This window comes from uncultured Pseudokineococcus sp., from assembly GCF_947499845.1.
Lineage (GTDB): Bacteria > Actinomycetota > Actinomycetes > Actinomycetales > Quadrisphaeraceae > Pseudokineococcus.
Genome location: NZ_CANMPM010000017.1, coordinates 1 through 57,278 on the forward strand (window position 1 = coordinate 1; position 57,278 = coordinate 57,278).

Genomic DNA, 57,278 nt, shown 5'->3' on the forward strand with positions numbered 1-57,278 from the left:
CGACAGGGGCGATCAGTCATACCGGACCTGGCGACCAGGAACCCCCTCGACGAGGGAGCGCGAGGAAGGTAACGGGGGGCGACGTGTGGCCATGTCGCCCCGGTGGGCCCCCTGCGGGGGGCGACGTGTGGCCATGTCGCCCCGGTGGGCCCCCTGCGGGGGCGACGTGTGGCCATGTCGCCCCGGTGGGCCCCCTGCGGGGGCGATGTGTGGCCATGTCGTCCTCGGCGGCCCTCGTGAGGGCGACATGGCCACACGTCGTCCCGGGGAGCGGTGGCGTGGGGGCGACATGGCCACACGTCGCCCCGGGGAGGGCGCGGGTCAGGCGAAGGGGTCGAGGACGCGGCCCTCGGCGTCCACCTGCGCCTCGACGTCGACGACGAGCTCGCCGGTGGCCAGGCGCACGCGCAGCTGGTCGCCCGGGTCGGCCTCCAGGGAGCTGCGCAGGACGCGGCCGTCGGCGTCCTGCACGACGGCGTAGCCCCGCTCCAGGGTGGAGGCGGGCGAGAGCGTGCGGACGGCGCGGCGCAGGCCGGCCATCTCGGCGGCGTCGCGCTCGAGGACGGCGGCCACGGCCCGTCGGGCCCGGGCCCGGGCCGCCCCGACGGCCTCGCGCCGCTCGGCCAGGCCGCGGCCCGGGTCGGCGAGCACCGGGCGCGCCCGCAGCGACCGCACCTGGGCCGCCTCCGCGGTGAGCCGGGCGTCGAGGGCGCGGCGCAGCCGGTCGCGGGCGCCGGCCACGCCCGCCAGCTCCTCGGCGACCGCGGGCACGACGCGGCGGCCGGCGTCGGTGGGGGTGGACGCGCGGACGTCGGCGACGAGGTCGAGCAGCGGGGAGTCGACCTCGTGGCCGATGGCGCTGACGACGGGCGTGCGGCAGGCCGCCACCGCGCGCACCAGCGCCTCGTTGCTGAAGGGCAGGAGGTCCTCGAGCGAGCCGCCGCCGCGGGCCACGACGACGACGTCGACCTCGTCCGTCGCGTCGAGCTCGGCGATCGCGCGCGAGACCTGGGCGACGGCGTCGACGCCCTGGACGACCACCTCGCGGACCTCGAAGCGGACGCCGGGCCAGCGCCCGCGGGCCGTGACGAGGACGTCGTGCTCGGCGGCGCTCGCGCGCCCGCAGACGAGCCCCACGACGCGCGGCAGGAACGGCAGCGGCTTCTTGCGCTCGGCGGCGAAGAGGCCCTCGGCCGCCAGCACGCGCTTGAGCTCCTCGACGCGGGCGAGCAGCTCGCCGGCTCCCACGGGGCGGATCGCGTCGGCGCGCATCTGCAGGCTGCCCCGGCGCGCCCAGAACTCGGGCGTCGCGCGGACGACGACGCGGGCGCCCTCGACGAGCGCGGGGCCGAGGGCGTCGAGGACGCGCACGGACGTGGTGACCGACAGGGACATGTCGACGTCGGCGTCCCGCAGCACGCAGAAGGCGGTGGCCTGCCCCGGGCGGCGGGTGACCTGCACGAGCTGGCCCTCGACCCAGACGGTGGACATGCGGGCGACGTAGTCGCCGATCTTGGCCGACAGCAGGCGCACGGGCCACGGCTGCTCCGCGGTGGTCGCCGCGGCCGTCGCCGGCAGGCTGCGACGGCCCCCGTCGCCGGCTCCGTCCGGGTCCACCTGCGCGCCTGGGCCGGCGGCGCGGTCCCGGCTCGGCTGCTGGCTCACGCCGTCGACCCTACGCACGGCGCGCCGGTGCTCCGGGGACCCGCGCCTCCCGCGGCCGGGGGCGCGCGGGGAGCGCTGCGTACCCTGGAGGCGTGACCCCCGACCAGCGCCCCGAGCCCCCCGCCGCGCGTCCCGACGCCGCGGGGAGGACCCCCGTGGACGGCGGAGACGCGCCGACCGGCGACGAGCACGAGGGCGCCGTGGCGTCCGGCGACGCCCGCGCCGAGCAGCAGGTCGCCGAGCACGGTGCGTCGTCGTCCGCGGCCGACGCGGCCGCCGCCGGTGACGGGTCGGGCCGCCGGGTGCTGCTCGCCGCGCCCCGGGGCTACTGCGCCGGCGTGGACCGCGCGGTCATCGCCGTGGAGAAGGCCCTGGAGCTGCACGGCAGCCCCGTCTACGTGCGCAAGGAGATCGTCCACAACAAGCACGTCGTCGCGACCCTCTCCGAGCGCGGCGCCGTCTTCGTCGACGAGACCGACGAGGTGCCCGAGGGCGCCACCGTCGTGTTCTCCGCGCACGGCGTGTCCCCGGCCGTGCACGCCTCGGCGGCGGAGCGGCAGCTGAAGACGATCGACGCGACGTGCCCGCTGGTGACGAAGGTGCACAAGGAGGCCGTGCGGTTCGCCAAGGACGACTACGACATCCTCCTCGTCGGCCACGACGGGCACGAGGAGGTCGAGGGCACGGCGGGCGAGGCGCCCGAGCATGTCCAGCTCGTCGACGGGCCCGAGTCCGTCGACGCCGTCACGGTCCGCGACCCCGAGAAGGTCGTGTGGCTGAGCCAGACGACGCTGTCGGTCGACGAGACGATGCAGACGGTCGAGCGGCTGCGCGAGCGCTTCCCCACGCTGCAGGACCCGCCGAGCGACGACATCTGCTACGCCACCCAGAACCGCCAGGTGGCCGTCAAGAAGATCGCTCCGAGCTGCGACCTGCTCATCGTGGTGGGGTCGGCCAACTCCTCCAATTCCGTCCGCCTCGTGGAGGTCGGGCTGCAGCACGGGGCGAGGGCCGCCCACCGGGTGGACCACCGGGGCGAGGTCGACGAGGCGTGGCTCGAGGGCGTCACCACGGTGGGCGTCACCTCGGGCGCGTCGGTGCCCGAGATCCTCGTCACGGACCTCCTGGCCTGGCTCGCCGAGCGCGGCTTCGGCGACGTCGAGGAGGTCCGGACGGCGTCGGAGGACCTGCTCTTCTCCCTGCCCCGCGAGCTGCGCGCGGACCTCAAGGCCGCCGCCGCGATGAAGGCCTGACGCCCCGACCCCGCCCCTCGGCCTCGAAAGGCGACGCACTCCCCCTCGAGTAGCCCTCAGGACGTCGAAAGGCTACGAATCCCGTCCTGGAGGGCTCTCGGGACGTCGGAAGGCTACGAAGTACGCCCAGCGGTGCCGTCCCTCAGCCGGCGCGGCGGGTCGCTTCCGTGCCGCCCGGGCGCTCCCGCCGGTCGGTGGCGTCGGACGTGCCGCGGTCGTCGAGGTCGGCCACGAGCTCCGGGGCCGTGAGCGGCCGCGGCGCGTCGACGAGGGGCTCGGGCGCCGGCAGGTCGTCCTCGACGAGACCCATGTCGGCGAGGCGCCGCGCCGAGACGAGGACGCGCCGCTCGAGGGTGCCGACCAGGCCGTTGTAGTCCTCCACGGCCCGGTGCAGAGAGCGTCCGAGGGCTGACGTGCCGCGGCCCAGGGTCCCGAGGCGGCGGTGGAGCTCGCGGCCCGTGTCGAGCAGGGCGCCGGCGCTGCCCGCGAGGGCGTCCTGCTGCCAGGTCGCCGCGACCGTGCGCAGGAGCGCGAGCAGCGTGGTGGGCGTCGCGAGGACGACGCCGCGGCCCATGGCGTGCTCGAGCAGCGCGGGGTCGGCCTCGCACGCCGCCGCGAGGAAGGACTCGCCGGGCACGAAGCACACGACGAGCTCGGGCGCCGGGGCGAAGGCCTCCCAGTAGCGCTTGCCGGCGAGGTCGTCGACGTGGCCCCGCAGCGCCCGGGCGTGGGCGGCGGCCGCGGCCTGCTGACGGCGCACCGCCGCGCCCGGGTCCTCGCCCGGCCGGGCGGCCTGGGCGGCCTCGAGGAAGGCGGCGAGCGGCGCCTTGGCGTCGACGACGACGCTCTTGCCCCCGGGCAGCCGGACGACGGCGTCCGGCCGGACGCGCCCGCCGTCCGCCCCGGGCGCCGTGGCCTGGTGCTCGACGTCGACGCGGTCGAGCATCCCGGCGTGCTCGACGACGCGGCGCAGCTGGACCTCGCCCCAGGCACCGCGGGCGCTCGGGCTGCGCAGCGCGCCGGCCAGGGCCGTCGTCTCGGTGCGCAGCGCCTCGCCGGAGCGGCGGACGGCCTCGAGCTGGGCCTCCAGGCGGCCCACCTGGGAGGCGCGCTCGGCCTCCAGTGAGCCGACGGTGCGCTCCACGCGCGCCAGGCTGCTCGTGAGCGGCGCCAGACCCAGGGCCAGCTCGTGCTCGTCCTCGCGGGCCGCCTCGGACGTCCGCGCCCGCTCGAGGGCCGCGTCGCGCTCGGCGACCGCCCTCGCCAGGGCGAGCTCGCCGTCGCGGCGCCCCTCGGCGGCGCCCCGCCGCACCCCCGCCCGGTGCGCCGCGAGCGCGGAGCCGCCGACGAGGGCGGCGAGCACGAGGGCGGCGACGAGGGCGACCGCGAGCGTGGACGACGTCATGGCGCGCAGCGTGGCAGCGACCCCCGACAGCCCGACCCCCCGACAGCCCCGGGAGGTCGAACGGCTACGAAGTCCGCGTGAGGGAATTCCGAGGACGTCGAAAGGCTACGAACTCCGTCTCTCGGACCCCGGGGGGCGTCGAGAGGCCACGAACTCCGCCTCTCGGACCTCGTGGGGCGTCGAGAGGCCACGAACTCCGCCCGAAGGCGTCGAGGCCGGCCGGGCGGGGGTGACCGGGTGCGCTGGCAGGGTGGGCCGGTGACCGCGCCGGACCCCGCACCCGCCAACCGCTGGCTCGCCGAGACGGGCGGCACGAGCGGGGCCGAGTACGCCGCCCGCTTCGCCGAGCTCGAGGCCGCGGGGGAGGACGTCCACGGGGAGGCCGCCGCCGTCGACGCGCTGCTGCCCCGCGGGGCGCGGGTCCTCGACGCCGGCTGCGGCACCGGGCGCGTGGCGCTCGAGCTGGCCCGCCGGGGCCACCGAGTCACCGGCGTCGACGTCGACGCCTCCATGCTCGCCGAGGCCCGCCGGGCGGACCCCTCGGCGCGGTGGGTGCTGGGCGACCTCCTCGAGGTCGGGAGCGAGGACGTCGGCGCCCCGCTGGACGCCGCCGTCCTCGCCGGCAACGTGCTCGTCTACCTGGCCCCCGGCACCGAGGCCGGTGCCGTCGCCCGCCTCGCCGGCTGGCTGCGCCCGGGCGGGCTCCTCGTCGCGGGCTTCGCCGCGGACCGCCACGTCGCCCCCGCCGACCTCGAGCGCTGGGCCGCCGCCGCCGGGCTCGAGCCGGTGGCGTCCTGGGGCGGGTGGGCCGGGGAGCCCCCGGGCGGTGGGTGGAGCGTGCAGGTGCACCGCCGCTCCTCGTGACGCCCCGCCCCCCGCGACGACCCGTCCCGCGCGGTGGGCGGGCCACGGCCGTCCGCCCCCGGCGGCTCCGCGGCGCCGGCCCGCCCCGGCGGCTGGGGCCGGCCCGCCGCGCCCCGTAGGCTCCCGTTCCCGTGGCTCTCACCCTCGGCATCGTCGGACTGCCCAACGTCGGCAAGTCGACCCTCTTCAACGCCCTGACGCGCAACGACGCCCTGGCGGCGAACTACCCGTTCGCGACGATCGAGCCGAACGTCGGCGTCGTCCCCCTTCCGGACCCGCGGCTCAAGGTCCTGGCCCGGATCTCGGGCAGCGAGAAGGTGCTGCCCGCCACGGTGTCCTTCGTCGACATCGCGGGCATCGTCAAGGGCGCCTCGGAGGGGGAGGGGCTTGGCAACAAGTTCCTCGCGAACATCCGCGAGGCGGACGCGATCTGCCAGGTCGTCCGCGTCTTCGCCGACCCCGACGTCGTCCACGTCGACGGCCGCGTGGACCCGGCGTCCGACATCGAGACCATCGCCACCGAGCTCGTCCTCGCCGACCTGCAGACCCTCGAGCGCGCGGTCCCGCGCCTCGAGAAGGAGGTCAAGGGCAAGAAGGCCGACCCGGCCGTCCTCGCGGCCGCGCAGGCCGCCGTCGCCGTCCTCGAGCGCGGCACGGCGCTGAGCCACGCCGGCCCGGGCGACGACGTCGACCTCGACCTGCTGCGCGACCTCACGCTGCTGACGACCAAGCCCTTCGTCTACGTCTTCAACACCGACGAGGCGGGCCTGGCCGACACGGCCCGCCGCGCCGAGCTGGAGGCCCTCGTGGCGCCGGCCGGGTGCGTGTTCCTCGACGCGGCCGTCGAGTCCGAGCTGGTCGAGCTCGACCCGGACGACGCCGCCGAGCTCCTCGCCTCCACCGGGCAGGAGGAGTCCGGTCTCGACCAGCTGGCGCGCGTCGGCTTCGAGGTCCTCGGCCTGCAGACCTACCTGACGACCGGCCCCAAGGAGTCGCGCGCCTGGACCATCCGGCGCGGCTGGACGGCGCCGCAGGCGGCGGGCGTCATCCACACCGACTTCCAGCGCGGCTTCATCAAGGCCGAGGTCGTCTCCTACGACGACCTCATTGACGCCGGCTCCCACGCCGAGGCCAAGGCGCGGGGCAGGGTGCGCATCGAGGGCAAGGACTACGTCATGGCCGACGGCGACGTCGTGGAGTTCCGCTTCAACGTCTGACCCGCACCGCCCGCCCCGTCGCCCCCGACCGTGACGCGGGTCGCCGCGGCGACCACCGGGCGGCGCCCAGGCGTCGCGCAGCCGACGCCCAGGCGGCCGGGAGGAGGCGCCCGTGCGGTCACGGACAGGTCTCTTTCTGGTCACAGCACCCACGAGACGCCGGTGGCTGCCGCTCGCGGGCCCGGCGGGTGCTTATCGTCTGCGCCAGCCGGGGTGCTGAGCGCGCCCCTGCCACCACACCCCACGAGGAGGAACCACATGCGCGTCCCCACGCGGACCACGCGCGCCATGGCCATCGCGATGGCCGGCGTCTTCGCCCTCAGCGCCTGCGGCGGCTCGGACGACGGCGGCGGCTCGGGCGACGGCGCCACCGGCGGCGGCGCCGGTGACCCGGACGCCACCTGGAGCATGTACATCGGCCAGCCGGAGAACCCGCTCGTCCCGGGCAACACGTCCGAGACCGAGGGCGGCCAGGTCGTCGACTCGCTCTGGACCGGCCTCGTCCAGTACTCCCGCGAGGACACCTCGGTCGAGTACACCGGCGTCGCCGAGTCGATCGAGTCCGACGACCAGCAGACCTGGACGATCACCCTCAAGGACGGGTGGACGTTCCACGACGGCACCGACGTCACGGCCAGCAGCTTCGTGGACGCGTGGAACTACACCGCGCTGAGCGACAACGCGCAGCAGAACTCGTACTTCTTCGGCAACATCGAGGGCTACGACGACCTGCAGGCGGAGACGGACGACGAGGGCAACGTCGTGGCCCCGCCGGCGGCCACGGAGATGAGCGGGCTCGAGGTCGTCGACGACCAGACCTTCACGGTCACCCTCACCAGCCCCTTCGCGCAGTTCCCGCTGACGCTCGGGTACACGGCCTTCTACCCGATGTCGCAGGCCTTCCTCGACGACCCCGAGGGCATGGCGACCGAGACGCCCATCGGCAACGGCCCGTTCATGGCCGAGGCACCCCTGTCCGACGGCCAGGGCATCGACCTCGTGCGCTACGACGACTACGCCGGTGAGGACGCCGCGCAGTCCGGCGGCGTGAGCTACCGCATCTACACGGACGTCAACACGGCCTACAACGACGTCCAGGGCGGCAACCTCGACCTCGTCGACTCCATCCCGCCGGACGCCATCGCGTCGGCGCAGGACGTCTTCGGCGACCGGTACCTCGAGTCCCCCTCCTCGAGCTTCCAGTACCTCGGCTACCCGCTGTACGACCCCCGCTTCGAGGACGTGCGCGTCCGCCAGGCGATGTCCATGGCCATCGACCGGGACGCCATTAGCCAGGCCATCTTCCAGGGCAGCCGCACGGCCGCCGACGACTTCGTGTCGCCGGTCGTCAACGGCTACCGCGAGGGCGCCTGCGAGTACTGCCAGTACGACCCGGAGGCGGCCGCGGCCCTGCTCGCGGAGACCGACTTCGACACCTCGCAGCCCATCGAGCTGTGGTTCAACTCGGGCGCCGGCCACGACGCGTGGGTGCAGGCGGTGGGCAACCAGCTCCGCGACAACCTGGGCGTCGACTACACCCTGCGGGGCGACCTCGACTTCGCCCAGTACCTGCCGCGCGGCGACGACAAGGGCTTCACCGGCCCGTTCCGCTCCGGCTGGGTGATGGACTACCCCTCCATGCAGAACTACCTCGAGCCGCTCTTCTCCACCGGGGCCCAGCCGCCGGCGGGCTCGAACAACACCTTCTACAGCAGCGAGGAGTTCGACTCGCTGCTGCAGCAGGGCAACTCGGCCGCGACGGACGACGAGGCCGTCGAGCTGTACCAGCAGGCGGACGACGTCCTCCTCGAGGACATGCCGGCCATCCCGATGTTCTTCTCCGTCGTCCAGAGCGTCTGGTCGGAGAACATCAGCAACGTCTACGTCGACCCCTTCACCCGGGTCGACGCGGCGGCCGTCACGGTCAACAGCTGACCCGGGGTAACCTCGACCGCTCCTCACGCCAGGGGTGCGGGTCCCGCGGGACCCGCACCCCTGGTGCGTGAGGGCACCGGCGAGGGCGCCCCTCGGGCCCCTCGTCGGCCAGCTCCAGCGCCGACCCTCCGCCGGCGCCCGACCCGAGGAGGGACCTGTGGGCCGCTACGTCGCGCGCCGACTGCTCCTGACGATCCCCGTGCTCATCGGGGCCTCGTTCCTGATCTTCGCGATGGTGTACGCCCTGCCGGGCGACCCGATCCGCGCCCTCGCCGGCGACCGGCCCCTGCCCGCCTCCGTCCAGGCCGCGCTCCGCGCCGAGTACAACCTCGACGACCCCCTGCTCGTGCAGTACGGCAAGTACGTCCTCGGCCTCGTCCAGGGCGACTTCGGCACCGACTTCAGCGGGCGCCCCGTCCTCCAGACGATCAGCGAGCGGCTCCCCGTGACCGCGACCCTCACGGGGGTGGCCATCGTCTTCGAGATCATCATCGGCATCGCCGCCGGCGTCCTGGCGGGCCTGCGCCGCGGGTCCTTCTTCGACAACCTCGTCCTCGTGACGACGACGCTGCTCGTCTCCATCCCCGTCCTCGTGCTGGGCTTCGTCAGCCAGTACGTGCTCGGGGTCCGGCTCGGCGTCGTCCCCGTCGCGGGCATCAACGAGGGCCTCTACAGCTACCTGCTGCCGGGCCTCATCCTCGCGGCCATCTCGCTGGCCTACGTGGCGCGCCTCACGCGCACGAGCCTGGCCGACAGCCTGCGCGCCGACTACGTCCGGACGGCGCGCGCCAAGGGCCTCGACCGGCGCACGGTCGTCGTCCGGCACACGCTGCGCAACAGCCTCATCCCGGTCGTGACCTTCATCGGCGCCGACATCGGCAGCCTCCTCGGCGGCGCCATCATCACGGAGTCGGTCTTCAACATCCCCGGCCTCGGCCGCGCCGTCTTCGAGTCGATCCAGCGCCAGGAGGGGTCCGTCGTCGTCGGGGTCATCACCCTGCTCGTCTTCTTCTTCATCTTCTTCAACCTGGTCGTCGACGTCCTCTACGCCGTCCTCGACCCGAGGATCCGCTATGAGTGAGCCGAGCACGAGCCAGCGGCGCCGCCCCGACGAGGGCGGCGAGCCCCACGACCGCGAGGAGGACCGGGAGGTCGGCACGACCGCCCTGGCCTCGCCCGACGTCGACGGCGTCGACGAGAAGCAGGCGTCCCTCTGGGGGGACGCCTGGGCCGAGCTGCGCCGCAAGCCCTTCTTCTGGATCGGCGGCGTCCTCGCCGTCTTCTTCCTCCTCATGGCGCTCTTCCCCGCGCTCTTCGCCCGCGGCGCCGACCCGCGCGCGTGCAGCTTGTCGAACTCGGCGCAGCCGCCGTCGGGCGCGCACTGGTTCGGCTTCGACCAGCTGGGGTGCGACTACCAGGCGCAGGTCGTGTACGGGGCCCGCAACAGCCTCCAGATCGGCTTCACCGGGGTCATCGGCCTGCTCGTGGTCGGCGTCGTCGTCGGCGCCCTCGCCGGCTACTTCGGCGGCTGGGTCGACTCCCTGCTCGCGCGCATCACGGACGTCTTCTACGCGCTCCCGCTCATCCTCGGCGCCCTCATCCTGCTGCGGGTCGGGCCGGAGGCGCGGATCTTCGGCCAGCCGGTCCCCATCATCTCCGAGCGCGGCCCGGGCGCCATCGCCCTCGCGCTCGTCTTCTTCGGGTGGATGACGGCGATGCGGCTCGTGCGCTCGCAGGTCATCGCCATCAAGAGCTCGGACTACGTGGCGGCCGCCCGCGCCCTCGGCGCCGGTCCGATGCGGATCCTCGTCCGGCACATCCTCCCGAACGCCGTCGCACCGGTCATCGTCTACGCGACCATCACCGTCGGCGCCCTCATCGCCGCCGAGGCCGCCCTCACCTACCTGGGGGTCGGGCTGCAGCGGCCGAACTACTCGTGGGGCCTGCAGATCAGCGACGGCCAGAACCTGCTGCGCACGGCTCCGCACCTCGTCCTGATCCCGAGCGCCGTGCTGTCCCTCACGGTCATGGCGTTCGTCATGATGGGCGACGCCCTGCGCGACGCCCTCGACCCGAGGCAGCGCTCATGACCAGCCCCGTCCACGGCAGCGGCGGCTCGCACGCCGCCGGCACCCGCATCGACGACGCGCAGGCGACGGCGTCCCCCCGCACGGGCGCGCCCGTGCTCGAGGTCGACGACCTGCACGTGGAGTTCCGCTCCCGCGGGCCCGTGGTCAACGCCGTCAACGGGGTGAGCTACTCGATCGCCCCGGGCGAGACCATGGCCATCCTGGGCGAGTCCGGCTGCGGCAAGTCCGTGTCCGCGCAGGCGATCATGGGCATCCTCGACGTCCCGCCGGCGCACATCACCGGGGCGATCCGCTTCGAGGGGCGCGACATGCTCCAGATGGGCGCCGAGGAGCAGCGCAAGATCCGCGGCCCGGGCGTCTCGATGATCTTCCAGGACGCGCTCTCGGCCCTGAACCCCGTCTACAGCGTCGGGGACCAGATCGGCGAGATGTTCCGCGCCCACCAGGGCGCCTCCAAGAAGGAGGCGAGGGACAGGGCCGTCGAGCTCATGGACCGGGTGCGCATCCCCGCGGCCCGCCAGCGCGTCGACGACTACCCGCACCAGTTCTCCGGCGGCATGCGCCAGCGCGTGATGATCGCCATGGCGCTGGCCCTCGACCCCAAGGTCCTCATCGCCGACGAGCCGACGACGGCGCTCGACGTCACGGTGCAGGCCCAGGTCATGGACCTGCTCAAGGACCTGCAGCGCGACACCGGGATGGGGCTCATCCTCATCACGCACGACCTCGGCGTCGTCAACGAGGTCGCCGACCGGGTCGCCGTCATGTACGCGGGCAAGGTCGTGGAGACGGGCAGCATCGACGACGTCTTCACGCGCCCGGCGCACCCCTACACGCGGGGGCTCATGTCCTCGATCCCCGTGCTCGACGGCAAGGGGCAGCGCCTCAACCCCATCGTGGGCGCCCCGCCGAGCCTGGCCCGCATCCCCGCGGGCTGCTCCTTCCACCCGCGGTGCCCCATGGCGCGTCGCGGCGACGGCGGCCGTCCCGACTGCGCGGGCGACGTCCCGCCGCTGCGCGAGGTCGCCGCGGGCCGCCGCGCGGCGTGCCACTACAGCGAGGAGCTCCTCCATGGCTGACACCCAGACGCGTCCCGAGCGCCGGACGAGCGAGGCGCGCCGGCGCTGGGAGGGGAGCGGCGAGCCGCTCCTGCAGATCCGCGGCCTGGCGAAGCACTTCCCGCTGCAGCAGGGCATCGTCTTCAAGAAGACGGTCGGCCACGTGCGGGCGGTCGACGGGGTCGACCTCACCGTCGACCGCGCCGAGACCGTCGGGCTCGTGGGGGAGTCCGGCTGCGGCAAGAGCACCGTCTCGAAGCTCCTCGTGGCGCTCGAGCGGCCGACGGCCGGTGAGATCGTCTACAAGGGCGAGGACGTGTCCCAGATGCGCGGGAGCGCGCTGAAGGACTACCGCCGCGAGGTCCAGATGATCTTCCAGGACCCGTACTCGTCGCTGAACCCGCGCATGACGGCGGGCGACATCGTCGCCGAGGGCTGGGCCGTGCACCCCGACGTCGCGCCCCGCAAGGGCCGCGACAAGCGCATCCGCGACCTGCTCGACCGGGTCGGCCTCAACGCGGACTACGCCAACCGCTACCCGCACCAGTTCTCGGGCGGGCAGCGCCAGCGCATCGGGATCGCCCGCGCGCTCGCCATGAGCCCCGAGCTCATCGTCTGCGACGAGCCGGTCTCGGCCCTCGACGTGTCGGTGCAGGCGCAGGTGATGAACCTGCTCGAGGACCTGCAGAAGGACCTGGGGCTGTCCTACCTCTTCATCGCCCACGACCTGTCGGTGGTCCGCCACATCTCGCACCGGGTGAGCGTCATGTACCTCGGGCGGATCGTGGAGACGGGCACGGACGCGGACGTCTACGGCCACCCGTCGCACCCCTACACCCAGGCGCTGCTGTCGTCGGTCCCCGTCCACGAGCCGGCGCTGCGCGGCAAGGGCGACCGGATCCTCCTCAGCGGCGACGTCCCCAGCCCGGCGAACCCGCCGTCGGGGTGCCGCTTCCGCACCCGGTGCTGGAAGGCGCAGGACGTCTGCGCGGAGGAGGACCCGCAGCTGCGCGACCGCGGCCAGGGCCACCCGTCGGCCTGCCACTTCGCCGAGGACCACCAGGTCGTGCCGACGACGGACGACCTGCCGGGCTGAGCCCCGGCGCGAACGCGACGACGGCCGGTCCCGGCGACGGGGCCGGCCGTCGTCGCGTCCAGGCGCGGCGCACGCAGGTGGCCGGCGGGCGGCGTGGTCACGGTCCGGCGTCGTTCTGCCCGGGACGCCTCTCCTGGTTGGCCAGACCGTCACGTGCGGTGTTATCCAGTACGACGAACATGCGCCGTGCACCGCCGCCCGGCGCTCGCAGACCGAGCGGCGGAGCACCAGCCGCGGAGGAGGAGCACGCGCATGAGCAGCACGACCACGAGACCGCCCGCGGGCGGCCGGCCCGAGCAGGGCCCGACCCCGGAGGACGCCGGGGCCAACAGGTTCGGCATCGCCCCCTGGGTCTTCTTCCCGGCGCTCGCGATCGTCCTCGCCTTCGTGGTGCTGACGCTCGCCTTCACCGACACGGCGACGCAGGTCTTCTCGACGATCCAGAGCACCATCGTCGGCGACGTGGGCTGGTACTACACCCTCCTCATCGCCTCCTTCGTCATCTTCTCCCTGTGGGTCGGCATCGGCCGCTACGGCTCGATCAAGCTGGGCAAGGACGACGACGAGCCGGAGTTCCGCCTCCCCGTCTGGTTCGCGATGCTCTTCGCGACGGGGATGGGCATCGGGCTCGTCTTCTGGGGCGTGGCCGAGCCGCTCAACCACTTCGCGAGCCCCCGCCCGAGCGTGACGGGGAACGAGCAGCAGCTCGCCGAGCAGGCCATCACCCAGTCGTACATCCACTGGGGCGTCCACGCCTGGGCCATCTACGTCGTCGCCGGCCTCGGCATCGGCTACGCGGTGCACCGCAAGGGCCGTCCGATCTCCATCCGCTGGGCGCTCGAGCCCATCCTCGGCGACCGCGTCAAGGGCGGGCTCGGCCACGCCATCGACGTCATCGCCGTCGTCGGGACGCTCTTCGGCGTCGCGACGTCGCTCGGGTTCGGCGTGTCGCAGATCGCCGCGGGCTTCGACTTCCTCGGCTGGTTCGAGGCGAACAACACGCTGCTCGTCGTGCTCGTCGTCGTCATCACCGGCATCGCGACCGTCTCGGTGGTCAGCGGCCTGGGCAAGGGGATCAAGATCCTCTCGAACGGCAACATGGTCCTCGCCGCGGTGATCCTCGTCGCCGTCCTGCTCGCCGGGCCGACGCTCTTCCTCCTGCGCGACTTCGTGCAGTCCATCGGCAACTACCTGACGAACGTCCTGCAGCTGACCTTCAGCACGTCGGCCTACCAGGGCCAGGCCGGCGAGGCCTGGCAGGCGGCGTGGACGACGTACTACTGGGGCTGGTGGGTCTCCTGGGCGCCCTTCGTCGGCGTCTTCATCGCCCGCATCTCCAAGGGGCGCACCGTCCGCGAGTTCGTCGCCGGCGTCCTGCTCGTCCCCACCATCGTCACGTTCCTGTGGTTCTCCGTCCTCGGCGGCACCGCGCTGTACCAGGAGGTCTTCGGCGACGGCGGCTACGTCGGGGCGGACGGCTCGGTCGACACGAACACGACCCTCTTCACGCTGCTGTCCGGCATCCCCGGCGGCGTCATCTGGGTCGTCGCGGGCATCATCCTCATCACGCTCTTCTTCGTGACCTCGTCGGACTCGGGCTCGCTCGTCGTCGACATGCTGACGAGCGGCGGCGACCCCAACCCGCCGACGTGGAGCCGCGTCCTGTGGGCGGTGCTCGAGGGGGCGGTGGCCATCGCCCTGCTCCTCGCCGGTGCGGGGACGCTGAGCGCCCTGCAGACGGCGTCGATCATCACGGCGCTTCCCTTCAGCCTCGTGATGATCGGGATCATGCTGTCGCTGGCGCGTGCCTTCAAGGGCGAGCTCGAGGTGCGCCAGCGCGTGCAGCGGCAGATGGAGCGCCGCGAGATGGCGCAGGAGGCCTCGGAGCACGTCTTCGGGCAGCTCGAGGAGTACTCCCTCGACCAGCACGCCGCGAACGGCAACGGCAGCAGCAACGGCAACGGGAACGGCGCCGCCAACGGGCGCCGGGACGGCGGCGTGAAGGTCCTGCGTCGTCGCCGCCGCGAGGCGTCGAAGTAGGCGCCAGCACCGACGCACCGGACCCCCGGCTGTGAGGAGGGCCCGGTCGTGAGGAGGGCCCGGTCGTGGTGAGGGGCCGTCTCGTGACGAGGGTCCGGTCGTGAGCGGCAGCCGGCTCGTGGTCGCCGCGGCGCTCGTCGACGACGTCGCCCGCCCCGGCAGCGTCCTGGCCGCCCGCCGCAGCGCCCCGGCGTCGCTCGCCGGGGGGTGGGAGCTCCCCGGGGGCAAGGTCGAGCCGGGGGAGGACCCGGCCGCGGCGCTGCACCGCGAGCTGGCGGAGGAGCTCGGCGTCCGCGTCGCGCTGGGGCCGCGCCTCGCCTCCGGCGAGCCCGACGGCGACTGGCCCCTGTCCTCCGCGCTGCGGATGCGCGTGTGGCTCGCGCGCGTGGTGGAGGGGCAGCCCGCGCCGCTCGAGGACCACGACGAGCTGCGGGTGCTGCCCGGGGACCGGTGGGGCGACGTCGCCTGGCTGCCCGGCGACGTCGCCCCGCTGGAGGCGCTCGCCCGGTCCTCGGGGTGGGCGGGCGGGTGAGCCCTGGGTGGGCGGGCGGTGAGCCCTGGGTGGGCGGGCGGGTGAGCCGCCCGCGGCTCAGCCGGTCTGGCCGGAGGCGTCCGGCACGTCACCGTCCGGGCGGGGCGGCTCGCCGTCGCGCTGGGGGAGCTGCGCCATGCCGGCCTGCTGGATCGGCGAGGGGCCGAGCTCGTCGAGGAGCTGCTGCATGCGGTGGTAGGCGCGGTCGCGGTAGGCGATGAGCTCGTCGAGCTGCTCGGGGCCGAGGTCGTAGAAGCCGCCGCCGTTCTTCGTGCCGTGCCGCCCGGCGTCGACGACGTCGGTGAGCAGCTTCGGCGCGGACAGGCGGTCCCCGAAGCCCTCCTGCAGCGTCCCGAAGCCGCGCACGTAGGTGTCGAGACCGGCCATGTCGGCGATGGCGAAGGGGCCGAAGAAGGGCAGCCGGAAGCCGAAGGTCGTGCTGACGACCGTGTCGACGTCCTGCGGGGTCGCGACGCCCTCCTCCACGACGGCCATGGCCTCCTTGAGCAGGACGAACTGGAGGCGGTTGAGGACGAAGCCGGGGACGTCGGCGACCTGGGCGCTGCGGCGGCCCATGCGGGCGAGCAGCTCCTCGACGGCCTCGACGACGGCCGGGTCCGTGTGCTCGCCGCTGACGAGCTCGACGCCGGGGATGAAGGGCGCCGGGTTGGAGAAGTGCACGGTGAGGAAGCGGCTCTTGTCGCCGATCGCCGCCGAGAGCACCTCCACCGGGATGGTCGAGGTGTTGGTGCCGATGATCGCGTCGGCGCGGGCGGCCGCGTCCACCTGCCGCAGGACGTCGAGCTTGAGGTCGGGGATCTCCGGAACGGCCTCCTCGACCCAGTCGACGTCGGCGACGGCGTCCTCGAGGGACTCGCGCGGGTGGAGGTTCGCCTCGACGGCGTCGGCCGCGCCGGCGGGGTAGAGCCCGTTCTGCTCGAAGACGCGCGCCTCGCGCAGCAGTCGCTCGTGGTTGGTGCGGGTCGTCTCGGCGTCGGCGTCCGCGAGCTGCACGGGCACGCCGGCGATCGCGAGCGACTGCGCGATGCCGCCGCCCATGTACCCGGTGCCCACGACGGCGGCGCTCTCGATGCGGCGGACTGCCACGGTGCTTCTCCTCGCGTCGGCGGCCCGGCGACGTCGCCGCGCCTCGTCGCCCCAGTCTGTCGCCCACCGGTCCCCGGCGGGCGCGGGCGTCGCGCTCGACCGGCCGGCCGGCGCCGGGGCCGGGCCGGTCAGCGGGGGCGCGGCTCGTAGCGCTCGAGCCGGTGCGTGCGGCGCACGAGCGCGCGCAGGTCCTCGAGCGCTCCCGCGACGGCGCCGGTCGCCCGCGCCTGCACGAGGACGTTGCCGAGCGCGGTCGCCTCGACGGGCCCGGCGAGGACGGGGCGGCCGCACGCGTCCGCGGTGAGGCGGCACAGCAGCGCGTTGCGGGCCCCGCCGCCGACGACGTGGACGACGTCGACGTCGCGGCCGGAGAGGCGGACGGCGTCCTCGACCGCTCGGGCGAAGGCCTGCGCCAGGCTGTCGAGGACGCACCGGACGACGGCGGCCCGCTCGACGGGCACGGGCTGCCCGGCGGCCTCGCACGCCCGCCACACCCGCCCGACCATCGGGCCGGGCGGCAGGAACGCCGCGTCGTCGACGTCGACCACGGGGCCCCCGGCCGGCAGCTCCCCGGCGGCGGCGAGGAGGCCGCCCAGGTCGACCTCCCCGCCGGTGCTCCCCTCGAGGCGCCACTCCTCGAGGCAGCCCTGCAGGACCCACAGGCCCATGACGTTGTGGAGGTAGCGGACCCGCCCGTCGACGCCGCGCTCGTTGGTGAAGCCCGCGGCCAGGCTGTCGGGCGAGAGCACCGGCTCCTCGAGCTCGACGCCGACGAGCGCCCAGGTGCCGCAGGCGACGTAGGCGAAGCGCTCGTGCTCGGCCGGCACGGCCACGACGGCGGAGGCCGTGTCGTGGCTGCCGACCGCGACGAGATCGGTGGCGCCGAGCCGCGCGGGCTCCGCGACGGCGGGGAGCAGCGGGCCGAGCGCCGTCCCCGCGTCCACCACGTCGGGCAGCAGGGCGGGGGGGACGCCCGCCAGACGCACGAGGTCGGGCGCCCAGCGCCCGGTGCGCACGTCCGCGAGGCCCGTCGTCGACGCGTTGGTCGACTCCGCGACGCGCCGCCCGGACAGCCAGAAGCCGAGCAGGTCGGGCAGGAGGAGGAGCTGGTCGGCGCGCTCGAGCAGGGGCCCCGCGGCCTCGACGACGAGCTGGTAGATCGTCGTGAAGGGCAGGTGCTGGAGCCCGTTGCGCGCGTACAGCTCCTCGGCCGGCAGCCGCCGGTGCACCTGCTCGGCGACGCCGTCGGTGCGGGCGTCGCGGTAGGAGCGGGGGTTGGCGAGCAGGCCGCCGCCCGCGTCGAGCAGCGCGTAGTCGACGGCCCACGTGTCGACGCCGACGCTGCGCACGCCGTCGGTGCCGGCGGCCCGGCCGGCTCGCGCGAGGCCCGCCAGCGCGTCCTGCCACAGGCCGAGGACGTCCCAGTGCAGGCGCGGCTCCCGGCCGTCCGCGCCGGCGGCGACCTCGACGGCCCCGTTGCGGAAGCGCGCGACCTCCTCGAGGTCCAGGAGGTCGGGGCCGACGCTCCCGAGCATGACGCGCCCGCTGGAGGCCCCGAGGTCGACGGCGGCGTGCCGGCTCACCGGGCGCCCCCCGGGGCGGCCCCGGCGCGTCGCGGGGGCCGTCATCGCAGGAAGGCCGCGGCGACGCCCGAGTCGACGGGCACGTGCAGGCCGGTGGTCCGCGACAGCTCGCCGCCGGTGAGGACGAAGACGGCGTCCGCCACGTGCTCGGGCAGCACCTCGCGCTTGAGGAGCGTGCGCTGCGCGTAGAAGGCGCCGAGGTCCTCCTCGGGGATGCCGTAGGTCTTCGCGCGCTGCGCGCCCCAGCCGCCGGCGAAGATGCCCGAGCCGCGCACGACGCCGTCGGGGTTCACGCCGTTGACCTTGACCCCGTGCTCGCCGAGCTCGGCGGCGAGCAGGCGCACCTGGTGGGCCTGGTCGGCCTTCACGGCGGAGTAGGCGATGTTGTTGGGCCCGGCGAAGACGCTGTTCTTGCTGGAGATGTAGACGACGTCGCCGCCCATGCCCTGGGGGACGAGCACCCGCGCCGCCGCCTGCGACACGAGGAAGCTGCCCTTGGCCATGACGTCGTGCTGGAGGTCCCAGTCCCTCTCGGTCGTCTCCAGCAGGGGCTTGGAGATCGACAGGCCGGCGTTGTTGACGACGAGGTCGAGCCCGCCGAAGGCGAGCACGGCGTCGCGCACGGCGGCGGCCACGGCCTCCGGGTCGGACACGTCGACGGCGACGCCGACGGCGACGTCGGCGCCCTTCGCCCCGGCGATGCCCGCGGCGGCCTCCTGCGCCTTCGCGAGGTCGAGGTCGGCGACGACGACGCAGGCGCCCTCGGCCGCGAGGCGCGTGGCGACGGCCTTGCCGATGCCGGAGGCGGCGCCGGTGACGAGCGCGACGCGGGTCGCGAGCGGCTTCGGCCGGGGGCGACGGGCGAGCTTCGCCTCCTCCAGCGCCCAGTACTCGATGCGGAACTTCTCCGCCTCGTCGATGGGCGCGTAGGTGCTCACGGCCTCGGCGCCGCGCATGACGCCGATGGCGTTGCGGTAGAACTCGCCGGCCACCCGCGCGGTCTGCGCGTCCGCGCCGTAGGTGAACATCCCGACGCCGGGGACGAGGACGACGGCGGGGTCGGCGCCGCGCATCGCCGGGCTGGCCGCGTCGGCGTGGCGCTCGTAGTAGGCCGTGTAGTCGGCGCGGTAGGCCTCGTGCAGCGCGGGCAGGCGCTCGAGGACCTCCGCGAGCGGCGCGGTGGCCGGCAGGTCGACGACCAGGGGGCGGACCTTCGTCCGCAGGAAGTGGTCCGGGCAGGAGGTGCCGAGCGCGGCGAGCCGCGGGTGCTCCGAGCGGGCGAGGAAGTCGAGGACGGCGGGGGAGTCGTCGTAGTGGCCGACCTGCGGGGCGTCGGTGGACGCGAGCCCGCGCAGCACCGGCGCCAGGGCCGCGGCGCGCTCGCGGCGCTCGGCCTCGGGGAGGGCGCCGTGGCCGTCGAGCTCGTCGCCGAAGGGGTGGACGCCCGATGCCGCCTCGCGCTCGGCGAGGAAGCGCTCGGCCGTGCGGACGATCTCGAGCGACCGCTCCTGGCACCCCTCGCTCGTCCGGCCCCAGGCCGTGATGCCGTGCCCGCCCAGCACGCAGCCGATCGCGCGGGGGTTCGCCCGCGCCACCTCGGCGATGTCGAGCCCGAGCTGGAAGCCGGGGCGGCGCCACGGCACCCACGCCACGCGGTCGCCGAAGACCTCGCGGACGAGCGCCTCCCCGTCGGCGGCGGTGGCCAGGGCGATGCCGGAGTCGGGGTGCAGGTGGTCGACGTGGGCGGCCTCGACGAGGCCGTGCATGGCCGTGTCGATGGAGGGCGCCGCACCGCCGCGCCCGTGCAGGCAGTAGTCGAGGGCGGCGACCATCTCGTCCTCGCGGTCGACGCCCGGGTAGACGTCGACCAGGGCCCGGAGCCGGTCCAGGCGCAGGACGGCGAGGCCCTCGGGCCTCAGGGTGCCGAGGTCGCCGCCGGAGCCCTTGACCCACAGGAGCTCGACCTCGCCGCCGGTGGCGGGGTCGACGTCGACGCCCTTCGCGGAGGTGTTGCCGCCGGCGTAGTTGGTGGTGGTCGGGTCGGCCCCGAGGGCGTTGGAGCGGGCGACGAGGTCGTCGACGGGGGTGCTCACGCGGGTCTCCTGGTCGGCGTCGGGGGAGGGGGTGGTCGGACCGTCGCTGCTGCCGCCGGGCACGCCGGGCATCAGGCGCCCCACCCGGCCTGCGTGCCGCCGACGCGCTCGGAACGGACCCGGTCGAGGTAGCCCGACGCCATGAACGCGCGGTAGGGGTCGGCCGGCAGGCCGCGGCTCTCGCGGACCTCGGCGAGCAGGGGGCGCACGTCGGTGCTGTAGGCGTCCATGAGCAGGCCGTTGGCCGCGAGCACGTCACCGGACCGCTGCGCCTCCCCGAGCGCGTCGCGGTCGACGAGCAGCGCCTTCGCCGTCGCCTCCTGGACGTTCATCACCGAGCGGATCTGGCCCGGGACCTTCTCCTCGATGTTGTGGCACTGGTCGAGCATGAAGTTGACGCCCGAGTCCGGTCGCAGGGCGTCGCCCCGCACGATCTCGTTCATGATCCGGAACAGCTGGAAGGGGTCGGCCGCGCCGGCCATGAGGTCGTCGTCGCCGTAGAAGCGCGAGTTGAAGTCGAAGGCGCCGAGCCGGCCCGCGCGCAGCAGCTGCGCCACGATGAACTCGATGTTGGTGCCGGGCGCGTGGTGGCCGGTGTCGAGCACGACCATCGCCTGCTCGCCCAGCGCCAGGCAGTGGAGGAGCGACGTGCCCCAGTCCGGGATGTCCATCGTGTAGAAGTACGGCTCGAAGAACTTGTACTCGAGGACGATCCGCATGTCCGCGTCGAGCCCGGCGTAGATCTCGGCCAGTGACTCGGCGAGGCGGTCCTGCCGGTCGCGGATGTCGTCCTGACCCGGGTAGTTCGTGCCGTCGGGCAGCCAGATCTTGAGGTCCTTCGAGCCCGTCGCACGCATGACGTCGAGGCACTGCAGGTGGTGCTCCACCGCCTTGCGCCGGACGGCCGGGTCGGCGTGGGTCAGCGACCCGAGCTTGTAGTCGTCGTCCTGGAAGACGTTGGAGTTGATCGTCCCCAGCGTCACGCCCTCGTCGGCGGCGTGCGCGGAGAGCTTGCCGAAGTCGTCGACGAGGTCCCACGGGATGTGCAGGGAGACGCGCGGGGCCGCGCCGGTGTGCCGGTGCACCTGGGCGGCGTCGCTGATCTTCTCGAAGGGGTCGCGGGGGACGCCGGCGGTCGGGAAGACCTTGAAGCGGGTGCCCGCGTTGCCGAAGGCCCAGCTCGGCAGCTCGATCGTCTGCTGCGCCAGCGCGTCCACGGCGACCTGCCGCCGCGTCTCGGGGGTGGTCATCGGGGGCCTCCGGTCGGGGCGGTGTCGGTGGTCGGGCGGGAGCCGGGCGCGGGTCCCGGAGGGTGGCCCGCGGTGCGCTGGGCGTCGAGGTCGAAGACGAGCGCCAGGCGGGCCGCGCCGGTGTCGGGGCGGCCCCCCGGCAGGTCGGCGAAGAAGGGCGCCATGTCGGCCTGCCAGCGGGCGTTGACCTCGGTGGCGTCCATGGCCGCCTGGGCGGCGTCGAGGTCGTCGGCCTCGACGGTGCCGACCAGGAGCCCGTCCTCGCGCAGGAAGAGCCGGTAGTCGCGCCACCCCGACGCCGCGAGGGCCTCGAGCATCTCCGGCCAGACCGCGGAGTGCCGGCGGGTGTACTCCTCGAGGCGGTCGGGGCGCACCTGGAGGGTGAAGCAGTAGTGGGGCACCGTCGCTCCTCGGCTCGTGAAACGTTCCATACCCTAGGGGCCGGTGGGCGCGGCGGTCAACGCCCGCGACCACCGCTCGCGGCCGAGCGGCCCGGCCCCGCGAGGGACCGGGCCGCTCGACGCGAGCCGCGGTCAGCCGCCGGGGACGACGGCCGTCGCCGTGGCGGTGAGCCCCCGAGACCCGGCCGGTGGCCACGGCCTCCTGCTCACCCGCACCGGTCCGGGGGCGGCCGCCCGGGCGCTCGACCGCTTCGCGGCGGTGCTGCAGCGACCCGGGGCCGGGGGCGGGTGCGAGCGAGGACGCCGCCAGCGTCCTCGGCTGCCGGGCCCGCGTCGCGGCCGGGCTCCTCGACGGTGCGCCGCGCGGCTGAGGTCCCCGCCGCGGCGCCCGGCGCCGCACCCCCGCGCCCGGCCGCCGGTAGCGTCGGCGGCCGGGCCCGCGGCCCGGGGCGGGCCGGCGCGCCCCCGAAGGGGTGCGGGCCGGCGGAGCGGGGGCCGGGAGGGGCGGATGGCGAGCGTCAAGGACGTCGCGCGGGCGGCGGGGGTGTCCGTCGGGACGGTGAGCAACGTGCTCAACCGGCCGGACGGCGTCAGCCCGCTCCTGCGCGAGCGCGTCGAGAAGGCCATCGCCGAGCTCGGCTTCGTGCGCAACGAGTCCGCGCGCCAGCTGCGCGCGGGCTCGAGCCGCACCATCGCCGTCGTCGTGCTCGACGTGGCCAACCCCTTCTTCGCGGACGTCGTCGCGGGGGCGGACGCCGCGGCCGAGGAGCACGACGACCTCGTCATCGTCTGCAGCAGCGCCGGGTCCGCCGAGCGCGAGGCTCGGCACCTGCGCCGGCTCGAGCAGCAGCGCGTCCTCGGCGTCCTGCTCAGCCCGGTGCTCGACGGGACGAGCGCGGCGCAGGCCGAGGTCCGCCGCCGGGGAACCCCGGTCGTCCTGCTCGACCGCGGGACGCCGGACCCGGACCAGTCCTCCGTGGCGGTCGACGACGTCCGCGGGGGCGCGCTCGCCGGCGAGCACCTGCTGGACCTCGGCCACCGCCGGCTCGGCTTCGTCGGGGGGCCGCTCGGGCTGCGGCAGGTGGGGGAGCGGCTGCAGGGCCTGCGCTCGGTCTCCGGCGGCGCCGAGGTGCTCGTCGTCGAGAGCGCCGGGATGTCCGTCCGCGCCGGGTCGCAGGCAGCCGCCCAGGTGCTCGGCCTGCCGCCCGGCGAGCGCCCCACGGCCCTCTTCTGCGCCAACGACCTCCTGGCCATCGGGGTCCTCAACGAGTGCTTGCGCCGAGGCGTCCGGGTGCCCGACGACGTCGCGCTCGTCGGGTACGACGACATCAGCTTCGCGGCGACGACGACCGTCCCCCTCACCTCCGTGCGGCAGCCGCGCGAGCTCCTCGGCCGCACGGCCGTGCGGCTCCTGCTGGAGCAGGTGGCGGCGGGACGCCCGGGCGGGCGCCCGGCGGGCCCCGGCGAGGGGGTCCTCTACAGCCCCGAGCTCGTCGTCCGGTCCTCGACCACGTCCCGACGGTCCTCCGGGGTGGTGGGCTGACGCACGGGCCCCCGGCCGGCGCTCCTGCTGCGCCGCTGTGACGGTGCGGTCACGGAAGGTCCGGCCCCTTGACCCGCGCGTCCAGGGGCGTCTAGCGTCCGGACACCCGATGAAACGATCCATCTCGATCGTCGACCGCTCGGGTCCCCGCCGACGAAGGAGTGGCGCAGCCATGAAGCGACACGTCAGCACCGCCGCGGTCCTCGCGGCCCTCGCCCTGGGCGTCTCCGCCTGCGGCACCGGTTCCGGCGGCTCGGCCCCGGCCGGCGACGGCGGGGCCTCGGGGAGCAGCGGCGGCGGGGGCGGCGACGTCCCCTCGGTCGCCTTCGTGCCCAAGCTGCAGGGCGTGCCCTACTTCGAGGCGATGAACACGGGTGGCCAGGCCGCCTGCGAGGAGATCGGCTGCGAGTGGCTCTACCAGGGCCCCGTGGAGGCCGACGCGGCGGCGCAGTCCGACGTCGTGCGCTCCTTCGTGCAGCAGGGCGTCGACGCGCTCGTCGTGGCGCCGAACGACCCCGACTCGATCTCGCCGCTGCTCCAGCAGGCCGCCGACGCGGGCATCGCCGTCGCGACGTCGGACACCGACGCCCCGGACAGCGTCCGGCAGGTCTTCGTCGAGCAGGCCTCGACCCAGGGCATCGGCGAGGGCCTCACCGACGCCCTCATGGAGGCCATGGGCGGCTCCGGCAAGTACGCGATCGTCTCCTGCGGCGAGACCGCGCAGAACCTCAACTCCTGGATCGAGGTCCAGCGCAGCTACACCGCGGAGGCCTACCCCGACGCGGAGATCGTCGACGTCGTCTACGCCGGCGAGGACCAGGCCCGGGCCACCCAGCTCGCCACCGACCTCATGAACGCCAACCCCGACCTCACGGGGCTCGTCGGGGAGTGCACGTCCTCCGCCCCGGGCGTGGCGCAGGCCGTGCGCGACGCCGGCCGCACGGGCGAGGTCTTCACGGTCGGCCTCGGCACGCCCCAGGCGATGCTGCCCTACCTCGAGGACGGGTCCTCCTCGGCGGCGATCCTCTGGGACGTCGAGGCGCTCGGGTACCTCACCGCCTACGCCGGCACGCAGCTGGCCGCGGGCGAGGGCTTCGACGACCTCTCGGCCGTGACGGACACCTACCCCGACGTGACCTACGACGACGCCACGAAGACGCTGCTCCTCGGCCCGCCGCTGCGCATCACGGCCGACAACGCCGGCGACTACGACTACTGACGCCGGCGTCCGCACCACCGACAGCACCACCGACGGCCCCGGGGCGACCGGGGCGACGACGCGCGAGGGAGCGACGTGGCGGACGCGCACGTCCCGCAGGGGCAGGAGCCGTACCGGCTCGAGATGACCGGCATCTCCAAGAGCTTCGGGGCCGTGCGCGCCGTCCGCTCCGGGGAGCTGCGGGTGCGGGCGGGCACCGTCCACGCCCTCGTGGGCGAGAACGGCGCCGGCAAGTCGACGATGATCAAGATCCTCGCCGGCGCGGAGCAGCCCGACACCGGGGAGGTCCGCGTGGACGGCCGGCGCGCGGCCGTCGGCAGCACGGCCGGCGCCATCGACCTCGGCGTCGCCACGGTGTACCAGGAGCCGCAGCTCTTCCCGGACCTCACGGTGGCGGAGAACGTCTTCCTCGGCCGTGAGGTCCGGCGGCGCGGGCGGGTCGACTGGGCCGCGCAGAACGCCCGCGTCGTCGAGCTGCTCGAGCTCATCGGCCTGCCGACGTCGTACGCCACCTCGCCGGTCCGCGAGCTGTCCATCGCGGAGCGGCAGCAGGTCTCGATCGCCAAGGCGCTCGGCGGGGAGGCGCGCATCCTCGTCCTCGACGAGCCGTCGGCCATCCTCACCGACGCCGAGATCGAGGTGCTCTTCACCGTGGTGCGCCGGCTCGTCGCGACCGGCGTCTCCGTCGTCTACATCAGCCACCGGCTCGACGAGCTCTTCACCATCGCCTCCGAGGTGACGGTGATGCGCGACGGCGAGACCGTGGGCAGCTACGCCATCGAGGACCTCACCGTCCGGCGGCTCGTCGAGCTCATGGTCGGTGGCGTCCCCGTCGAGGCGACGGGGCGCTCGGACGTGCCGGACGCCCCGCCGCTGCTGCGGCTCGAGGGGCTGTCGGCGGGCGAGCGGCTGACCGACCTCGACCTGGCCGTGCGCCCGGGGGAGGTCCTCACCCTCTACGGCCTCGTGGGGTGCGGTGCGGCGGAGGTGGCGGAGGTCGTCTACGGCGTCCGCCGCCCCACCGCCGGTCGCGTCCTCGTCGACGGCGAGCCGGTGCAGCCGCGCTCGCCCCGCCACGCGCGCGCCCTCGGCATCGGCCTCGTGCCGCCCGACCGCAAGCTCCAGGGCTCGTTCTCCTTCCAGTCCATCGCCTTCAACATCGCCGCGGGCAACCTGCCGCTGCTGTCCCGCGCGGGGGTCTGGGTGGACCGGGCGCGCGAGCGCCGGGTCGCCCGGGAGGCCATCGACCGGCTCTCCGTCAAGACGCCGGACGAGCGGACGGCCATCTCGGCGATGTCGGGCGGCAACGCCCAGAAGGTCGTCCTCGCCCGTCAGCTCGTCGAGCGGCCCCGCGTCCTCGTGCTCGCCGAGCCGACGCAGGGCGTCGACGTGGGGGCCAAGGAGGAGATCCACCGCATCGTCCGCGGCATCGCCGAGGAGGGATCCGCCGTGCTCGTCGTCACGACCGACCTCGGCGAGGCGATCCGCCTGTCGGACCGCCTCGTCGTCCTGCGGGCCGGACGCGCCGTGGCCGACTTCGGCCCCGGGGCGTCGCAGGCCGACGTCCTCGCCGCCGCGGCCGGCGAGACCGCGGGGGCGGCGGCGTGAGCGCCGCCGCGCCCGCGCCGCCCCGCGGGTCCGCGCCCCGCCGCGCCGCCGGCGGGGGGCGGGTGCTGCCCTTCCCCGTGACCGGGCAGGAGCTCGTGCTCGTCGGCGTCGTCGCCGTCCTCTGGGTGGTGCTCGGCCTCGCGACGCCGGCCTTCCTGTCGAGCGGCTCGATCGTGCCGCTGCTCGTGGCCACGGCGCCCATCGCCCTCATCGGGATCGGCGTCACCGTCGTCATCATCTCGGGCGGCATCGACGTGTCCGTGGGCTCGATCGTCCTCGTCTGCGCGGCGGTCGCCGCCACGGCCATGACGGCGTCCGGCCTGCCCCTCGTGCCGGTGCTCCTGCTGTCCGTCGCCGTCGGCGGCCTCCTCGGGCTCGTCAACGGCGTGCTCGTGGCCTACGGCCGCGTCCACGCGATCATCATCACGTTCGGGACGCTCAACATCTTCCGCTTCGTGGGCCTGCAGGTCTTCGGCGGCAGCACCATCGACGGCATCCCGCCCGTGCTGGCCGTCTTCGGCCGCGGCGAGGCCGGGCGGACCCTCGGGGTGCCGCACAGCTTCCTCCTCGTCGCCGTGGTGGCCGCGCTCGCGTGGGTCGCGCTGCGGCACACCGCCGGTGGCCGGCACTACTACGCCATCGGGGGCGACGCGCAGGCCGCGAGGCTCGCGGGCATCGCGGTGCGCCCGCGGGTGCTCCTCGCCTACGTGCTCACCGGGCTGCTCACCGGACTGGCGGCCTGCTTCGTCATCGCCCAGGGCACCTCGACCCTCGCCCCCAACGTCGGCCTCGGGCTCGAGCTGTCCGCCATCGCGGCCGTCGTCATCGGCGGCACGTCGATCACGGGCGGTCGCGGCTCCGTCCTCGGCACGGTCCTCGGCGCCCTGCTCGTCCAGACCGTCGCCTCGGGCATCATCCAGCTCGGCTGGCCCTCGCAGCTGTCGAGCCTGTTCATCGGCGTCTTCATCATCGTGGCGGTCGGGGTCGACCTGCTGCGCCAGCGCCGCAGGAGGTCCGCGTGAGCACGTCCACCCAGCACGGGGAGAGCGGGGCGCGGGCGCCCGGGCGGCCCGAGGGGCGCGGCCCCTCGCGCGGCGGCGGCCTCGCGCGCGTCGGGTCGACCGTCCTGCGCGCCGTGCTCACCCAGCGCGTGCTCCTCCTCGTCGTGCTCCTGGTCCTGGTCCTGGGGTTCTTCCTCAACCTGAGCGCCCGCAACTACCTGGCGGCGCCCTTCGACGGCCGCTACCTCGGCCTGGCGCTCATCAACCTGCCGCCGCTGGTGATGCTGGCGCTCGCGGAGCTGCTCGTCATCACCTCCGGCCGCGGCGGCATCGACCTGTCGGTCGGCGCGATCGTGTCGCTGACCGGCATGGTGTTCGGCCTCGCCCACGGCCAGTGGGGCTGGCCGCTCGTGCCCGCCGTGCTGCTCGCCGCGGCCTTCGGCGCCCTGTGCGGCGCGGTCAACGGCGGGCTCGTGGCCTACCTCGGCTTCCCGCCGCTCATCACGACGCTCGCGACGTACTACGCCTTCTCGTCGCTCGCCATCGTCATCACCAGCCAGCAGCCCATCAGCACCGCCCCGATCCAGGACCTCTACGTCCTCGCGCGCGCCGTGCCGGTGGTCGGCGACGTCGCCCTGCCGCTGAGCCTCCTCGTGTTCCTCCTGCCCACGGTCGTCGTCGTCTGGCTCCTGCTGGCGCGGACGGCCTGGGGGCGGCGGGTGTACGCCATCGGCACGAACGACGTCGCGGCCGAGTGGTCCGGCATCGACGTCCGGCGCACGCGCTTCCTGGCCTTCACGGCGGCCGGCCTCATCTCGGGCCTCGTCGCGGTCGTGACCACCGCGCAGTTCGCCTCGGCGCGCCCCGACGCCGGCACCGCGGGCAACGGCCTGGCGCTGCCCGCCATCACCATCGCCGTGCTCGGCGGCGTCGCCATCACGGGCGGCATCGGGCGCGTCTCGGGCGTCGTCCTGGCCGCCCTGCTCGTGGTCTGGCTCAACGCGGGCATCCTGCTCGCGGTGGCGGGCAACACCGGCACCCAGCTGCAGCTCCTGGCCCTCGGCGCCGTGCTCGTGGCGGCGGCCCTCCTCAACGGCCTCGCCGTGCGACGGTACGGAGCGGTGACCTAGCGGTGCGCCCTCCGACGACGGACGCCGGCGCGGCGACGACCCTGACGACGACGAAGTGGACGACGACGACGACCGACGACGGGAGGTCCGCGTGCGGATCGCGGTGATGGCCACGTGCCTGGGCGACGCCGTCGCCCCGCAGGCGGTGCGCGCGACGGTGGAGCTGCTCGAGCGGCTCGGGCACGACGTCGTCTTCCCGCCCGGGCAGACCTGCTGCGGGCAGATGCACGTCAACACGGGCTACCTGCGCGAGGCGCTGCCCGTCGTCCGGCACGCGACCGAGGTCTTCGGGCCGGTCGCGGACGGGGAGTGGGACGCCGTCGTCGCGCCCTCGGGCAGCTGCACCGGCTGCGTGCGCCACCAGCACGCCATGGTGGCCCGCCGCGGCGGCGACGAGGCGCTCGCCGTGCGCGCGGAGGCCGTCGCCGCCCGCACGTACGAGCTGTCCGAGCTGCTCGTCGACGTCCTCGGCGTCACGGACGTCGGGGCCTACTACCCGCACCGCGTGACCTACCACCCGACCTGCCACTCGCTGCGGATGCTCCGGGTCGGCGACAAGCCGCTGCAGCTGCTGCGGGCGGTGCGCGGGCTCGAGCTCGTCGAGCTCCCCGACGCCGAGGTCTGCTGCGGCTTCGGCGGCACCTTCGCCCTGAAGAACGCCGACACCTCGACGGCCATGCTCGCCGACAAGATGAGCGCGGTGCTGTCCACCGGCGCGGAGGTCTGCAGCGCGGGCGACTCCTCCTGCCTGCTCCACATCGGCGGGGGCCTCGGCCGGCTGCGGACCGGGGTCCGGACCGTGCACCTCGCGGAGGTCCTCGCGAGCACGGAGGCGACGCAGACGCCGTCGGCGCGCTCCCTCGCCGCCGGGGTCGCCGCGGGCGTCCCGCGGACGGAGACGGGCGAGGACCCGGCCGCCGACCCGACCGAGGAGGCCCCGGTATGAGCACGACCGACCTGCCGACGCCGACCGTGCGCCCCGCGCACGCCCCGGCCGGCACCGGGCACCTGCGCGGGACCCGTCCCTTCCCCGCCGAGGCGCGGGACGCGCTGGCGAACACCCAGCTGCGCCGGAACCTCGGCAAGGCGACGGGCGTCATCCGCGCCAAGCGCGCCGCCGTCGTCGACGAGGTGCCCGACTGGGAAGCCCTGCGGCGCAGCGGGTCCGCCATCAAGGCCGATGTCATGGCGCGCCTGCCCGAGCTGCTCGAGCAGCTCGAGGCGGCCGTGACCGCGCGCGGCGGCGTCGTCCACTGGGCCCGGGACGCCGCGGAGGCCAACGCGATCGTGCTCGACCTCGTGCGCGCCGCGGGCGGCGACGAGGTGGTCAAGGTCAAGTCGATGGCGACGCAGGAGACGGGGCTCAACGAGGCCCTCGAGGCCGGCGGCGTCGCGGCGTGGGAGACCGACCTCGCCGAGCTCATCGTCCAGCTCGGCGACGACCGGCCCAGCCACATCCTCGTGCCCGCGATCCACCGCAACCGCAGCGAGATCCGCGAGATCTTCCTGCGCGAGATGCCGGACGTGGACCCCGACCTCACCGACGAGCCGCGCCGCCTCGCGATGGCGGCCCGCACCCACCTGCGCCGCAAGTTCCTCGGCGCGAAGGTCGCCGTCAGCGGCGCCAACTTCGCCGTCGCCGACACCGGCACGCTGTCCGTCGTCGAGTCCGAGGGCAACGGCCGGATGTGCCTGACCCTGCCGGAGACGCTCATCACGCTCATGGGCGTGGAGAAGGTCGTGCCGACGTGGTCCGACCTCGAGGTCTTCCTCCAGCTCCTGCCGCGCAGCTCGACCGGCGAGCGGATGAACCCGTACACGTCGACCTGGACCGGGGTCACCCCGGGCGACGGCCCGCAGGCCTTCCACCTCGTCCTCATGGACAACGGCCGCAGCGGCGTCCTCGCCGACCCCGACGGGCGCGAGGCCCTGCACTGCATCCGCTGCTCGGCGTGCCTCAACGTCTGCCCGGTGTACGAGCGCGCCGGCGGGCACGCCTACGGGTCGGTCTACCCCGGACCCATCGGGGCCGTGCTGTCGCCGCTGCTCACGGGCATCACGGGCGAGGACGACGTCAACGCCTCGCTCCCGTACGCCTCCTCGCTCTGCGGCGCGTGCTTCGACGCCTGCCCCGTGCGCATCGACATCCCCAACCTCCTCGTGCAGCAGCGCGCGGCGTCCGTGGAGAGCCACCACCGGCCCACGGGCCAGGACGTCGCCATGCGCGCCGCCCGGGTGGCGATGACGTCCGCCGGCCGCTTCCGCGCCGCGGAGAAGGGCCTCGGCCTCGGCCGGGTCCTCGGCGGCCGCAGCGGGCGCATCACCGCGCTGCCCTGGCCGGCCTCGCGGTGGACGGCGAGCCGCGACGTCCCCGTGCCGCCCGCCGAGACCGCGCGCGACTGGTTCGCCCGCACGCGCCCGGGGCGGGAGCGGTGAGCGCCCCGGCGGGGGCGCGGGGGAGCGCCCGCGAGGAGGTGCTCGCCCGCCTGCGCGCCGGGCGCGACGCCGGGGCGCCGCGCACGGCGCCCGGCCCCGTGCCGCGCGACTACGCCCGCCGCGGGGCGCACGACCCCGGCAGCCCCGGCGCGCTCGACCTCCTCGTCGAGCGGGTGGAGGACTACCGGGCGACCGTGACGCGGGTCGCGCGGCCCGGGGACGTCGCCGGCGTCGTCGCCCGCCTGCTGGGGGACGCCGGCTCGGTCGCCGTCCCGCCCGGCGCCGACCGGGCGTGGCTGACGGGCATCGGCGGCAGGGGCGCCGTCGTGCACGTCGACGGCGACCCGCGCCCGCTCACGACGGCCGACCTCGACCGCGTGGACGCCGTCGTCACGGGCGCGGCGGTCGCCGTCGCCGAGACGGGCACGCTCGTCCTCGACGCCGCGGCCGGCGACCAGGGACGGCGGCTGCTGACCCTCGTGCCCGACCACCACGTCTGCGTCGTCCGCGCCGAGGACGTCGTCGGCACGGTCCCGGAGGCGCTCGCCCGCCTCGACCCGCTGCACCCGCTGACCTTCGTCAGCGGCCCGAGCGCCACGAGCGACATCGAGCTCGACCGGGTCGAGGGCGTCCACGGGCCGCGGCGCCTCGACGTCGTGCTCGTCGGCTGACTTCCTGCTCGCGAGGTGACGTGGCGCCTCAGGCCCGGGGCGCCGGCGCCGCCGCCAGCCACCGCACGAGCCGGTCGAGCAGGGCGCGGTGCCCGGCGCTCGCGAGGGACCGCTCGTCGTGGCCGAGGGCGTCGTAGGCCGTGCGCAGGCCGCCCGGCTCCTCGCGGACCCACGCCAGGGGGTGGGTCCGGCCGTCGTGCGCGGCGTCCGCGAGCACGACGACGTCGTCGGCCACGCGCAGGTCGCAGTAGACCTCGTCGACGAGCTCGACGACGTCGGGCACCGCGGGACCGTCCCCGGCCAGCAGCGGGTGGGCCCCCCGGTGCAGGCGCACCGACGCCGGCCCGATCTCCGGGTGCCAGGTGACGTCGCGGACCCAGCGCCCGCCGAGGCGGTCCTCCCACGCGGGGACCTCGACGAAGGACGTCGCGGCGACGTGGCAGCCGAGCACGGCCCGCCCGTCGGCGCAGAAGGCGCGCAGCCCCTCCAGCGCCGGGCCCGGGGCGGGCGAGGGCGCGCCGTCGCGGGGCAGGCCCACGGACAGGACGAGCAGGTCCGGGCGGGCGGCCGGGTCCACCAGCCGCGCGAGGGCGTCCTCGACGGCGCCGACCTCGTCGGGCGTGACGTCGACCTTCAGGCCGGTGCCGCGGACCACCTCCGCGACCGCGGCGGCGGTCACGGGGAAGGGGTGCCACGGGTCGGCGTAGCGCCCCGCCCCGGCGACGACGAGGGCGCGGCCGGCGGGCGCGGCGGGGGCGGACGGGCTGCTCATGCGGCCTCCTCGGGACGGGTCGAGCGGCGGGCGGAGCGGACGGGCCCCGGCTCGCCCGTCCGGCCCGGCGGGCGGGCCCGCCTAGACTGCCGTGACCCCGACCTCCAGCGAGACGAGCGCACACCCATGCCCGCACCCGCCACCGCGACCGCCACGGCGACGCGCGCGACCATCCGCAACCTCGCGATCGTCGCGCACGTCGACCACGGCAAGACGACGCTCGTCGACGCGATGCTCAAGCAGGCGGGAGCCTTCGCCGAGCACCAGCACGTCGACGAGCGGGTCATGGACTCGGGCGACCTCGAGCGCGAGAAGGGCATCACGATCCTCGCGAAGAACACCGGGGTGCACTACCGCGGCCCCTCGGTGCCCGAGGGCGTCACGCCCGAGGAGGGCGTGACGATCAACATCATCGACACCCCCGGCCACGCCGACTTCGGCGGCGAGGTCGAGCGCGGGCTGTCCATGGTCGACGCCATCGCGCTGCTCGTCGACGCCTCCGAGGGCCCGCTGCCGCAGACGCGCTTCGTCCTGCGCAAGGCGCTCGCCGCGAAGCTGCCGGTGATCCTCGTCGTCAACAAGGTCGACCGCCCCGACGCGCGCATCGAGGAGGTCGTCTCCGAGACCTACGACCTCTTCCTCGACCTCGCCACCGACATCCCGGGCGCCGAGGACCTGCTCGAGTTCCCCGTCGTCTACGCCTCCGCCCGCGCGGGCCGCGCGTCGATGACGAAGCCCGACGACGGCTCGCTGCCGGACTCGGAGAACCTCGAGCCCCTGTTCCGCACGATCATGGAGCACGTCCCCGCGCCGTCGTACGTGCCGGACGCGCCGCTGCAGGCGCACGTGACCAACCTCGACGCGTCGCCGTTCCTCGGCCGCATCGCGCTGTGCCGCGTGCGGCAGGGCACGATCCGCAAGAACCAGCAGGTCACCTGGTGCCGCGCCGACGGCACCCAGCAGCGCGTGAAGATCACCGAGCTGCTCATGACGGAGGCGCTCACCCGCGTGCCCGCCGAGGAGGCCGGCCCCGGCGACATCATCGCCGTCGCCGGCATCCCGGAGATCACCATCGGCGAGACCCTGGCGGACGCCGACGACCCGCAGCCGCTGCCGCTCATCACGGTCGACGAGCCGGCGATCTCCATGACGATCGGCACGAACACCTCGCCGCTCGCCGGCCGCGGCGCCAAGGGCGCCAAGCTGACCGCCCGGCTCGTGAAGGACCGGCTCGACCGCGAGCTCGTCGGCAACGTGTCGATGCGCGTGCTGCCCACCGAGCGCCCCGACGCGTGGGAGGTGCAGGGCCGCGGCGAGCTGGCGCTGGCCATCCTCGTCGAGCAGATGCGGCGCGAGAACTTCGAGCTGACCGTCGGCAAGCCGCAGGTCGTCACCCGCGAGGTCGACGGCAAGCTGCAGGAGCCGGTCGAGCACCTCACGGTCGACGCGCCCGAGGAGTACCTGGGCGCCATCACCCAGCTGCTCGCCGTCCGCAAGGGCCGCATGGAGCAGATGAGCAACCACGGCACCGGGTGGGTCCGCATGGAGTTCCGCGTGCCGAGCCGCGGGCTCATCGGCTTCCGCACCGACTTCCTCACCGAGACGCGCGGCACGGGCATCGCCCACCAGGTCTTCGACGGCTACGAGCCGTGGTTCGGCGAGCTGCGCACCCGCCCGTCCGGCTCGATGGTCGCGGACCGCGCGGGCGCGGCGACGACGTACGCGATGACGAGCCTGCAGGAGCGCGGGACGCTCTTCGTCGACCCGACGACGGAGGTCTACGAGGGCATGGTGGTGGGCGAGAACAGCCGCGCCGACGACATGGACGTCAACATCACCAAGGAGAAGAAGATGACCAACGTCCGCTCCAACGCGGACGAGCTGGAGCGCCTCGTGCCGGCCCGCCGGCTCTCCCTCGAGCAGAGCCTCGAGTTCTGCCGTGAGGACGAGTGCGTGGAGGTCACCTCCACCGCGGTGCGCATCCGCAAGGTCGTCCTCGACCAGAACGCCCGCAGCCGCACCGCCCGCGCCGCCAAGCGCTGACGCCGGGCGCCGGCCCTGCGACCTCCGGGGGCCGGACGACGCACGAGGGGCGCACCCGCCGCGGCGGGTGCGCCCCTCGTGCGTCCAGCCCCCGGGGACCGGGGGAGGCCGGTCAGCCCAGCCGCTGCTTCGGCGAGCTGTCGGCCGTGAGCGCCGGGTCGGTGGCCACGGCGTCGCCGAGGGCCTCGTCGATCTTCGCCATGGCGTCGGCGGGGATGCGGACGCCGGCGGCTGCCGCGTTGTCGTGCACCTGCTCGGGCTTCGACGCGCCGATGAGGGCGGCCGCGACGTTGTCGTTCTGGAGCACCCAGGCGACGGCGAGCTGGGCCATGGACAGGCCGAGGTCGGAGGCCACCGGCTTGAGGTCCTGCACGCGGCCGAGGACGTCGTCGGACATCCAGCGGCTGATCATGTCCTTGCCGCCCTTGCTGTCCGTGGCGCGCGAGCCCTCCGGGGGCTGCTGGCCCGGCACGTACTTGCCGGTGAGCACGCCCTGGGCGATGGGCGACCACACGACCTGCGAGATGCCGAGCTCTCGGGAGGTCGGGACGACCTCGCCCTCGATGACGCGCCACAGCGCGGAGTACTGCGGCTGGTTCGAGACGAGCTGGAAGCCCATCTCCTCGGCCAGCGCGTGCCCGGCGCGCAGCTGGTCGGCCGTCCACTCGCTCACGCCGACGTAGAGCACCTTGCCCTGCCGGACGAGGTCGGCGAAGGCCCGCATCGTCTCCTCGAGCGGCGTCGCGTAGTCGTACCGGTGCGCCTGGTAGAGGTCGATGTGGTCGGTCTGCAGGCGGCGCAGCGACCCCTCGCAGGACTCGAGGACGTGCTTGCGCGACAGCCCGGTGTCGTTGGCGCCCTTCGGGCCCGTCGGGAAGTAGACCTTGGTGAAGATCTCGAGCGACTCGCGCCGCTCGCCCTTGAGCGCCTCGCCGAGCACCGTCTCGGCGCGGGTGTTGGCGTAGGTGTCGGCGGTGTCGAAGGTCGTGATGCCCGCGTCCAGCGCGGCGCGGACGCAGGCCGTGGCGGCCTCGTCCTCGACCTGCGAGCCGTGCGTGAGCCAGTTGCCGTAGGTGATCTCGGAGACCTTGAGGCCCGAGCGTCCGAGGAAGCGGTAGTCCATGCCCGCCACCCTGCCGCCGTCGGGTCGACCGCGCGCGCCGGGGCTCCCGGGGGCGCCCTCGGCGGGCGCCCCCGGGGCGGGCCTCAGACCTCGCGCTCCTTCGGCGAGCTCTCGAGCGTGCGCGCGGGGTCGCTGACGACGGCGTCGCCGAGCACCTCGTCGATGCGCGCCATCGCGTCGGCCGGGATGCGCACGCCCGCGGCGGCGGCGTTGTCGGCCACCTGCTCCGGCTTCGAGGCGCCGATGATCGCGGTGGCGACGTTCTCGTTCTGCAGGACCCACGCGACGGCGAGCTGCGCCATCGAGAGGCCCAGGTCGGAGGCGACCGGCTTGAGGTCCTGCACCCGGGCGAGGACGTCGTCGGACATCCAGCGGGCGATCATGCCCTTGCCGCCCTTCTCGTCCGTCGCGCGAGACCCCTCCGGCGGCTGCTGGCCGGGCACGTACTTGCCGGTGAGCACGCCCTGGGCGATGGGCGACCAGACCACCTGCGAGAGCCCGAGCTCACGGGAGGTCGGGACGACCTCGCCCTCGATGACGCGCCAGAGCGCCGAGTACTGGGGCTGGTTGGAGACGAGGTGGACCCCCAGCTCCTCCGCGAGGGCGTGGCCCGCGCGGATCTGGTCGGCCGTCCACTCGCTCACGCCCAGGTAGAGCACCTTGCCCTGCCGGACGAGGTCGGCGAAGGCCTGCATCGTCTCCTCGAGCGGCGTCGCGTAGTCGTACCGGTGCGCCTGGTAGAGGTCGATGTGGTCGGTCTGCAGGCGGCGCAGCGAGCCCTCGCAGGACTCGGTGATGTGCTTGCGCGACAGGCCCGTGTCGTTGGGGCCCTTCGGACCGGTCGGGCCGAACACCTTGGTGAGGATCTCGAGGGACTCGCGCCGCTCGCCCGCCAGCGCCTTCCCGAGGACGGTCTCGGCGGCGGTGTTGGCGTAGACGTCGGCGGTGTCGAAGGTCGTGATGCCGGCGTCGAGGGCGGCGCGGACGCACGCCTGCGCGGCGTCGTCCTCGACCTGCGAGCCGTGCGTGAGCCAGTTGCCGTAGGTGATCTCGGAGATCTTGAAGCCCGAGCGGCCCAGGTGTCGGTAGTCCATCCCGCCACCTTCGCGCCGCCGACCGGGTCGCGCCCGCCGACGGGCCCGCCACGCTCCTGCGGGGGCAGGATGGCCGCGTGACGACGACGCCCGAGCACCCCGCCGAGCCCGACCCCGTCGCGCCCGGCACCACCCCCGGCGCCGACGGCGCGGAGCAGGTCGTGGCCGACGACGTCGCCCAGGACGTGCTGCAGCAGGCGGCCGACGCCCTGGACGACGCCGTCGAGCGCGAGCTGGAGCCCGGCGAGGCCGAGGCCATGGAGTCCCTCGACACGCCCCACCGGTTGCTGCTCGTCCACGCCCACCCCGACGACGAGACGATCGCGACGGGCGCGACCATCGCCGCGGCCGCCGCCGCGACGGGCACGTCGGTGACCCTCGTGACCTGCACCCGCGGCGAGCGCGGCGAGGTCCTGCCCGCGGTGCTGGCCGAGCACCCCGGGGTCGACGGCGACGAGGAGGCGCTCGCCGACCTGCGCGTCCAGGAGCTGGCCTCCGCGGCCGAGGCGCTGGGCCTCGAGGACCACCGCTTCCTCGGCGCCGACGCCACCGGCCCCGACGGCGCCCCGGTGCGCTACCGCGACTCCGGCATGGCGTGGGCAACCGGCCCCGACGGTGAGGGGGGCGGCGACGGGACGAGCGCCCGCGCCGTGCCCGCGCCGGACGCCCCCGCGGGCGCCCTGTCCCTGGCCCCGCTGGACGAGGCGGCCGAGCACCTCGCGCGCGTGCTCCGCGAGGTCCGCCCCCAGGTCGTCGTCACCTACGAGCCGGGCGGCGGGTACGGCCACCCGGACCACGTCCGGGCCCACGAGATCACCCTGCGCGCCGTCGAGCTCGCCGCGGACCCGGCGGGCGCCGCCCCGTGGTCGGTGGCGCGCGTGCTGGGGCACGTGGCCGACGCCGAGCAGCTGCGCGCCGGCCTGCGGGAGCTGCGGGCCGACGGGCTCGCGACGATCGACCCCGACGGCGAGCTGCCGAGCCTCGCGGTGGGCGCGGACGACGTCGACGTCGTCGTCGACGCCTCCGCGGAGCTGCCGGCCAAGGTGGCCGCGCTGCGCGCCCACGCGAGCCAGGTCGAGCTGGGCCGGCGGTCCATGGCGATGACCAACGGCCTCCACCAGCCGCTCTCGGGCGTGGAGTCCTACCGGCTGCTGCGGGGGGAGCCGGTGCGCCCGCCCGGCGGCGAGCCCCTCACCGACCTGTTCGCGGGGCTCGCCTGAGCGCCGGGCCGGCGGGCGGGGCGAGGCCGGACGACGGCCCGGCGGGCGGGGCGGGGCCGTCCGACGGGAGCGCGCCGCCCGTGGACGTCGACGACTACCGGCGAGCCGCCGGCCGCTTCGCCAGCGGCGTCTGCGTCGTCAGCACGCGCCTGCGGGGCCACGACCACGCCATCACCCTGAGCAGCTTCGCGTCGGTCTCCCTCGACCCGGTGCTCGTGCTCGTGTGCGTGCACGCCGACGCCCGGTTCTACGACGCCGTCGAGGAGACGGGCACGTGGGGGCTCAGCGTGCTCGCCGCGCGGGCCCGGCCCGCCGCGACCTGGCTCGCCACCCCGGGGCGGCCCGTCGTGGACCAGCTCGCGCGCGTCCCGCACCGGCGCGGCCCGCTCACGGGGGCGGCGCTACTCGAGGAGTCCGTCGCGACGATGGAGTGCGCCACCGAGGCCGAGCACCCGGCCGGGACGCACGTCGTCCTCGTCGGCCGCGTGCTCGGCGTCTGGCTGGCGCCCGAGGACGAGCGGCCGCTGCTGCACCACCGCGGCGCCTACGCCGAGCTCTGAGACGGGCGGGCGGGCCGGCGGACGGGCGCGCGTCGCGGGACGGGGGACGGGGGCCGGGGGCCGGGGGCCCCGGGCACGTAGCATCGCCGGATGCCCGAGGCCGACCACGGAGCCGACCAGCCGACCGCCGAGACCGCCCGCACGACGGCCGGCGAGCCCGACGGGACCGCACGTCGCCGTCGCTGGCCCTGGGTGGTCGGCGGCGTCGCCGTCCTCGTCGTCGGCGGGTACGGGAGCGCGGCGGCGCTGACCGCGGACCGCGTCCCGTCCGGCACGACGGTGCTGGGCGTGCCCGTGGGCGGTCTCGACCGCGAGGAGGCCGGGGCGGTCCTGCAGGAGGAGCTGGTGCCGCGGGCCCAGGAGCCGGTGCCCGTCAGCGCCGGCAGCGCGACGGCGGAGGTCGTGCCGGCCGACGCGGGGCTCGGCCTGGACGCCGGCGCCACGCTCGACGACCTCACGGGCTTCTCGCTCGACCCCCGCGTGCTCTGGCGGCACGTCGTCGACCGGGGCGAGGAGGTCGAGCCCGTCGTCGTCGTCGACGACGCCGCGCTCACCGCCTCCGCCGAGGCCCTCGTCGACCCCACCCGCGTGCCGCCGCAGGAGGGCGCCGTCGCCTTCGACGCCGAGGGCTTCACGACCACCGCGGCCACCACGGGCTCCGAGCTGGACGCCGCGGGCGCCGTCGACCTGCTGCGCGAGGAGTGGCCGGGCCTGCTCGCGGAGCCGCCGGGCGGCGACCCGCTCGAGCTGCCCGTCGAGGCGCTCGAGCCCGTCGTGGACGCCGACGCCGTCGACGCCTTCACCTCGTCCTTCGCCGAGCCGGCCGTCGCCGGGCCGCTGCCCGTGCGCGTGGGCACGGCGGGCGCCGAGCTGCCCGTGGCGTCCTTCGCGCCGCTGCTGGCCGCCGAGCCCACCGACGACGGCGAGCTCGCGCCGGTCGTCGACGCCGGGGCGCTGCGGGCGGCGCTCCTCGAGGTGGCGCCCGACCTGGACGCGGCCGCGCGGGACGCCTCGCTCGAGCTCCAGGACGGTCGCCCCGTCGTCGTGCCCGCCGTGGTGGGCCGCAGCGTCGACGCCGAGGCCCTCGCGCCCGCGGCGCTCGCCGCGCTGGCGGCGCCCCCGGGCCCCGAGCGGGTCGCCGCCGTCGACTCCGCCGAGGTGCAGCCGGAGCGGACCACGGCCGACGTCGAGGCGCTCGGCGTCACCGAGGTGATCTCCGAGTTCTCGACGCCCCTGCGCGGCAGCAACGCCGGGCGGCTGCAGAACGTCGGGACCGCGGCGCGGACGGTCAGCGGGACGCTGCTCGCCCCCGGCGAGGTGTTCGACCTCAACGAGGTCCTCGGCCGGCGCACGGCCGCCGCGGGCTACGCCGAGGCGACCATCATCAGCGGCGGCCGGTACGTCGAGAGCTACGGCGGCGGGGTCTCCCAGATCTCGACGACCCTCTACAACGGCGCCTTCTTCGCCGGGCTCGAGCTGCTCGAGCACCGGCCGCACTCCTTCTACATCTCCCGCTACCCGGTGGGCCGCGAGGCGACGCTCAGCTGGGGGACGATCGACCTGCGCTTCCGCAACGACACGAGCACCGGCGTCCTCATCGAGATGAGCGCCTCCTCGAGCCCCTCGGGCGACGTCACGGTGCGCTTCTGGGGCACCGACGTCAGCGACGTCTCGACCTCGACGAGCGGTCGCCGCGACATCACGCAGCCGACCAGCCGCGAGCTCGACACCGACGACTGCATCCCGTCCACGGCGAGCGAGGGCTTCACCGTCACGGTCACCCGGACCGTCCGCCGCGGCGGCGCCGTCGTCCACGACGACCGGGACGTCGTCCGCTACGACCCGGTGCCCGGCATCACCTGCGCCTGACCCCGGCCCTCCCCGGGGCGAGTCGTCGCCGGTTCGCCCTGGGGGGGCGGTGCCGGGGGGCGAGTCGTCGCCTGTTCGCCCTCGGGGGGCGGTGCCGGCGGGCGAGTCGTCGCCGGCTCGCCCTCGTCCCGGCCGGTGGGACCGCTCCGTCAGGAGCGGCGGGCCTCGCGGTAGGCGTAGCGGTGGTGCTCGACGAGGCCCAGGTCCGCGTACAGGGCGCGGGCGGCGTCGTTCCCGTCGGCGACCTGGAGCGCCAGCCGCTCGGCCCCGTGGCGGGCCGCCCACGCGGACAGCGCGGTGACGACGGCCCGCGCCAGCCCCCGGCGCCGGTGCTCCGGCGCGACGGCGAGGTCGGTCAGCACGGCCCAGCCGTCGGCCACGGCCATCCGGCCGGCGGCGACGGCGCCCTCGGGAACCGACGTCCTCGCCCCGGTCGTCTCCGTGCCGGTGCCGGTGCCGGTGCCGGTGCCGGTGCCGGTGCCGGGGTCAGGGCGGACGACGGCGAAGGCCTGGTCGGGCGCGGACAGCAGCAGCGCGGCCACCACCGGGTCGTCCGCCTCAACGGGGCGCACGAGGTGCGACCACGCGGCGTCGGGGGCCGGCAGGACGTCGACCGGTGCGGGCGCGGCGGTGGTGGCGGTGGGGGGCAGGGCGCCGACCATGACGGTCGTCGGGCTGACGAGCGCCCAGCCGCGCCCGTCGAGCTCGGCGTCGAGGTCGGCCACGGCGGCCAGGCCCGCGGCGTCCGCCCGCGCGGCCGCGCCGACCGGGGCGCCCGTCGAGCGCGGCAGCTGGAAGCGGGGCGTCGACCCGCGGGCGGCGAGCCACGCGCTCGCCCGGTCCACCGCGCCCGCGAGGCCGCCTGCGCCGGGCCCGGGCGGGCCGAGGGCCAGCACGGAGCTCGCGCGGCGCGTGCGGTCGCCGGCCGAGCGCAGCAGCCAGCGCCCGTCGGGCTCGGAGCCGGCCGGCAGCCAGGCGCGCGCCAGGGCGGCCTCCGAGTCGAGCACGCCGACGACCGGCTCCCCGGGGCGCGGGCGGCGCACCCGGGGCGGCACCCGGCGCGCGGCGACGACGTCGTGCGCCCGCACCTCCACGACGCGGCCGTCGGCCCGGCGCACCACGAGGGGGTCGCCCGCGCGCTCGAGCTCGCCGACGACGTCGGTCGCCGACCCGTCGGGGAGCCGGTGGCGCACCACGACCCGCTGGCCGGCGGCGGGCGGCGGGTCCGACGGCGCTGGCACGGCAGGAGGGTGCCACGGCGCCCCCACGCCCCGCCCCGCCCCGGCCCGCGGGCGCGCGGCGCGCCGTCCCGCGGGGCGGTCCGACGGGGCGGGGGCGGCCCCGCCAGGTAGATTGCCCACCGTTCCGCCGACGGCGCGCCCCGGTGCGCCGGCGACCTCGAGAGCCCGGAGGCACGACCCGTGACGTACGTCATCGCCCAGCCCTGCGTCGACCTCAAGGACAAGGCCTGCATCGAGGAGTGCCCGGTCGACTGCATCTACGAGGGTGACCGGGCCCTCTACATCCACCCCGACGAGTGCGTGGACTGCGGCGCCTGCGAGCCGGTGTGCCCCGTCGAGGCCATCTACTACGAGGACGACGTCCCCGAGCAGTGGAGCGCCTTCACGGCCGCGAACGTCGAGTTCTTCGACGACCTCGGCTCGCCCGGCGGCGCCGCGAAGATGGGCGTCATCCACAAGGACCACCCCGTCGTCACGGCGCTCCCGCCGCAGGAGCACGACAGCTGAGCGCCGTCACCGGCGGCGCCCGGCCCCACGCCGCGGGGGGCGGGGTCGGGCGCCTGGCCCTGCCCGACTTCCCGTGGGACGCGCTGGCCCCCCACGCCGAGCGCGCCCGCCGCGCGCCGGGCGGCATCGTCGACCTGTCGGTCGGCACGCCCGTCGACCCGACGCCGGCCCTGCTGCGCGACGCCCTGGCGGCGGCCTCCGACGCGCCGGGCTACCCGCAGGTGTGGGGGACCCCGGCCGTCCGCGAGGCGGTGGCGGCGTGGTTCGCCCGCCGCCGCGGCGTGCCGGGCCTCGACCCCGACGGCGTCATGCCGACGCCGGGCTCCAAGGAGCTCGTCGCGTGGCTGCCCACGCTGCTCGGCCTCGGGCCCGGGGACGTCGTCGTCCACCCCCTCGTCGCCTACCCGACGTACGACGTCGGCGCCCGCCTGGCCGGCGCCGCCCCGCTGCCGCTCGACGACGTGGCGTCGCTGCCCTCACCGGTCGTCGACCTGCCCGGCGGGGGCACCGGCCGGGTGCGCCTGGTCTGGCTCAACTCCCCGTCGAACCCGACCGGGGCCGTCGACGACGTCCGCCGGCTGGCCGAGGTCGTCGCCTGGGCCCGCGAGCACGACGTCGTCGTCGCCGGGGACGAGTGCTACGCCGAGCTGGGCTGGACCCGGGCCGGCACGGGCGCCCCCGGGGCCGAGGTCGCCGTGGACGTCGACGAGCGCGGCGACCTCGTGCCGCCGAGCGTGCTCGACCCCCGCGCCACCGGCGGCGACAGCCGCGGCGTGCTGTCGGTCTACTCGCTGTCCAAGCAGTCGAACCTCGCCGGGTACCGCGCGGCCTTCGTCGCCGGGTGCCCCGCGCTCGTCCGCCACCTCGTGGGCGTGCGCAAGCACGCGGGCGTCATCGTCCCGCGCCCGGTGCAGGAGGTGCTGCGGACGGCGCTCGGCGACGACGCGCACGTGGCGGAGCAGAAGGAGCGCTACCGGGCCCGCCGGGCCGTGCTGCGGGACGCGCTCGCGGCGGCCGGCGGTCGCGTCGAGCGCTCCGACGCCGGGCTCTACCTCTGGACGACCTTCGACGAGCCCGCCATGGACACCGTCACCCGCCTCGCCGACCGCGGCGTCCTCGTGGCGCCGGGCTCCTTCTACGGGGCCGCCGGCGAGCGGCACGTGCGGGTCGCGCTCACGGCCACCGACGAGCGGGTCTCCGCCGCCGCGGAGCGGCTGTCGGGCTGAGCCGCGGAGCGGCTGTCGGGCTGAGCCGCGGAGCGGCTGTCGGGCTGAGCCGCGGAGCGAGCCGCCGTGGTCGCCGCTCGCGACCGGTGCCCGGTAGCGTGCGGGAGGCGCCCGAGGCGGCGCCCCCGCCGTCCCCGCCCCGGCGCCGCGACCCGGTCGCCGCGGGCGGTGCGGCCCCACGACCACGAGAGCGGCCCGCACGCCGAGCCGCGCTGCTGCGAGGAGACGCCCGTGACCGAGACCCAGGACGCCGCCGGAGCCGGACCCGAGGGCAGCGTGCTGCGGCACGCCGGGGGCGAGCTGACGCTGGCGACCGTGCCGGCCACGGAGGGCAGCGCGGGCGTCGACGTCTCCGGGCTGCTCAAGGAGACGGGGCTCGTCACGCTCGACCCGGGCTTCGTCAACACGGCGTCGTGCCGCTCCGAGATCACCTACATCGACGGCGACGCGGGGATCCTGCGCTACCGCGGCTACCCGATCGAGCAGCTCGCGGAGGGCTCGACCTTCCTCGAGACCAGCTTCCTGCTCATCCACGGGCACCTGCCGAGCGCGGCCGAGCTGGAGGACTTCTCCGCGAGCCTGCGGCGCCACACCCTGCTCCACGAGGACCTCAAGAACTTCTTCGACGGGTTCCCCTCGAACGCCCACCCGATGCCGGTGCTCAGCTCCGCCGTCTCGGCGCTCTCGACGTTCTACGAGGAGAGCCTCGACCCCTTCGACCGCCGCGCCGTCGACCTCTCGACCGTCCGCCTCATGGCGAAGCTGCCGACGATCGCCGCGTACGCGCACAAGAAGACGCTCGGGCAGCCGTTCCTCTACCCGGACAACTCGCTGGGCCTCGTCGAGAACTTCCTCCGGATGACCTTCGGCTTCCCGGCGGAGCCCTACGAGGTGGACCCGGCGCTGGCGTCGGCGCTCGACCAGCTCTTCATCCTCCACGCCGACCACGAGCAGAACTGCTCCACGTCGACGGTCCGCATGGTCGGGTCCGGCCAGGCGAACCTCTACGCGTCGGTGTCGGCGGGCATCCACGCCCTCTCCGGGCCGCTGCACGGCGGCGCGAACTCCGCCGTCCTCACCATGCTCGACGACATCATCGCGAGCGGCGACGACGTCGACACCTTCATGGAGCGGGTGAAGAAGAAGGAGAAGGGCGTCCGGCTCATGGGCTTCGGCCACCGGGTCTACAAGAACTACGACCCGCGCGCCGCGATCGTCAAGAAGACGGCCGACCGGGTGCTCGAGCAGCTCGGCGTCAACGACCCGCGCCTCGACGTGGCGCTGCGGCTCGAGGAGATCGCCCTGCGCGACGACTACTTCGTCGAGCGCAAGCTCTACCCGAACGTCGACTTCTACACCGGCCTCATCTACAAGGCCATGGGCTTCCCCACGCGGATGTTCACGGTGCTCTTCGCCATCGGGCGCCTCCCCGGCTGGATCGCCCAGTGGCGGGAGATGATGGAGGACCCGCAGACGAAGATCGGGCGCCCGCGCCAGGTCTACGTCGGCGAGCCGGAGCGGGCCTACGTGCCGATGGACCAGCGCTGACGTGGCTCCTCAGGGCTCGGCCGCCGGGGGGCCCGGGACGCGCGCGCTGCGCGCGCTGACGTCCCCGGACGACGACCTGCGCACGTGGGCCCGGCTCGCACCGCTGGGGTTGGCCCTCGTCGGCGCCGGGGCGTGCGTCACGGGGGACGCGGCCGTGCGGCGCGGCGCGGGCGCCCCGGGCTGGGTGGTCGGCGGCGTCGTCGGCCTCTGCCTGCAGGGGGCGGGGCTGTCGGTCTTCGGCGAGGCCGTGAAGCGCCGGGCCCTCCACGACGCGCGGGGCGGCGGGAGCGCGGCGTGAGGGTGGTCGTCGTCGGTGCCACCGGCCACATCGGCACGTCGCTCGTGCCGCGCCTCGTGCGCGCCGGGCACGACGTCGTGGCGATGAGCCGCGGCACCCGCGAGCCGTACGCGCCCGACGACGCCTGGGCGTCCGTCGAGCGCGTGCAGGTCGACCGGGAGGCCGAGGACGCCGCCGGCACCTTCGCCGGCCGGGTCGCCGACCTGCGCCCCGACGCGGTCGTCGACCTCGTCTGCTTCACCGAGTCCTCGGCCGCCCAGCTCGTCGAGGGTCTGCGGGGGCGGGTGGGGCACCTCGTGCACACCGGCACCGTGTGGGTCCACGGCGACAGCACCGTGGCGCCGATGGACGAGGACGACGACCGCGAGCCGTACGGCGAGTACGGCGTGCAGAAGGACGCCGTCGAGCGGCTGCTCCTCGAGGAGACCCGCCGCGGCGGCCTCGTGAGCACGGTCGTGCACCCGGGCCACATCAGCGGCCCGGGGTGGCCGTGCATCACCCCGGCGGGCAACCTCGACCCGTCGGTGTGGCAGCGCCTGGCGGCGGGCGAGCCGCTCGTCCTGCCGGGCTCCGGGTCCGAGCTCCTGCACCACGTCCACGCCGACGACGTGGCGGCGCTGCACGAGCGGGCCCTCGAGCGCCGGGAGGACGCCGCCGGCCTCGCCTTCCACGCGGTCTCGCCGCAGGCGACCACCTCCCGCGGCCTGGCCCGGGCGGCCGCGGCCTGGTTCGGGCGCGAGGCCGTCCTCGAGCTCGTGACGTGGGAGCGCTTCGCCGAGGTGACCGCCCCGGAGCACGTCGAGGCGAGCCGGGCGCACCTGCTGCGCAGCCACTCCTGCAGCACGCGGCGCGGGCGCGAGGTGCTGGGCTTCACGCCGCGGTTCTCGTCCGCCGAGACCTGCCGCCAGGCCGTGCGGGCGCTCGTCGACGCGGGGGAGCTCGACCTGGGCGGCGCCCGGCCCTGAGGCCCGCGCCCCGCCGCCGGACGACCCGCTGCCCGACGCCCCGCTGCCCGTCTGGCCGCCGCTCGGTCAGCCGGCGACGGTGACGCGCACGGCGCCCGGCCCGGGCGCCGTGGTGTCCTCGACCCACGCGGCCTCGCCGCGCGACCAGCGGCGACCGTCGGTCGCCACGGCGACCACGTCGGTGCCGACGGCGCGGGCGACCGCCCAGTGCGCCAGCGCCCAGCCGTCGCGCACGCCGGCCTCGTCCTCGCCGTAGACCCGCTCGAGCACCGCGCCCGCCGGCGCCGCGCCGGGGTCGCCGGCGGGCGTGAGCCCGCCCTCGCCGAGCTGCGCCGCGGCCTCCTCCACGACGACGCGGGCCCGCGGCAGCAGGCCTTCGTCCCCGGGCACCTGCGGCTCGCCCGTCGGCTCGACCTCCGGCAGCCGGCACACGAGCGCCGCGGGGGAGTACCCGGTGAGCGCCGAGGCCAGGACGCGGGCCTCGGGCTCGTGGTCGGCGTAGGCCGTCGGGAAGCCGGACCGCTGCACCTCCTGCGCCGCGACCGTCACGTCGAGGCCCTCGTAGCCCTCGACCTCCACAAGCCCGTCGTAGAAGGCGTCGGTGGCGTACAACGGGTCCTGCACCTGCTCGGGCGTGCCCCAGCCCTGCGAGGGGCGCTGCTGGAAGAGCCCGAGGGAGTCCCGGTCCCCGTGGGCGAGGTTCCGCAGCCCCGACTCCTGCACCGCCGTGGCGATGGCGATGGTGGCGGCCCGCGGCGGCAGGCCGCGTGCCCGGGCCCGGGCGGTGATGAGCGCCGCCACGGCCGCGCGGTCCGCCGTCAGCGTGTGCTCGTTCCCGCCGGCCCCGGCGGTGCACCGCGCGCTGACCGCGGGGACGGCGCCGTCGCGCACCGCGACGACCACGCCCGCGCCGACGGTGACGAGCGCCAGCGCCGCCACCGTCGCGCTGCGCCGCAGGCGGCGGCGGCGCTCGGCGGCCCGGCGGGCGGCGGTGGTGCGGGGCACGGCGGGTCGGCCTGGCGCCGGCGAGGGCGCTAGTTCGCGTGGAGCGCCGCGTTGAGCGCGCCCCACGACCCGGTGCGAGACCGCGCCTCGACGGCGCCGGTCGTGGAGTTGCGCCACAGCTGCAGGCCGTCGGCGCCGGACAGCTCGCGGGCCTTGACCACCCGGCTCGCGCCGCCCTGCGGGTCGAGCACGGAGACCTTGGTGCCCGCGGTGACGTAGAGGCCCGCCTCGACGACGCAGTCGTCGCCGAGGGAGATCCCGATGCCCGCGTTGGCGCCGAGGAGGCACCGCTCGCCGACCGAGACGACCTCCGTGCCCCCGCCGGACAGCGTGCCCATGATCGACGAGCCGCCGCCGACGTCGGAGCCGTCGCCGACGACGACGCCCGCGCTGATCCGGCCCTCGACCATGGAGGCGCCGAGCGTGCCGGCGTTGAAGTTGACGAAGCCCTCGTGCATGACGGTCGTGCCGCTCGCGAGGTGGGCGCCGAGGCGCACCCGCGAGGCGTCGGCGACGCGCACGCCCGCGGGCAGCACGTAGTCGGTCATGCGGGGGAACTTGTCGACGCCGAGCACGACGACCCGCTCGCCGCGGTCGGCCAGCAGGCGGCCGCGGACCTCCTCGAAGCCCTCCACGGCGCACGGCCCGGCAGAGGTCCAGGCGACGGTCGGGAGCACGCCGAAGAGCCCGGTGAGGTCGACGCCGTGCGGCCGCACGAGGCGGTGGGAGAGCAGGTGCAGGCGCAGGTAGGCGTCCGGCACGTCGGCCGGGGCGGCGTCGAGGTCGACGACGGTGCGCACCACGTGGCTGCGCGTCCCGCGGCGGGGGTCCTCGCCCTCGAGGGCGGCGAGGGAGGCGGGGACGCCGAAGGGGCCCGGGTCCTCACCCGGGTGCCCTAGCGCGGGCGCCGGGTACCAGGTGTCGAGGACGGCGCCGCCGTCGGTGCTCGTCGCGAGGCCGTAGCCCCAGGCCCAGCGGCCGGCGGGCACCTCCTCGCGCCCGGTGGTGGTGCTGGCGGCGGTCGTGTCGGCGGGCACGTCGGCGGGGGCGTCCGGCATGGGGCGAGGCTACCCGGGCGCCCGCTGCGCCCCGCCTACCCTCCGGCCCATGACGACGCTCCCGACGGCCGGGCCGCCGGCCGCCCTCGACCTCTCCGCCGACCTCGCCGACCTCCTCCAGGCGGTGTGCGACGTCGAGTCCGTGAGCGGGGCCGAGACCCGCCTCGCCGACGCCGTCGAGGCGGCCCTGTCCGCCTGCGCGCACCTGGAGGTGCTGCGCGACGGCGACGCCGTCGTCGCGCGCACGCACCTCGGCCGGGCCTCGCGGGTCGTCGTCGCGGGCCACCTCGACACCGTGCCCCTGGGGCGGCGCGAGGACGGGAGCCCCAACCTGCCGACGTGGCGGACGGGGGAGGGCGCGGGCGCCGTCGTCCACGGCCGGGGCACGTGCGACATGAAGGGCGGTGTGGCGGTCGCCCTCTCGCTGGCGGCGTCGCTCGTCGAGCCCACCCGTGACGTCACGTGGGTCTTCTACGACCACGAGGAGGTCGAGGCCGAGCTCAACGGCCTCGGCCGCCTCGTCGCCTCCCACCCGGACTGGCTGGCGGGCGACGTCGCCGTGCTCGGCGAGCCCACGTCCGCGTCGGTCGAGGGCGGGTGCAACGGGACCCTGCGGGTCGAGGTGCACCTGCGCGGCGTCCCCGCGCACTCCGCCCGGCCCTGGCGCGGGCGCAACGCCGTCCACGCCGCCGCGCCCCTGCTCGCCCTGCTCGCCGAGCACGACCCGGGCGAGCGGGAGGTCGACGGCCTCGTGTTCCGCCAGAGCCTGCAGGCGGTCGGCATCCGCGGCGGCACGGCCGGCAACGTCGTCCCCGACGCCTGCGTCGTGACGGTCAACCACCGGTTCGCGCCCGACCGCACGCTCGCGCAGGCCGAGGCCGACCTGCGCGAGCTGCTCGCCGGCTACGAGGTCGTGCGCACCGACGGCGCCGAGGGCGCCCGGCCCGGCCTCGACCGTCCGGCGGCGGCGGCCGTCGTCGCCGCCACGGGCGAGGAGCCGCGGGCCAAGCTGGGGTGGACGGACGTCGCGCGCTTCAGCGCCCTCGGCGTCCCGGCGGTCAACCTCGGGCCGGGCGACCCCCTGCTGGCGCACGCCGACGACGAGCGCTGCCCCGTGGCCGACCTGCACCGCTGCGCGGACGTGCTCCGCACGTGGCTGACGGAGCCCCAGCAGGACGGGCTCCAGGAGAGGGGAGGGCCCTCCGGCGGACGCGCGGCGGGGGCGTCTGCCACGATCACGCCGTGACGCTCCTGCTGCTCCTCGTGGCCCTGGTGGTGGCCGGGGGCGCGGTGGCGGTGGCGCTCGGCCGCATCCCCGGCGGCCTCGACGAGCCGACGACGAGCCGCCCGCTGCGCGCGCTGCCCGAGGGCCCGCTGCGGGCGGAGGACGTCGACGGCGTCCGCTTCTCCCTCGGGCTGCGGGGCTACCGCATGGACGAGGTCGACGCCGTGCTCGACCGCGTCCGCGACGAGGTCGCCGAGCGCGACGCCCGGCTCGCCGAGCTCGAGGCGCTCCTGCGCAGCGCCGACCCGGTCGACCCCCCGTGGCGCGACCCCGCCGCAGGCGGCGGAGCCGAGCGGGGGACGGCCGAGGGCGGAGCGGGCGGTCGCCGCGGCGAGGACGACGGGGCGGCCGCCGGGGCCGCCGGCGAGGAGGAGGTCCGATGAGGGTGGTCGTGGAGGTGCCGGCGCGCCGCAGCGCGCCGGTCGTGTGGCGCCACCTCGTGGACTGGCCGTGGCAGAGCGGCTCGATCCCGCTCACCCGGGTCTTCCGCACGAGCGCCGCCGAGGGGGAGGGCGGCTCCTTCACCGGCCGGACCGCCGTCCTCGGCGTCGGCTTCGACGACCCCATGGACGTCGTGCGGTGGGAGCCGCCGACCGCCGGGGCGCCCGCGGACGGAGGGCGCGCCGGCGTCGCCGTGCTCGCCAAGCGCGGGTCGGTGGTGCTCGGCAGCGCGGCGCTCCGCGTCGAGCCGGTGACGGCGGGCTCCTGCCGGGTCGTGTGGGGGGAGGACGTGCACGTCGCCCCCGTGCGGCTGACCCGCCCGCTCGAGCCGCTGCTGCGCGGACCGGTGTGGCTGGGGCTGCGGTCCGTCGTCGTCGACATGGTGCGCCGGGTCGAGGCGGGCACCCCCGAGCCGCTCGAGCCGTGAGCGAGGGGCCCGCCGGGGCGGGCGCGCCCGGTGAGGGCCCGCTCGTCGGCGACGACGGCCGCGCGCGCTGCCCCTGGGGCGACGCCCCCGAGGTGTACCGGCGCTACCACGACGAGGAGTGGGGCCGTCCGGTCACCGGGGAGGCGGCGCTCTTCGAGCGCCTGAGCCTCGAGGCCTTCCAGTCCGGCCTGTCCTGGCTGACGATCCTGCGCAAGCGACCGGCCTTCCGCGCCGCCTTCGCGGGCTTCGAGCCCGACGCCGTGGCGGCCTTCGGCCCGGCCGACCGGCAGCGGCTGCTCGCGGACGCGGGCATCGTCCGCAACCGCGCCAAGGTCGACGCCGTCCTCGCCAACGCCCGCGCCGTCGTCGCCCTGCGCGAGCGCGGGGGCCTGGAGGCGCTGCTGGCGACGGCGGCCGAGGCGCCGGGCGCGCGCGCCGCGCCGCGCACGACCGCGGAGGTCCCGGCCTCGACCCCCGCCTCGGCGGCGCTGGCGCGCCGGCTCAAGGCGGCGGGCGTCGTCTTCGTCGGGCCGACGACGGCCTACGCCACGATGCAGGCGACCGGGCTCGTCGACGACCACCTCGCCGGCTGCTGGGCGAGGGGCGGCCCCGCCGGCGCCGGGGCGGCCGCCCTCGCCGTCAGCGGCTGAGCTGCCCTCACCGGCGGCGGGTGAGCCTCCCTCAGCGGCGGCGCGTGAGCCTCCCTCAGCGGCGGCGCGTGAGGAAGGCCTCGACGGCCGCGCGGTGCTCGGGCGAGCGGGCGACCCCCGCCACGAGGGCGCCCTCGTGGGCCAGCGTCGAGGGCAGGTCGTGCGTCGCGGAGAAGGCGAGGGCCCGCCGCGTGGCGGCGAGCGCGGCCGTGGGACCGGCGGCCAGCTGGCGCGCCACCTCCGCGGCGCGGGCGTCCAGGTCCGCGTCGGGCACCGCCTCGGTGGCGAGCCCGAGGGCGACGCACTCGTCGGCGGGCACGGGGCGCGGCCGCAGGAGCAGGTCGCGCGCCCGGCCCTCGCCGACGAGCCGCGGCAGCCACCAGGAGGCGCCCGTGTCCGGCGGGAGGCCGACGCGCGCGAAGCCCGTGTCGACCCGCGCCGACGCGGCGAGCAGCCGCAGGTCGGCGGCGAGGGCCAGGGCGGCGCCGGCGCCCGCGGCCGTGCCCCGCACGACGGCCACGACGGGGGCGGGCATCTCGGCGAGCAGGAGGGCGATCGGCGCGTACTCGTCCTCGACGACCCGCGCGAGGGCCGGGTCGTCGGCGTCGAGGCGGGCGGCGTGCTCGCGCAGGTCCTGCCCGGACGAGAAGGCGTCCCCCGTGCCCACCAGGACGACGCACCGCACCTCCCCGGCCGCGGCGGCGTCCGCCGCCCGTCGCAGCGCGTCGAGCAGCGCGCGGCGCTCGGGCGCGTCGAGGGCGCCGCGGACCTCGGGCCGGCCGATGACGACGCGGGCCACGCCACCCGTCCCGCGCTCGAGGCGGTCGGCGCGCTGCGCCCCGTCGGGGTCGGTCGCACCAGGGCTGTCGGGGGGAGCAGGGCTCTCGGGGCGAGCGGGTCTGTCGGGGCGAGCGGGGCTGTCGGGGGGAGCGGGGCGGGCGGGGTCGGCTGCGGCCACGGGACCTCCGGACGTGGAGCGGGCCCCGACCACCACGGGCGCCCGTCGTCGGGGCGACCCGGACGGGTCACCTCAGCGACCCGGGAGGGTAGTCCCGTTTCGACCGGACCGCCGACCTGCTGGATACTGGTCGCGATCACGCCCACAGGAAGGGGATCCGCAGATGGCGGCCATGAAGCCGAGGACAGGTGACGGCCCGCTCGAGGTCGTGAAGGAGGGCCGCGGCATCGTCTTGCGCATGCCCCTGGAGGGCGGCGGGCGCCTCGTCGTCGAGATGACGCCCGACGAGGCCAAGGGCCTCGGCGACGCGATCGGCTCGGCGGTCGGCTGACCCGGCACCACCCGCGAGAGCCCCACCCGGCCCGGCCGGGTGGGGCTCTCGCGCGTCCGGGCGCGGCGCCCGGCGCCGCTCCTCGGCCCCGCCCGCCCGGCGCCGGGCGGGCGCGGGCGGGCCGTGAGTAGGGTCGCCGACGTGGTCGCCCGCATGCCCCGCCTCGTCCCGCTCGCCGGGAGCGACGTCCGCTCCGCCGCCGGCGCCGACGTCCTCGCCGTCCCCGTCGCCGCCCCGCCGCCCGGGGAGGGCGACCCGCAGCCGCGCCCGGGCACCGCCGACGCCGCGGTGTGGCTCGGCCTCAACACCGCCGTCCTCGCCGAGCAGCAGCGCTTCCGCGGCAGCGCCGGGGAGGTCCTCGGCGTCCCGCTGCCCTCCTCGCGCGACGACGGGGCCGGCCCCCGCCGCCTCGTCCTCCTGGGCGTCGGCGACGGGAGCGCGACCGCCCTGCGCCGGGCCGGCGCCGGCCTGGCCCGCGCCACCCGCGGGGCCGGCCGCGTGGTCACGAGCGCGGGCGTCGGCCTGCCGCCGCAGCACCTGCGCGCCTTCTGCGAGGGCCTGCTGCTCGCCAGCTACGACCCGCCGCGCTCCGGCACGGGGGAGGGCCCCCGCCCGGCCGCCGAGGTCGTCGAGCTGCTCGGCGTCGACGAGGGACCCGCGCTCTCGCGCGCCGTCGTGGCGGCCCGCGCGACGTGGCGGACCCGCGACCTCGCGTCCACGCCGTCGTCGACGAAGGACCCGGCGTGGGTGGCGGACCAGGCCCGCGCCCTGGCCGCCGACCTCCCCGGCGTCGAGGTCGAGGTGCTCGACGCCGCCGGGCTCGCCCGCCAGGGCTTCGGCGGCCTGCTCGCCGTCGGCGGGGGCTCGGTCTCGCCGCCCTGCCTCGTGACCGTGCGCTACCGGCCTCCGGCCGGGACGGCGCCGCGGCGGCACGTCGTCCTCGTCGGCAAGGGGATCACCTTCGACTCGGGCGGCCTGTCCATCAAGCCCCGCGACGCGATGATCCCCATGAAGACCGACATGGCCGGCGCCGCCGTCGTCCTCGCCGCCGTCCTGGGGGCGGCCGAGATGGAGCTGCCCCAGCCCGTCACGGCGCTGCTGCCGCTGGCCGAGAACGCCTTCGGCGGCGGCTCGTACCGCCCCGGCGACGTCGTGCGCGTGCACGGCGGCACCACCGTCGAGATCGCCAACACCGACGCCGAGGGCCGCATGGTCCTCGCGGACGCCCTCCACCACGCCGACGCGTCGCTGGAGCCCGACCTCCTCGTCGACGTCGCCACCCTCACGGGTGCCGCCTCGCTCGGGCTGGGCAAGCGGCACGCCGCGCTCTACACCGACGACGCGCCGCTGCTGGAGCAGCTGCGCAGCGCGTCAGAGGCCACGGGGGAGCGGGTCTGGCGGATGCCGCTCGTCGAGGACTACGCCTACGCGCTCGACTCCGACGTCGCCGACCTGCGCCACGTCGCGGCGAAGGGCGGCCCGGGCGCCGGCTCGATCACCGCGGCGCTCTTCCTGCGCGAGTTCACGGGCTCGCGGCGGTGGGCGCACCTCGACATCGCCGGGCCGGGCCGCGCCGACCGCGACGAGCACGAGGTCACCAAGGGCGCCACGGGCTTCGGCGCGCGCCTGCTCCTGCGGTGGCTGGAGGACGGCGCCGTCTGACCGGCGCCCGACGGCGGGCCGCTCAGGCCCGGACGACGCCGACGAGCAGCCCGTCGCCCACGGGCAGCAGGGCGGGCAGCAGGCGCTCGTCGTCGCGCACGCGCCGCCCGGCCTGGCGGACCGCCGTCGTCGTCTCGTCGCGCTGCGCCGGGTCCGCGACCTTGTCCCTCCACAGGGCGCCGGCGACGACGAGGAGGCCGCCGGGGCGCAGCAGGCGCAGCGCCTGGTCGAGGTGGGCGTCGAGGTCGCGCCGGTCGGCGTCGAGCAGGACGAGGTCGTAGGCCCCGTCGGTGAGGCGGGGCAGCACCTCCTGGGCGCGGCCGCCGATGACCCGCACCCGGCCGCTGCGGACGCCCGCGTCCACCAGCGCCTCGCGGGCCGCGCGCTGGTGCTCGGGCTCGCTGTCGATCGTCGTGAGCACGCCGTCGGCCGGCATGCCCGCGAGCAGCCAGAGCGTGGAGACCCCGCTGCCCGTGCCGACCTCGACGACGGCGCGCGCGCCGGCTGCGGCCGCCAGGAGCCGCAGGGCCGCGCCCGTGCCGGGGTCGACGGGCGCGCAGCCGAGCTCGACGCCCCGGGCACGGGCCCGCTCGAGCGCCTCGTCCTCGACGACGAAGTCCTCGGCGTAGCTGCGGCTGGCGGCGGACGTGGCGGCGATGACGGCCTCCCGGCTCGTGCGCCCCGACCGCCCGGGTCGGCCGGCGGCGCGCCCGCAGGCTACTGGGCCGCCCTCCTCCCGCCGGGTCCCTTCCCGCCGGCGCCGTCGCGGCCGCGGGGCCCGTCGGGGGAGGCCGGTGGCGTCGCCCAGGTGGCGCCCAGGCCCCGGTGGCACGATCACCGCATGACCACGCGAGGCCGCGCCCGGGGCGCGGCGCCCGACGCCGTCGCCGCCTCGTCGCCGGCTGCGACCGCGACCGCTGCCGCCGAGCCCTCCGCGGACTGGCTCCCCCCCAGCTGGGACGACGTCGTCCGCGACCACTCCGCCCGCGTCTTCCGCCTCGCCTACCGCCTCACGGGCAACCGGCACGACGCCGAGGACCTCACGCAGGAGGTCTTCGTGCGCGTCTTCCGCTCGCTGTCCTCCTACACCCCCGGCACGTTCGAGGGCTGGCTGCACCGCATCACGACGAACCTCTTCCTCGACCAGGTGCGCCGCCGCCAGCGGATCCGCTTCGACGCCCTCGCCGACGACGCCGACGACCGCCTGCCCGGCTCGGACCCGGGCCCCGAGCGCGCCTTCGAGCACGGCAACCTCGACCGCGACGTCCAGGCCGCCCTGCTCGAGCTGTCGCCCGACTTCCGCGCCGCCGTGGTGCTGTGCGACATCGAGGGCCTCAGCTACGAGGAGATCGCCCGCGCCCTCGGCGTCAAGATCGGCACCGTGCGCTCGCGCATCCACCGCGCCCGCGCCCAGCTGCGCGCCTCCCTGGCCCACCGGGCCCCGACGGGCTGGGTGGCCTGAGCGGCCGCCACCGACCGACCGGCCGGCCCACCGCGCGACCGCCGCGGTGGGCCGGACGCACGCCGCGGACGGGTGCTCCGGGGCGACCGGGTGCGCGCCGGCCGGGCCCGCGGGCGAGGATGGGGGCGCGCCCGCGCCGAGCGGCCGGGCGCCGCACGAGGAGGACCTGCGCATGAGCGAGCCGGGCGACGCCCCGCGCCCCCCCGCAGCCGGGGGGGCCGAGCACCCGTCACCCGTCCGTCGCCCCTCGCCCTGGGCCCCCCGGGACGCGGTCCCCGCACCCGGTGCCCGGGACGCCGACGACCAGCCCGGCTCCGCCGGGGCGCCGGGCGCCGACGGCGAGGCGCCGAGCGGCGCCGGGGCGGGCGAGGAGCTCCCCGGCGAGCGCCCGCGGACTGACGCTCCCGCTGGGGCTCCCTCCGCGGCGTCGCGCGAGGGCGAGGGCTGGTGGTGGCCGGCGGACGAGGCCGGCGACGCCGGCCGCGGGCCCCTGCACGGGCGCACCGGCCCCGGCTTCCCCGACAGCGCCCCGCTCGTGGCGGGCGGTGCCCCCGTGCGGTCGCGCCGCCGCTCGCCGCGGGCGCTCGTGCTCGTGGCCGCCTGCCTGCTCGCCGGGCTGCTGGGCGGTCTCGCCGGGGGCCGCCTGGCCGGCCCCGGCGGCGCGTCCGTCTCGGTCGTCGAGCGCTCGGGCGCGGCCGCCGAGGCGGCCGACGGCTCGGTGGCGGCGGTCGCCGAGGCGGTCCTGCCGAGCACCGTGTCGGTGGAGATCACCTCGAGCGCGGGCTCGGGGAACGGCTCTGGCTTCGTGCTCTCCGAGGACGGGTACGTGGTGACGAACAACCACGTCGTCGCGCCGGCCGTGGAGTCCTCCGGGCGCATCCGGGTGCTCCTGTCCGACGGCACGCGGGAGACCGCCGAGGTCGTCGGCCGCACGTCGGACTACGACCTCGCCGTCCTGCGCATCGACCGCACCGGCCTCGTGCCGCTCGCCTTCGCCGACACGGCGCAGGTGCGCGTGGGGGACCCGGTGGTCGCCGTCGGCGCGCCGCTCGGCCTCGCGAGCACGGTGACGAGCGGGATCGTCAGCGCCCTCAACCGCCCCGTCGTGGCCGGTTCCAGCCAGGACGAGCAGGGCTTCATCAACGCGGTCCAGACCGACGCGGCCATCAACCCGGGCAACTCCGGCGGCCCCCTCGTCGACCTCACCGGCGCCGTCGTCGGCGTCAACTCGGCCATCGCGCAGACGGCGTCGCCGGGCGGCGGGCCGGGCGGGTCCATCGGCCTCGGCTTCGCCATCCCGGCCGACCAGGTGGTCCGCACGACGACCGAGCTCATCGAGGACGGCGTCGCGACCTACCCCGTCATCGGCGTCTCGCTCGACTCCTCCTACGAGGGCCGCGGCGTGCGCGTGGCCCAGGGGCGCACGTCGGTGGGCGAGGCCGTCGTCCCCGGGGGCCCCGCCGACACCGCGGGCGTGGAGCCGGGCGACGTCATCACGGCGATCGACGACCAGCTCGTCACCGCGCCGGACGAGCTCATCGTCGCGATCCGCGCGCGCACGCCCGGCGAGGAGGTCGTCCTCACCGTCCAGCGGGGCCGCGACGCCGTGGAGGTCCCGGTCGTGCTCGGCAGCGAGCCGAGCGAGTAGCGGACGCCGGCGCCGTCGCGCGGGCGTTGGTCGGTGCGGGGGCGGTCGGGGGGACAGGCGGGCGGGGGGCCGCGCGTAGGCTCTCCGCGTGTCCTTCCCGAACGGCGGCGAGCTGCTGGTCCTCCTCGTCCTCGTCCTCGTCGTCGTCGGGCCCGAGCGGCTGCCGCGCTACTCCCAGCAGCTCGCCGACCTCGTCCGCTCGGGCGTCCGCTACGCCAAGGGCGCGCGCGACAGCCTCAAGGAGGAGATGGGGCCGGAGTTCGACGACATCGACTGGAAGAAGCTCGACCCGCGCCAGTACGACCCCCGACGGATCGTCCGCGACGCCCTCACCGACGTCTGGGACGAGCCGGCCACCAAGCGGCCCAGCGCCGGGGGCCCGCAGGCCCTGACCGCCCCGGCGGCGGGCGGCGCAGCCGGCGGGGCGGCGGTCGCCTCGCGCGCCACCGCCGGGACCGGTGCGTCAGGGGCGGGGACGGCGGCGGCCGCTCGGGCGCCGCAGGCGCCCGCACGACGCGGCGCCGGCGGGCCCGGGCCGGCTCCCTCGACGGGCGCGACGGGTGCCACCGGGGGCCGGGGGCTGGCGGGGCGCACGCCCTACGACGACGAGGCCACCTGAGCCGGCTCAGCCCGCGGCGCGCACCGGGGTGAGCCCGAGCGGGCGGCCCGCGAGCCCGCGGGGCCGGGA

General features: G+C 76.2%; 52 protein-coding genes (1 of these 52 running past the window's edge). 36 read left to right on the forward strand and 16 right to left on the reverse strand.

Features of this window, described 5'->3' with window-relative positions:
- Positions 1-321: 321 nt before the first annotated feature.
- A complete protein-coding gene (gene xseA / locus Q0789_RS13725; protein ID WP_366917743.1) occupies positions 322-1,617 on the reverse strand; it encodes an exodeoxyribonuclease VII large subunit in 1,296 nt (431 codons plus the stop codon).
- A gap of 350 nt (positions 1,618-1,967) precedes the next feature.
- Here xseA and Q0789_RS13730 point away from each other — a divergent pair, with 350 nt between their 5' ends.
- Positions 1,968-2,918: a 4-hydroxy-3-methylbut-2-enyl diphosphate reductase gene (locus tag Q0789_RS13730; protein WP_363326011.1), complete on the forward strand. Its 951-nt coding sequence runs from the start codon at positions 1,968-1,970 to the stop codon at positions 2,916-2,918.
- Between the two features lie 142 nt (positions 2,919-3,060).
- Here Q0789_RS13730 and Q0789_RS13735 read toward each other — a convergent pair whose 3' ends face one another.
- Positions 3,061-4,323 (reverse strand): DNA recombination protein RmuC, encoded by a 1,263-nt coding sequence (locus Q0789_RS13735; RefSeq protein WP_298806151.1) that lies wholly within the window; start codon positions 4,321-4,323, stop codon positions 3,061-3,063.
- A gap of 258 nt (positions 4,324-4,581) precedes the next feature.
- Here Q0789_RS13735 and Q0789_RS13740 point away from each other — a divergent pair, with 258 nt between their 5' ends.
- From Q0789_RS13740 to Q0789_RS13780, 9 genes are all read left to right on the forward strand, one after another.
- Positions 4,582-5,187 (forward strand): bifunctional 2-polyprenyl-6-hydroxyphenol methylase/3-demethylubiquinol 3-O-methyltransferase UbiG, encoded by a 606-nt coding sequence (locus Q0789_RS13740; protein ID WP_298806153.1) that lies wholly within the window; start codon positions 4,582-4,584, stop codon positions 5,185-5,187.
- A gap of 131 nt (positions 5,188-5,318) precedes the next feature.
- Positions 5,319-6,404 (forward strand): redox-regulated ATPase YchF, encoded by a 1,086-nt coding sequence (ychF, locus tag Q0789_RS13745; protein ID WP_298806156.1) that lies wholly within the window; start codon positions 5,319-5,321, stop codon positions 6,402-6,404.
- 258 nt (positions 6,405-6,662) lie between these two features.
- Positions 6,663-8,339: an ABC transporter substrate-binding protein gene (locus tag Q0789_RS13750; protein WP_298806158.1), complete on the forward strand. Its 1,677-nt coding sequence runs from the start codon at positions 6,663-6,665 to the stop codon at positions 8,337-8,339.
- A 157-nt stretch (positions 8,340-8,496) separates the two neighbouring features.
- Positions 8,497-9,420: an ABC transporter permease gene (locus Q0789_RS13755; RefSeq protein ID WP_298806160.1), complete on the forward strand. Its 924-nt coding sequence runs from the start codon at positions 8,497-8,499 to the stop codon at positions 9,418-9,420.
- Positions 9,413-10,429: an ABC transporter permease gene (locus Q0789_RS13760; protein ID WP_298806162.1), complete on the forward strand. Its 1,017-nt coding sequence runs from the start codon at positions 9,413-9,415 to the stop codon at positions 10,427-10,429. Before Q0789_RS13755 ends, Q0789_RS13760 begins: the two co-directional genes overlap by 8 nt.
- Positions 10,426-11,508, forward strand: coding sequence for an ABC transporter ATP-binding protein (locus tag Q0789_RS13765; protein WP_298806164.1), 1,083 nt, complete (start codon positions 10,426-10,428; stop codon positions 11,506-11,508). The genes Q0789_RS13760 and Q0789_RS13765 overlap by 4 nt, the downstream gene beginning before the upstream one ends.
- The gene (locus Q0789_RS13770; protein ID WP_298806166.1) at positions 11,501-12,583 is read left to right on the forward strand and encodes an ABC transporter ATP-binding protein; all 1,083 of its coding nucleotides are present in this window, start codon (positions 11,501-11,503) and stop codon (positions 12,581-12,583) included. Before Q0789_RS13765 ends, Q0789_RS13770 begins: the two co-directional genes overlap by 8 nt.
- Positions 12,584-12,835: 252 nt before the next feature.
- Positions 12,836-14,623, forward strand: a complete 1,788-nt coding sequence (locus tag Q0789_RS13775; RefSeq protein WP_298806168.1) for a BCCT family transporter — start codon at positions 12,836-12,838, stop codon at positions 14,621-14,623.
- 100 nt (positions 14,624-14,723) lie between these two features.
- Entirely contained in the window at positions 14,724-15,155 is a 432-nt protein-coding gene (locus tag Q0789_RS13780) for a (deoxy)nucleoside triphosphate pyrophosphohydrolase (RefSeq protein WP_298806170.1), read from the forward strand.
- Between the two features lie 57 nt (positions 15,156-15,212).
- Here Q0789_RS13780 and Q0789_RS13785 read toward each other — a convergent pair whose 3' ends face one another.
- The 5 genes from Q0789_RS13785 to Q0789_RS13805 all read right to left on the reverse strand — a co-directional run bounded on the left by Q0789_RS13785 (position 15,213) and on the right by Q0789_RS13805 (position 21,589).
- Positions 15,213-16,262 (reverse strand): 3-hydroxyacyl-CoA dehydrogenase family protein, encoded by a 1,050-nt coding sequence (locus tag Q0789_RS13785; protein ID WP_298806173.1) that lies wholly within the window; start codon positions 16,260-16,262, stop codon positions 15,213-15,215.
- 128 nt (positions 16,263-16,390) lie between these two features.
- Positions 16,391-17,845 carry a rhamnulokinase family protein gene (locus Q0789_RS13790; RefSeq protein ID WP_298806175.1) on the reverse strand — a complete coding sequence of 485 codons (1,455 nt, stop codon included), beginning with the start codon at positions 17,843-17,845 and terminating at the stop codon, positions 16,391-16,393.
- Between the two features lie 41 nt (positions 17,846-17,886).
- A complete protein-coding gene (locus Q0789_RS13795) occupies positions 17,887-20,010 on the reverse strand; it encodes a bifunctional aldolase/short-chain dehydrogenase (protein ID WP_366917742.1) in 2,124 nt (707 codons plus the stop codon).
- Positions 20,010-21,188 carry an L-rhamnose isomerase gene (gene rhaI / locus Q0789_RS13800; protein WP_298806179.1) on the reverse strand — a complete coding sequence of 393 codons (1,179 nt, stop codon included), beginning with the start codon at positions 21,186-21,188 and terminating at the stop codon, positions 20,010-20,012. The genes Q0789_RS13795 and rhaI overlap by 1 nt, the downstream gene beginning before the upstream one ends.
- The gene (locus Q0789_RS13805; RefSeq protein ID WP_298806181.1) at positions 21,185-21,589 is read right to left on the reverse strand and encodes an L-rhamnose mutarotase; all 405 of its coding nucleotides are present in this window, start codon (positions 21,587-21,589) and stop codon (positions 21,185-21,187) included. Before Q0789_RS13805 ends, rhaI begins: the two co-directional genes overlap by 4 nt.
- Positions 21,590-22,097: 508 nt before the next feature.
- Here Q0789_RS13805 and Q0789_RS13810 point away from each other — a divergent pair.
- From Q0789_RS13810 to Q0789_RS13845, 8 genes are all read left to right on the forward strand, one after another.
- Positions 22,098-23,132, forward strand: a complete 1,035-nt coding sequence (locus tag Q0789_RS13810) for a LacI family DNA-binding transcriptional regulator (RefSeq protein ID WP_298806183.1) — start codon at positions 22,098-22,100, stop codon at positions 23,130-23,132.
- A 172-nt stretch (positions 23,133-23,304) separates the two neighbouring features.
- Positions 23,305-24,351 carry an autoinducer 2 ABC transporter substrate-binding protein gene (locus Q0789_RS13815; protein ID WP_298806185.1) on the forward strand — a complete coding sequence of 349 codons (1,047 nt, stop codon included), beginning with the start codon at positions 23,305-23,307 and terminating at the stop codon, positions 24,349-24,351.
- A gap of 75 nt (positions 24,352-24,426) precedes the next feature.
- Complete coding sequence (locus Q0789_RS13820) at positions 24,427-25,959, forward strand: sugar ABC transporter ATP-binding protein (protein WP_298806187.1); 1,533 nt, start codon at positions 24,427-24,429, stop codon at positions 25,957-25,959.
- Positions 25,956-26,981: an ABC transporter permease gene (locus Q0789_RS13825; protein ID WP_298806189.1), complete on the forward strand. Its 1,026-nt coding sequence runs from the start codon at positions 25,956-25,958 to the stop codon at positions 26,979-26,981. The genes Q0789_RS13820 and Q0789_RS13825 overlap by 4 nt, the downstream gene beginning before the upstream one ends.
- On the forward strand, positions 26,978-28,090 hold the full coding sequence (locus tag Q0789_RS13830; protein WP_298806191.1) for an ABC transporter permease: 1,113 nt from the start codon (positions 26,978-26,980) through the stop codon (positions 28,088-28,090). The genes Q0789_RS13825 and Q0789_RS13830 overlap by 4 nt, the downstream gene beginning before the upstream one ends.
- 91 nt (positions 28,091-28,181) lie before the next feature.
- A complete protein-coding gene (locus Q0789_RS13835; RefSeq protein ID WP_366917744.1) occupies positions 28,182-29,036 on the forward strand; it encodes a (Fe-S)-binding protein in 855 nt (284 codons plus the stop codon).
- Positions 29,033-30,526, forward strand: coding sequence for a lactate utilization protein B (locus Q0789_RS13840; protein ID WP_298806196.1), 1,494 nt, complete (start codon positions 29,033-29,035; stop codon positions 30,524-30,526). The genes Q0789_RS13835 and Q0789_RS13840 overlap by 4 nt, the downstream gene beginning before the upstream one ends.
- Positions 30,523-31,197: an LUD domain-containing protein gene (locus Q0789_RS13845; protein ID WP_298806198.1), complete on the forward strand. Its 675-nt coding sequence runs from the start codon at positions 30,523-30,525 to the stop codon at positions 31,195-31,197. The genes Q0789_RS13840 and Q0789_RS13845 overlap by 4 nt, the downstream gene beginning before the upstream one ends.
- A 28-nt stretch (positions 31,198-31,225) precedes the next feature.
- On the opposite strand, the gene Q0789_RS13850 is transcribed toward Q0789_RS13845, so the two are convergent.
- Entirely contained in the window at positions 31,226-31,969 is a 744-nt protein-coding gene (locus Q0789_RS13850) for a ThuA domain-containing protein (protein WP_298806200.1), read from the reverse strand.
- A gap of 126 nt (positions 31,970-32,095) precedes the next feature.
- Between Q0789_RS13850 and typA the strand changes: the two genes are divergently transcribed.
- A complete protein-coding gene (typA, locus tag Q0789_RS13855; protein WP_298806203.1) occupies positions 32,096-34,012 on the forward strand; it encodes a translational GTPase TypA in 1,917 nt (638 codons plus the stop codon).
- A gap of 112 nt (positions 34,013-34,124) precedes the next feature.
- Here the strand turns inward: typA and Q0789_RS13860 are convergent, their stop codons facing one another.
- Positions 34,125-35,135, reverse strand: a complete 1,011-nt coding sequence (locus Q0789_RS13860; protein ID WP_298806205.1) for an aldo/keto reductase family protein — start codon at positions 35,133-35,135, stop codon at positions 34,125-34,127.
- Between the two features lie 83 nt (positions 35,136-35,218).
- Positions 35,219-36,229: an aldo/keto reductase family protein gene (locus Q0789_RS13865; RefSeq protein WP_298806208.1), complete on the reverse strand. Its 1,011-nt coding sequence runs from the start codon at positions 36,227-36,229 to the stop codon at positions 35,219-35,221.
- A gap of 77 nt (positions 36,230-36,306) precedes the next feature.
- Between Q0789_RS13865 and mshB the strand changes: the two genes are divergently transcribed.
- The 3 genes from mshB to Q0789_RS13880 all read left to right on the forward strand — a co-directional run bounded on the left by mshB (position 36,307) and on the right by Q0789_RS13880 (position 39,878).
- Positions 36,307-37,449 carry an N-acetyl-1-D-myo-inositol-2-amino-2-deoxy-alpha-D-glucopyranoside deacetylase gene (gene mshB / locus Q0789_RS13870; protein ID WP_298806210.1) on the forward strand — a complete coding sequence of 381 codons (1,143 nt, stop codon included), beginning with the start codon at positions 36,307-36,309 and terminating at the stop codon, positions 37,447-37,449.
- Between the two features lie 80 nt (positions 37,450-37,529).
- Positions 37,530-38,009: a flavin reductase family protein gene (locus tag Q0789_RS13875; RefSeq protein ID WP_298806212.1), complete on the forward strand. Its 480-nt coding sequence runs from the start codon at positions 37,530-37,532 to the stop codon at positions 38,007-38,009.
- A gap of 90 nt (positions 38,010-38,099) precedes the next feature.
- Positions 38,100-39,878 carry a VanW family protein gene (locus tag Q0789_RS13880; RefSeq protein ID WP_298806214.1) on the forward strand — a complete coding sequence of 593 codons (1,779 nt, stop codon included), beginning with the start codon at positions 38,100-38,102 and terminating at the stop codon, positions 39,876-39,878.
- A gap of 149 nt (positions 39,879-40,027) precedes the next feature.
- On the opposite strand, the gene Q0789_RS13885 is transcribed toward Q0789_RS13880, so the two are convergent.
- A complete protein-coding gene (locus Q0789_RS13885; protein ID WP_298806216.1) occupies positions 40,028-41,119 on the reverse strand; it encodes a GNAT family N-acetyltransferase in 1,092 nt (363 codons plus the stop codon).
- A 180-nt stretch (positions 41,120-41,299) separates the two neighbouring features.
- Between Q0789_RS13885 and fdxA the strand changes: the two genes are divergently transcribed.
- From fdxA to Q0789_RS13910, 5 genes are all read left to right on the forward strand, one after another.
- Positions 41,300-41,626: a ferredoxin gene (fdxA, locus tag Q0789_RS13890; protein ID WP_298806218.1), complete on the forward strand. Its 327-nt coding sequence runs from the start codon at positions 41,300-41,302 to the stop codon at positions 41,624-41,626.
- Positions 41,627-41,679: 53 nt separating this feature from the next.
- A complete protein-coding gene (gene dapC / locus Q0789_RS13895; RefSeq protein ID WP_366917745.1) occupies positions 41,680-42,852 on the forward strand; it encodes a succinyldiaminopimelate transaminase in 1,173 nt (390 codons plus the stop codon).
- Positions 42,853-43,128: 276 nt separating this feature from the next.
- Positions 43,129-44,400, forward strand: a complete 1,272-nt coding sequence (locus Q0789_RS13900) for a citrate synthase (protein WP_363326096.1) — start codon at positions 43,129-43,131, stop codon at positions 44,398-44,400.
- A gap of 1 nt (position 44,401) precedes the next feature.
- Entirely contained in the window at positions 44,402-44,698 is a 297-nt protein-coding gene (locus tag Q0789_RS13905; protein ID WP_298806222.1) for a hypothetical protein, read from the forward strand.
- Positions 44,695-45,663: an NAD(P)-dependent oxidoreductase gene (locus Q0789_RS13910; RefSeq protein WP_298806224.1), complete on the forward strand. Its 969-nt coding sequence runs from the start codon at positions 44,695-44,697 to the stop codon at positions 45,661-45,663. Before Q0789_RS13905 ends, Q0789_RS13910 begins: the two co-directional genes overlap by 4 nt.
- 66 nt (positions 45,664-45,729) lie before the next feature.
- Here the strand turns inward: Q0789_RS13910 and Q0789_RS13915 are convergent, their stop codons facing one another.
- Together Q0789_RS13915 and dapD are read right to left on the reverse strand one after the other, a co-directional pair.
- A complete protein-coding gene (locus tag Q0789_RS13915; RefSeq protein WP_298806226.1) occupies positions 45,730-46,668 on the reverse strand; it encodes a hypothetical protein in 939 nt (312 codons plus the stop codon).
- A gap of 29 nt (positions 46,669-46,697) precedes the next feature.
- The gene (dapD, locus tag Q0789_RS13920) at positions 46,698-47,726 is read right to left on the reverse strand and encodes a 2,3,4,5-tetrahydropyridine-2,6-dicarboxylate N-succinyltransferase (protein ID WP_298806228.1); all 1,029 of its coding nucleotides are present in this window, start codon (positions 47,724-47,726) and stop codon (positions 46,698-46,700) included.
- A gap of 49 nt (positions 47,727-47,775) precedes the next feature.
- Here dapD and dapE point away from each other — a divergent pair, with 49 nt between their 5' ends.
- From dapE to Q0789_RS13940, 4 genes are read left to right on the forward strand one after another with little or no spacing between them, the layout of a single operon-like run.
- A complete protein-coding gene (gene dapE / locus Q0789_RS13925) occupies positions 47,776-48,972 on the forward strand; it encodes a succinyl-diaminopimelate desuccinylase (protein WP_298806230.1) in 1,197 nt (398 codons plus the stop codon).
- A complete protein-coding gene (locus tag Q0789_RS13930) occupies positions 48,969-49,394 on the forward strand; it encodes a DivIVA domain-containing protein (RefSeq protein ID WP_298806231.1) in 426 nt (141 codons plus the stop codon). Before dapE ends, Q0789_RS13930 begins: the two co-directional genes overlap by 4 nt.
- Positions 49,391-49,879, forward strand: coding sequence for a hypothetical protein (locus Q0789_RS13935; protein WP_298806233.1), 489 nt, complete (start codon positions 49,391-49,393; stop codon positions 49,877-49,879). The genes Q0789_RS13930 and Q0789_RS13935 overlap by 4 nt, the downstream gene beginning before the upstream one ends.
- Positions 49,876-50,529 carry a DNA-3-methyladenine glycosylase I gene (locus Q0789_RS13940; RefSeq protein WP_298806235.1) on the forward strand — a complete coding sequence of 218 codons (654 nt, stop codon included), beginning with the start codon at positions 49,876-49,878 and terminating at the stop codon, positions 50,527-50,529. The genes Q0789_RS13935 and Q0789_RS13940 overlap by 4 nt, the downstream gene beginning before the upstream one ends.
- Positions 50,530-50,584: 55 nt before the next feature.
- On the opposite strand, the gene Q0789_RS13945 is transcribed toward Q0789_RS13940, so the two are convergent.
- Entirely contained in the window at positions 50,585-51,328 is a 744-nt protein-coding gene (locus Q0789_RS13945) for an enoyl-CoA hydratase-related protein (protein ID WP_298806237.1), read from the reverse strand.
- Positions 51,329-51,650: 322 nt separating this feature from the next.
- On the opposite strand from Q0789_RS13945, the gene Q0789_RS13950 reads away from it, so the two are divergent.
- Both Q0789_RS13950 and Q0789_RS13955 read left to right on the forward strand, forming a co-directional pair.
- A complete protein-coding gene (locus tag Q0789_RS13950; protein ID WP_171204362.1) occupies positions 51,651-51,818 on the forward strand; it encodes a DUF3117 domain-containing protein in 168 nt (55 codons plus the stop codon).
- A 141-nt stretch (positions 51,819-51,959) separates the two neighbouring features.
- Entirely contained in the window at positions 51,960-53,480 is a 1,521-nt protein-coding gene (locus Q0789_RS13955; RefSeq protein ID WP_298806239.1) for a M17 family metallopeptidase, read from the forward strand.
- A 22-nt stretch (positions 53,481-53,502) separates the two neighbouring features.
- Here Q0789_RS13955 and Q0789_RS13960 read toward each other — a convergent pair whose 3' ends face one another.
- On the reverse strand, positions 53,503-54,318 hold the full coding sequence (locus tag Q0789_RS13960; protein WP_298806241.1) for an O-methyltransferase: 816 nt from the start codon (positions 54,316-54,318) through the stop codon (positions 53,503-53,505).
- A gap of 3 nt (positions 54,319-54,321) precedes the next feature.
- Between Q0789_RS13960 and sigE the strand changes: the two genes are divergently transcribed.
- The 3 genes from sigE to Q0789_RS13975 all read left to right on the forward strand — a co-directional run bounded on the left by sigE (position 54,322) and on the right by Q0789_RS13975 (position 57,209).
- Positions 54,322-54,942 (forward strand): RNA polymerase sigma factor SigE, encoded by a 621-nt coding sequence (gene sigE / locus Q0789_RS13965; RefSeq protein ID WP_298806254.1) that lies wholly within the window; start codon positions 54,322-54,324, stop codon positions 54,940-54,942.
- A gap of 172 nt (positions 54,943-55,114) precedes the next feature.
- Positions 55,115-56,590, forward strand: a complete 1,476-nt coding sequence (locus Q0789_RS13970) for a trypsin-like peptidase domain-containing protein (protein WP_298806256.1) — start codon at positions 55,115-55,117, stop codon at positions 56,588-56,590.
- Between the two features lie 88 nt (positions 56,591-56,678).
- The gene (locus Q0789_RS13975; RefSeq protein ID WP_298806258.1) at positions 56,679-57,209 is read left to right on the forward strand and encodes a hypothetical protein; all 531 of its coding nucleotides are present in this window, start codon (positions 56,679-56,681) and stop codon (positions 57,207-57,209) included.
- A 6-nt stretch (positions 57,210-57,215) separates the two neighbouring features.
- On the opposite strand, the gene Q0789_RS13980 is transcribed toward Q0789_RS13975, so the two are convergent.
- Positions 57,216-57,278: the final stretch of an Mrp/NBP35 family ATP-binding protein gene (locus Q0789_RS13980; RefSeq protein ID WP_298806260.1), read on the reverse strand. The gene runs 1,065 nt beyond the window's last position; 63 of the gene's 1,128 nt are visible here — the last part of the coding sequence; its start codon lies beyond the right edge, outside the window; its stop codon occupies positions 57,216-57,218.

Bases quoted from the DNA above. Each gene is read 5' to 3' on its own strand.
- Q0789_RS13735 (WP_298806151.1), bottom strand. From the start codon at position 4,323: ATGACGTCGTCCACGCTCGCGGTCGCCCTCGTCGCCGCCCTCGTGCTC.
- Q0789_RS13750 (WP_298806158.1), top strand. From the start codon at position 6,663: ATGCGCGTCCCCACGCGGACCACGCGCGCCATGGCCATCGCGATGGCC.
- Q0789_RS13760 (WP_298806162.1), top strand. From the start codon at position 9,413: ATGAGTGAGCCGAGCACGAGCCAGCGGCGCCGCCCCGACGAGGGCGGC.
- Q0789_RS13765 (WP_298806164.1), top strand. From the start codon at position 10,426: ATGACCAGCCCCGTCCACGGCAGCGGCGGCTCGCACGCCGCCGGCACC.
- Q0789_RS13770 (WP_298806166.1), top strand. From the start codon at position 11,501: ATGGCTGACACCCAGACGCGTCCCGAGCGCCGGACGAGCGAGGCGCGC.
- Q0789_RS13775 (WP_298806168.1), top strand. From the start codon at position 12,836: ATGAGCAGCACGACCACGAGACCGCCCGCGGGCGGCCGGCCCGAGCAG.
- Q0789_RS13795 (WP_366917742.1), bottom strand. From the start codon at position 20,010: ATGCCCGGCGTGCCCGGCGGCAGCAGCGACGGTCCGACCACCCCCTCC.
- rhaI (WP_298806179.1), bottom strand. From the start codon at position 21,188: ATGACCACCCCCGAGACGCGGCGGCAGGTCGCCGTGGACGCGCTGGCG.
- Q0789_RS13810 (WP_298806183.1), top strand. From the start codon at position 22,098: ATGGCGAGCGTCAAGGACGTCGCGCGGGCGGCGGGGGTGTCCGTCGGG.
- Q0789_RS13815 (WP_298806185.1), top strand. From the start codon at position 23,305: ATGAAGCGACACGTCAGCACCGCCGCGGTCCTCGCGGCCCTCGCCCTG.
- Q0789_RS13840 (WP_298806196.1), top strand. From the start codon at position 29,033: ATGAGCACGACCGACCTGCCGACGCCGACCGTGCGCCCCGCGCACGCC.
- Q0789_RS13850 (WP_298806200.1), bottom strand. From the start codon at position 31,969: ATGAGCAGCCCGTCCGCCCCCGCCGCGCCCGCCGGCCGCGCCCTCGTC.
- typA (WP_298806203.1), top strand. From the start codon at position 32,096: ATGCCCGCACCCGCCACCGCGACCGCCACGGCGACGCGCGCGACCATC.
- Q0789_RS13860 (WP_298806205.1), bottom strand. From the start codon at position 35,135: ATGGACTACCGCTTCCTCGGACGCTCGGGCCTCAAGGTCTCCGAGATC.
- Q0789_RS13865 (WP_298806208.1), bottom strand. From the start codon at position 36,229: ATGGACTACCGACACCTGGGCCGCTCGGGCTTCAAGATCTCCGAGATC.
- Q0789_RS13880 (WP_298806214.1), top strand. From the start codon at position 38,100: ATGCCCGAGGCCGACCACGGAGCCGACCAGCCGACCGCCGAGACCGCC.
- dapD (WP_298806228.1), bottom strand. From the start codon at position 47,726: ATGCCGGACGCCCCCGCCGACGTGCCCGCCGACACGACCGCCGCCAGC.
- dapE (WP_298806230.1), top strand. From the start codon at position 47,776: ATGACGACGCTCCCGACGGCCGGGCCGCCGGCCGCCCTCGACCTCTCC.
- Q0789_RS13935 (WP_298806233.1), top strand. From the start codon at position 49,391: ATGAGGGTGGTCGTGGAGGTGCCGGCGCGCCGCAGCGCGCCGGTCGTG.
- Q0789_RS13950 (WP_171204362.1), top strand. From the start codon at position 51,651: ATGGCGGCCATGAAGCCGAGGACAGGTGACGGCCCGCTCGAGGTCGTG.
- sigE (WP_298806254.1), top strand. From the start codon at position 54,322: ATGACCACGCGAGGCCGCGCCCGGGGCGCGGCGCCCGACGCCGTCGCC.
- Q0789_RS13970 (WP_298806256.1), top strand. From the start codon at position 55,115: ATGAGCGAGCCGGGCGACGCCCCGCGCCCCCCCGCAGCCGGGGGGGCC.